Origin of the sequence: Pseudoalteromonas sp. Scap06 (genome assembly GCF_013394165.1) — a bacterium.
Lineage (GTDB): Bacteria > Pseudomonadota > Gammaproteobacteria > Enterobacterales > Alteromonadaceae > Pseudoalteromonas.
Genome location: NZ_CP041331.1, coordinates 346,029 through 403,699, shown reverse-complemented (window position 1 = coordinate 403,699; position 57,671 = coordinate 346,029). Strand labels below are relative to the sequence as shown.

At 38.7% G+C, this 57,671-nt stretch carries 45 protein-coding genes and 1 pseudogene (2 of these 46 cut by a window edge); 30 read left to right on the top strand and 16 right to left on the bottom strand.

The genetic code is table 11. From position 1 onward, the window contains the following. The 4 genes from FLM47_RS17230 to FLM47_RS17215 form a co-directional block, all read left to right on the top strand. Positions 1–119, top strand: partial view of an ornithine cyclodeaminase gene (locus FLM47_RS17230; RefSeq protein WP_178957095.1) — the 3' end only. The gene continues 964 nt to the left of window position 1, outside the view; 119 of the gene's 1,083 nt are visible here — the last part of the coding sequence; its start codon lies off the left edge, out of view; it ends in the stop codon at positions 117–119. Further along, positions 116–1,027 (top strand): citrulline utilization hydrolase CtlX, encoded by a 912-nt coding sequence (gene ctlX / locus FLM47_RS17225; RefSeq protein WP_178957094.1) that lies wholly within the window; start codon positions 116–118, stop codon positions 1,025–1,027. Before FLM47_RS17230 ends, ctlX begins: the two co-directional genes overlap by 4 nt. Positions 1,028–1,153: 126 nt before the next feature. Continuing rightward, on the top strand, positions 1,154–2,560 hold the full coding sequence (locus tag FLM47_RS17220) for a sodium:alanine symporter family protein (RefSeq protein WP_178957093.1): 1,407 nt from the start codon (positions 1,154–1,156) through the stop codon (positions 2,558–2,560). Positions 2,561–2,652: 92 nt separating this feature from the next. Next, complete coding sequence (locus FLM47_RS17215; protein WP_178957092.1) at positions 2,653–3,699, top strand: patatin-like phospholipase family protein; 1,047 nt, start codon at positions 2,653–2,655, stop codon at positions 3,697–3,699. A 460-nt stretch (positions 3,700–4,159) separates the two neighbouring features. Here the strand turns inward: FLM47_RS17215 and FLM47_RS17210 are convergent, their stop codons facing one another. Continuing rightward, the gene (locus FLM47_RS17210) at positions 4,160–4,723 is read right to left on the bottom strand and encodes a YSC84-related protein (RefSeq protein WP_178957091.1); all 564 of its coding nucleotides are present in this window, start codon (positions 4,721–4,723) and stop codon (positions 4,160–4,162) included. A gap of 140 nt (positions 4,724–4,863) precedes the next feature. Here FLM47_RS17210 and FLM47_RS17205 point away from each other — a divergent pair, with 140 nt between their 5' ends. From FLM47_RS17205 to FLM47_RS17190, 4 genes are read left to right on the top strand one after another with little or no spacing between them, the layout of a single operon-like run. Next, positions 4,864–6,075: a tyrosine-type recombinase/integrase gene (locus tag FLM47_RS17205; RefSeq protein ID WP_008108719.1), complete on the top strand. Its 1,212-nt coding sequence runs from the start codon at positions 4,864–4,866 to the stop codon at positions 6,073–6,075. Further along, a complete protein-coding gene (locus tag FLM47_RS17200) occupies positions 6,075–7,274 on the top strand; it encodes a sodium:proton antiporter (RefSeq protein WP_178957090.1) in 1,200 nt (399 codons plus the stop codon). Before FLM47_RS17205 ends, FLM47_RS17200 begins: the two co-directional genes overlap by 1 nt. Before the next feature lie 59 nt (positions 7,275–7,333). After that, a complete protein-coding gene (locus tag FLM47_RS17195; RefSeq protein ID WP_178957089.1) occupies positions 7,334–9,010 on the top strand; it encodes a DUF1566 domain-containing protein in 1,677 nt (558 codons plus the stop codon). A 27-nt stretch (positions 9,011–9,037) separates the two neighbouring features. Continuing rightward, positions 9,038–9,634 carry a DUF1566 domain-containing protein gene (locus tag FLM47_RS17190; protein ID WP_178957088.1) on the top strand — a complete coding sequence of 199 codons (597 nt, stop codon included), beginning with the start codon at positions 9,038–9,040 and terminating at the stop codon, positions 9,632–9,634. Positions 9,635–9,673: 39 nt separating this feature from the next. On the opposite strand, the gene FLM47_RS17185 is transcribed toward FLM47_RS17190, so the two are convergent. Beyond that, positions 9,674–12,718 (bottom strand): FAD-binding and (Fe-S)-binding domain-containing protein, encoded by a 3,045-nt coding sequence (locus FLM47_RS17185; protein WP_178957087.1) that lies wholly within the window; start codon positions 12,716–12,718, stop codon positions 9,674–9,676. 144 nt (positions 12,719–12,862) lie between these two features. Between FLM47_RS17185 and FLM47_RS17180 the strand changes: the two genes are divergently transcribed. Beyond that, positions 12,863–13,075 (top strand): PGPGW domain-containing protein, encoded by a 213-nt coding sequence (locus tag FLM47_RS17180; RefSeq protein WP_178957086.1) that lies wholly within the window; start codon positions 12,863–12,865, stop codon positions 13,073–13,075. A gap of 52 nt (positions 13,076–13,127) precedes the next feature. On the opposite strand, the gene ppsA is transcribed toward FLM47_RS17180, so the two are convergent. After that, positions 13,128–15,503, bottom strand: coding sequence for a phosphoenolpyruvate synthase (ppsA, locus tag FLM47_RS17175; protein ID WP_008108727.1), 2,376 nt, complete (start codon positions 15,501–15,503; stop codon positions 13,128–13,130). A 154-nt stretch (positions 15,504–15,657) separates the two neighbouring features. Between ppsA and FLM47_RS17170 the strand changes: the two genes are divergently transcribed. Further along, complete coding sequence (locus FLM47_RS17170; RefSeq protein ID WP_008108730.1) at positions 15,658–16,467, top strand: pyruvate, water dikinase regulatory protein; 810 nt, start codon at positions 15,658–15,660, stop codon at positions 16,465–16,467. A 91-nt stretch (positions 16,468–16,558) separates the two neighbouring features. On the opposite strand, the gene FLM47_RS17165 is transcribed toward FLM47_RS17170, so the two are convergent. Then, positions 16,559–17,908 carry a class II 3-deoxy-7-phosphoheptulonate synthase gene (locus FLM47_RS17165; protein WP_178957438.1) on the bottom strand — a complete coding sequence of 450 codons (1,350 nt, stop codon included), beginning with the start codon at positions 17,906–17,908 and terminating at the stop codon, positions 16,559–16,561. 602 nt (positions 17,909–18,510) lie between these two features. Here FLM47_RS17165 and FLM47_RS17160 point away from each other — a divergent pair. Further along, on the top strand, positions 18,511–19,386 hold the full coding sequence (locus FLM47_RS17160; protein WP_178957085.1) for a DNA replication terminus site-binding protein: 876 nt from the start codon (positions 18,511–18,513) through the stop codon (positions 19,384–19,386). Between the two features lie 61 nt (positions 19,387–19,447). Here FLM47_RS17160 and FLM47_RS17155 read toward each other — a convergent pair whose 3' ends face one another. Further along, on the bottom strand, positions 19,448–20,662 hold the full coding sequence (locus FLM47_RS17155; protein WP_013463357.1) for a hypothetical protein: 1,215 nt from the start codon (positions 20,660–20,662) through the stop codon (positions 19,448–19,450). A 771-nt stretch (positions 20,663–21,433) separates the two neighbouring features. On the opposite strand from FLM47_RS17155, the gene FLM47_RS17150 reads away from it, so the two are divergent. The 6 genes from FLM47_RS17150 (at position 21,434) to FLM47_RS17125 (ending at position 30,833) form a co-directional block, all read left to right on the top strand. Further along, positions 21,434–22,672: an AAA family ATPase gene (locus FLM47_RS17150; RefSeq protein WP_178957084.1), complete on the top strand. Its 1,239-nt coding sequence runs from the start codon at positions 21,434–21,436 to the stop codon at positions 22,670–22,672. 15 nt (positions 22,673–22,687) lie between these two features. Continuing rightward, the gene (locus tag FLM47_RS17145) at positions 22,688–23,650 is read left to right on the top strand and encodes a transcriptional regulator (RefSeq protein WP_010388796.1); all 963 of its coding nucleotides are present in this window, start codon (positions 22,688–22,690) and stop codon (positions 23,648–23,650) included. Positions 23,651–24,064: 414 nt separating this feature from the next. Continuing rightward, the gene (locus FLM47_RS17140; protein ID WP_178957083.1) at positions 24,065–27,211 is read left to right on the top strand and encodes a DEAD/DEAH box helicase; all 3,147 of its coding nucleotides are present in this window, start codon (positions 24,065–24,067) and stop codon (positions 27,209–27,211) included. Between the two features lie 589 nt (positions 27,212–27,800). Continuing rightward, positions 27,801–29,270, top strand: coding sequence for a DNA recombination protein RmuC (gene rmuC, locus FLM47_RS17135; RefSeq protein ID WP_178957082.1), 1,470 nt, complete (start codon positions 27,801–27,803; stop codon positions 29,268–29,270). A 70-nt stretch (positions 29,271–29,340) separates the two neighbouring features. Further along, positions 29,341–30,258, top strand: coding sequence for a hypothetical protein (locus FLM47_RS18920; RefSeq protein ID WP_256729749.1), 918 nt, complete (start codon positions 29,341–29,343; stop codon positions 30,256–30,258). Further along, positions 30,255–30,833 carry a DJ-1/PfpI family protein gene (locus tag FLM47_RS17125; RefSeq protein ID WP_178957081.1) on the top strand — a complete coding sequence of 193 codons (579 nt, stop codon included), beginning with the start codon at positions 30,255–30,257 and terminating at the stop codon, positions 30,831–30,833. The genes FLM47_RS18920 and FLM47_RS17125 overlap by 4 nt, the downstream gene beginning before the upstream one ends. Here FLM47_RS17125 and FLM47_RS17120 read toward each other — a convergent pair. Beyond that, positions 30,830–31,720, bottom strand: coding sequence for a LysR family transcriptional regulator (locus FLM47_RS17120; protein WP_178957080.1), 891 nt, complete (start codon positions 31,718–31,720; stop codon positions 30,830–30,832). The genes FLM47_RS17125 and FLM47_RS17120 overlap by 4 nt on opposite strands. Before the next feature lie 98 nt (positions 31,721–31,818). Here FLM47_RS17120 and FLM47_RS17115 point away from each other — a divergent pair, with 98 nt between their 5' ends. From FLM47_RS17115 to FLM47_RS17105, 3 genes are all read left to right on the top strand, one after another. Then, complete coding sequence (locus tag FLM47_RS17115) at positions 31,819–32,307, top strand: DUF2938 domain-containing protein (protein WP_138740720.1); 489 nt, start codon at positions 31,819–31,821, stop codon at positions 32,305–32,307. A 9-nt stretch (positions 32,308–32,316) separates the two neighbouring features. Continuing rightward, positions 32,317–32,961 (top strand): thiopurine S-methyltransferase, encoded by a 645-nt coding sequence (gene tmpT / locus FLM47_RS17110; RefSeq protein ID WP_178957079.1) that lies wholly within the window; start codon positions 32,317–32,319, stop codon positions 32,959–32,961. Between the two features lie 91 nt (positions 32,962–33,052). Next, positions 33,053–33,853 (top strand): class III extradiol ring-cleavage dioxygenase, encoded by an 801-nt coding sequence (locus FLM47_RS17105; protein WP_178957078.1) that lies wholly within the window; start codon positions 33,053–33,055, stop codon positions 33,851–33,853. A 75-nt stretch (positions 33,854–33,928) separates the two neighbouring features. Here FLM47_RS17105 and FLM47_RS17100 read toward each other — a convergent pair whose 3' ends face one another. Continuing rightward, positions 33,929–34,792, bottom strand: a complete 864-nt coding sequence (locus tag FLM47_RS17100) for an MBL fold metallo-hydrolase (RefSeq protein ID WP_178957077.1) — start codon at positions 34,790–34,792, stop codon at positions 33,929–33,931. Positions 34,793–34,896: 104 nt separating this feature from the next. Here FLM47_RS17100 and FLM47_RS17095 point away from each other — a divergent pair, with 104 nt between their 5' ends. The 3 genes from FLM47_RS17095 (at position 34,897) to FLM47_RS17085 (ending at position 44,649) form a co-directional block, all read left to right on the top strand. Beyond that, positions 34,897–35,784 (top strand): LysR family transcriptional regulator, encoded by an 888-nt coding sequence (locus FLM47_RS17095; protein ID WP_178957076.1) that lies wholly within the window; start codon positions 34,897–34,899, stop codon positions 35,782–35,784. 134 nt (positions 35,785–35,918) lie between these two features. Further along, positions 35,919–38,264 carry a S9 family peptidase gene (locus tag FLM47_RS17090; RefSeq protein WP_178957075.1) on the top strand — a complete coding sequence of 782 codons (2,346 nt, stop codon included), beginning with the start codon at positions 35,919–35,921 and terminating at the stop codon, positions 38,262–38,264. A gap of 715 nt (positions 38,265–38,979) precedes the next feature. Next, positions 38,980–44,649 (top strand): Ig-like domain-containing protein, encoded by a 5,670-nt coding sequence (locus FLM47_RS17085; protein WP_178957074.1) that lies wholly within the window; start codon positions 38,980–38,982, stop codon positions 44,647–44,649. A gap of 181 nt (positions 44,650–44,830) precedes the next feature. On the opposite strand, the pseudogene FLM47_RS18985 reads toward FLM47_RS17085, so the two are convergent. The 3 genes and pseudogenes from FLM47_RS18985 to FLM47_RS17075 all read right to left on the bottom strand — a co-directional run. Further along, a pseudogene (locus tag FLM47_RS18985) lies at positions 44,831–45,041 on the bottom strand (ISAs1 family transposase); the annotation flags it as partial. 128 nt (positions 45,042–45,169) lie between these two features. Further along, positions 45,170–46,144, bottom strand: coding sequence for an alpha/beta hydrolase (locus FLM47_RS17080; RefSeq protein WP_178957073.1), 975 nt, complete (start codon positions 46,142–46,144; stop codon positions 45,170–45,172). A 535-nt stretch (positions 46,145–46,679) separates the two neighbouring features. Further along, entirely contained in the window at positions 46,680–46,991 is a 312-nt protein-coding gene (locus FLM47_RS17075) for a hypothetical protein (RefSeq protein ID WP_008110823.1), read from the bottom strand. A 109-nt stretch (positions 46,992–47,100) separates the two neighbouring features. On the opposite strand from FLM47_RS17075, the gene nhaR reads away from it, so the two are divergent. Continuing rightward, positions 47,101–47,994: a transcriptional activator NhaR gene (gene nhaR / locus FLM47_RS17070; RefSeq protein WP_178957072.1), complete on the top strand. Its 894-nt coding sequence runs from the start codon at positions 47,101–47,103 to the stop codon at positions 47,992–47,994. Positions 47,995–48,054: 60 nt separating this feature from the next. Here the strand turns inward: nhaR and FLM47_RS17065 are convergent, their stop codons facing one another. Together FLM47_RS17065 and FLM47_RS17060 are read right to left on the bottom strand one after the other, a co-directional pair. Then, positions 48,055–48,429 carry a hypothetical protein gene (locus FLM47_RS17065; RefSeq protein WP_178957071.1) on the bottom strand — a complete coding sequence of 125 codons (375 nt, stop codon included), beginning with the start codon at positions 48,427–48,429 and terminating at the stop codon, positions 48,055–48,057. 65 nt (positions 48,430–48,494) lie between these two features. Continuing rightward, positions 48,495–49,304 (bottom strand): sulfite exporter TauE/SafE family protein, encoded by an 810-nt coding sequence (locus FLM47_RS17060; protein ID WP_178957070.1) that lies wholly within the window; start codon positions 49,302–49,304, stop codon positions 48,495–48,497. Between the two features lie 445 nt (positions 49,305–49,749). Here FLM47_RS17060 and FLM47_RS17055 point away from each other — a divergent pair, with 445 nt between their 5' ends. Together FLM47_RS17055 and FLM47_RS17050 are read left to right on the top strand one after the other, a co-directional pair. Next, positions 49,750–50,724: a DUF1852 domain-containing protein gene (locus FLM47_RS17055; protein WP_008110817.1), complete on the top strand. Its 975-nt coding sequence runs from the start codon at positions 49,750–49,752 to the stop codon at positions 50,722–50,724. A 31-nt stretch (positions 50,725–50,755) separates the two neighbouring features. Beyond that, a complete protein-coding gene (locus tag FLM47_RS17050; protein WP_178957069.1) occupies positions 50,756–51,796 on the top strand; it encodes a methionine synthase in 1,041 nt (346 codons plus the stop codon). A 303-nt stretch (positions 51,797–52,099) separates the two neighbouring features. On the opposite strand, the gene FLM47_RS17045 is transcribed toward FLM47_RS17050, so the two are convergent. The 3 genes from FLM47_RS17045 to FLM47_RS17035 all read right to left on the bottom strand — a co-directional run bounded on the left by FLM47_RS17045 (position 52,100) and on the right by FLM47_RS17035 (position 53,970). Further along, complete coding sequence (locus FLM47_RS17045; RefSeq protein WP_178957068.1) at positions 52,100–52,945, bottom strand: alpha/beta fold hydrolase; 846 nt, start codon at positions 52,943–52,945, stop codon at positions 52,100–52,102. Between the two features lie 353 nt (positions 52,946–53,298). Then, positions 53,299–53,418, bottom strand: coding sequence for a type II toxin-antitoxin system RelE/ParE family toxin (locus FLM47_RS18980; protein WP_178957067.1), 120 nt, complete (start codon positions 53,416–53,418; stop codon positions 53,299–53,301). A gap of 120 nt (positions 53,419–53,538) precedes the next feature. Beyond that, the gene (locus tag FLM47_RS17035) at positions 53,539–53,970 is read right to left on the bottom strand and encodes a hypothetical protein (protein ID WP_178957066.1); all 432 of its coding nucleotides are present in this window, start codon (positions 53,968–53,970) and stop codon (positions 53,539–53,541) included. A gap of 160 nt (positions 53,971–54,130) precedes the next feature. Here FLM47_RS17035 and FLM47_RS17030 point away from each other — a divergent pair, with 160 nt between their 5' ends. The 3 genes from FLM47_RS17030 to FLM47_RS17020 all read left to right on the top strand — a co-directional run bounded on the left by FLM47_RS17030 (position 54,131) and on the right by FLM47_RS17020 (position 56,672). Further along, complete coding sequence (locus FLM47_RS17030) at positions 54,131–54,427, top strand: hypothetical protein (protein WP_178957065.1); 297 nt, start codon at positions 54,131–54,133, stop codon at positions 54,425–54,427. Between the two features lie 336 nt (positions 54,428–54,763). Then, positions 54,764–55,795 carry a substrate-binding domain-containing protein gene (locus FLM47_RS17025; RefSeq protein ID WP_178957064.1) on the top strand — a complete coding sequence of 344 codons (1,032 nt, stop codon included), beginning with the start codon at positions 54,764–54,766 and terminating at the stop codon, positions 55,793–55,795. A gap of 196 nt (positions 55,796–55,991) precedes the next feature. Next, complete coding sequence (locus FLM47_RS17020; protein WP_178957063.1) at positions 55,992–56,672, top strand: haloacid dehalogenase type II; 681 nt, start codon at positions 55,992–55,994, stop codon at positions 56,670–56,672. 66 nt (positions 56,673–56,738) lie between these two features. Here the strand turns inward: FLM47_RS17020 and FLM47_RS17015 are convergent, their stop codons facing one another. Then, the gene (locus FLM47_RS17015; protein ID WP_178957434.1) at positions 56,739–57,188 is read right to left on the bottom strand and encodes a GyrI-like domain-containing protein; all 450 of its coding nucleotides are present in this window, start codon (positions 57,186–57,188) and stop codon (positions 56,739–56,741) included. Between the two features lie 385 nt (positions 57,189–57,573). Here FLM47_RS17015 and FLM47_RS17010 point away from each other — a divergent pair, with 385 nt between their 5' ends. Further along, positions 57,574–57,671, top strand: the start of a protein-coding gene (locus tag FLM47_RS17010; RefSeq protein WP_178957062.1) for an aspartate aminotransferase family protein. The gene runs 1,441 nt beyond the window's last position; only the first 98 of its 1,539 coding nucleotides appear in the window; its start codon is at positions 57,574–57,576; the stop codon falls past the right edge of the window.

Here is a 57,671-nt window from a genome sequence, read left to right as displayed (position 1 = left end):
TTGCGGGTGAGTTTGAACTACTTGATTTAATTACACAACGAGCTGATCCGCGTAATTTATTTTCGGTACTTAATAGTGTACAAACATCAAAAGCAACTAAGCAAGAGCAAGTCGCATGAGCCACATAAAGCAAGCACCGACAGCGGTGGTGATGGTGCGCCCGCATCACTTTACATCTAACCCACAAACTATGTTAGACAATACGTTTCAAAGTACCTGCAACTCACAAAACCAGAGTCAGCTTGCCTTTGACGAAGTAACTAATGCGGTCAAATTATTACAAAACGAGGGCGTAACAGTTCATCTTTTTGAAGACGAACATACGCACACGCCCGATTCTGTGTTTCCAAATAATTGGTTTTCTACCCATCAAAGTGGCGAGCTAGTTATGTACCCAATGTACGCAGAAAACAGAAGGTTAGAATATCGAAAAGATATTATTGATTTTTTGACTAATCACTATAAAGTGTTTTCTGTGACTGATTATTCATTTTTATCGAAAGAAAATGCATTTCTAGAAGGTACAGGTTCGCTTGTTATTGACCACCCCCATAAGCTTGCTTATGCAGTAGAATCGAAGCGCACTAATAAAGCTGTAGTTAATACAGTATGCGAGCAATTAAAGCTAAAACCTGTTGTGTTTAACGCCTACGATGAGCAAGGTACTGCGGTTTATCATACTAATGTATTGATGTGTGTAGCCACACAGTTTGCCATGATCAGCTTAAATATGGTGCCAAATAGTCAGCACAAACAATTAACTAGCCATTTTATACAAAGCCATTTAGAAGTAATAAACTTAACTAATGAGCAAATAAATAGCTTTTGCGGCAATGCAATAGAGCTACAAGGTACAAATGGTCGTATTTTAGCCCTCTCACAAACGGCGTTTAATGCACTTACAACCGAGCAAAAAGCAGCAATACAAAAAACAGCTAAACTTGTTCCGTTACCTATACCAACCATAGAGTCGGCGGGAGGTTCGGTTAGATGCATGATTGCGGGTATACACCTGCAAAGTAAATAACCTACCTCTAAGTCAACATTCTAAGGCAGCTTAGCTCCGCTAAGCTATGGCTAACATGCATTATTAAATGCAAATTACTCAACTACTCGCTGAGTAAAAACATAATAAATACAAAAGGATTAGCCCATGTTCGATATCGTAGTAAAAAGTGTCAATGGCCTTTTATGGGGCGAAGGGCAAGTACTTATTTACATTCTCCTATTTACCGGAATATGGTTTTCAGTACGCTTAAAAGCAATTCAATTAGTTAAATTTAAGCACATGTTTAGCCTGCTAAAAGGCAGTAGTAAGTGTAATAAAAACGATATTTCATCATTTCAAGCGCTCTGTACTGGGCTGTGTGCTCGAGTAGGCACAGGTAATTTAGCCGGTGTGGCTGTGGCTATATCACTCGGTGGTAGCGGTGCCATTTTTTGGATGTGGGTTATTGCTATACTAGGTATGGCAACCGGATTTGCAGAAAGTATTTTAGGCCAGGTATATAAAATTCGCGACAGCAATGGCGAATTCAGAGGTGGCCCTGCGTATTATATTCAACAAGGCTTAGGCAGTCGTGCATTTGCTATTGTGTTTGCCGCCTGTTTGTTTTTAGGTTACGGCTTTACCTTTAGCGCCATGCAAACCAACACCATTACTGATGCACTAAATTACGCATTTGAAATACCCACTTTTTACTCAGGTGTTGTGATCACACTTTTAGCAGGCTCTATTATTTTAGGTGGCTTTAAAGCCATTGCCCGATTCGCCGAGCGAGTAGTGCCTGTTATGGGCATCGTGTTTGTGCTTGTTGCTGTAGTAATTACACTGATTAACTTCACCCAAGTACCTGCCATGCTTAAAGATATATTTTTATCAGCGTTTGGCTTGCAAGAAGCTGGTGCAGGCGCCATGGGTGCAGCCATTAAAAATGGTATACAACGCGGTTTATATTCTAATGAGGCTGGCGCGGGAAGTGTGCCGCATGCATCGGCTAGTGCCAGTCCAATGCCAAACCACCCAGCGACACAAGGCTACATACAAATGTTAGGGGTGTTTTTCGATACCATCGTATTGTGCAGTTGTACCGCGGTTATTATTTTATTGGCCGATATAGATATAAGCGGTGAAATGGAAGGCATACGCTTAACACAAAGCGCTATGACCTCACACTTAGCGCAAGGCGGCGTGTATTTTGTAGCCGCTGCCATTACTTTATTTGCTTTTACCTCGGTAGTTGCTAACTACGCCTACGCCGAAAGTAACCTCCACTTATTTAAGCTCGATAACAAAGTAGGGCGCAGTATTTATACTTTGCTTTATTTATCAATGATGTTGTGGGGCGCATCAGCCACCTTAAAACAAGTATGGGATTTAGCTGATATTGCTCTAGGGTTAATGACAGTAGTAAACGTAATCGCTATTATACTACTCACACCGACTATTTTGTCTGTTACTAACGACTACCACGCACAAAGAGACAAAGGCATAGAGCCTGAGTTTAAGGTAAAAAACGTAAAAGTGCAGGGCAAATGTGAAGACGGAATTTGGGATTAAGATTAAAGTTTAAACTTGTTGTTGCATAAGTATTCATTTTTAAATTTGGCTTTAACAACATTAAACTGCGACTCTACAGGTAGTATTTTTAGATGATCGACATTTATGCGGGTAAAACTGCAGCAAAAATAATAAACGAACAAGGTTTTAAACCCGAGATTTTTACCTCTTTTTTAGGGGCAAGTGGTGGCCCTAAATGGTTTACCTTATTTGGTTTAGACAAATATATATTTGGCGAATTTTTTAAACATCGCACCCAACCGCTTAATTTAATTGGCTCATCTGCTGGGGCTTTTCGTTCAGCCTGTTTTGCACAAAACGATCCAGTTGCAGCCATTAAGCGGTTAGCAAAATCGTATTCACAAACCCGATATTCTAGTAATAAACCAACGCCCGCTGAAATTACACTAAAAGCCCGCGCATTATTAGATGATGTATTTGGTGATGATGGCGTTACTGAAATTATAAATAATCCTGTTTTTAAAGCGCATTTTATTGTCGCAAAATCTAACGGGTTTATTGCCAGCGAACATAAGTTAATACAGCTTTTGGGTTTATCAAAAAGTTATATGCTTAACCGCGTTAATCGTAAATTATTAGGCGCTCAGTACGAGCGTTTTATTTTTGGCGCGCCCAATAGTAATTTAAGTATTACCGACAGTTATAAGTTTAAAACACAAAACATTGAACTTACTCAAACAAATTTGAAAGATGCCTTATTGGCATCGGGCTCTATACCACTAGTAATGCAAGGTATAAAAAATATTGCCGGTTCGCCACCAGGAATTTACCGCGATGGCGGAATAATTGACTACCACTTTGATTTAAAAATTAATAATCCAGGTTTAATTTTGTATCCGCATTTTAATAGCGAGCCAAAAGCAGGGTGGTTTGATAAAAACTTAAAACGTAAAGTAGCACCACAAAATTACGACAACGTTGTGATGATCACCCCATCAAAAGAATTTATAGCCGGCTTACCTTATGGAAAAATTCCAGACAGAAACGACTTTACCGATCTTGATGCAGACACTCGTATTAAATATTGGAACACCGTGTTTAGTGAAACTGAGAAATTAGCTGAAGCGTTTGATAATAAATTAAATGCTGATAACTTTGATTTGAAGTTATATAACTAATTTAACTTTAAAAATTAAAATAACCATCTCAAGTGATATAAATGAAAGAGTGTAAGCCTTTATATTAAAGTGTTTAAGTTTTAATTATATTTAAAAGCTGGTTTTTTAGGTCAGATAAATAAGTGTTCTAAGTTTTATTTTATGCTTTAAATGTTTTATACATGTTTTCTGCTATTCGTTAAAAAATGAAAAGAGAATAATAAACATCGTATATTGGATTCTATAAGCGTAAAATTATTTTAGCTGATAGCTGATAGCTGATAGCTGATAGCTGATAGCTGATAGCTGATAGCTGATAGCTGATAGCTGATAGCTGATAGCTGATAGCTGATAGCTGATAGCTGATAGCTGATAGCTGATAGTTAACTACCCATAAATTACGTTATGTTAAATTGAGTGAATTAAATTAAAGTGGGCGTAATCCATAAAACTAGCCCACTTATGATAGGGTTTTGATAGCTTAGTTTAGCTCAGAATCTACCCAAAATTTAGTGCCTTTTAAAACAGCTTGCAGTGCAAGGCCACTTTCGGTTAAAGAGTAAACAGTAACTTGGTCAGCAAGAGCTTCGGCAACTAAAGCGCCACCTTTATCTTGGTATTTTGCAGCAGCATCGGCATTACCACCGAACGCCCAACCATGTTTAATAAATCTATTTAACGCTGCTTGATCGTGAAAAACCATCACAATATTGAAATCTTTAACACCTAAACCTAAGCCTAAACCAGCTTCGCCCATATTCATATAGGTAGATTTTCCGGTTAGGTTATTTTTTACTACACCGTACCCACCACCAAAACTGGCTAAAATAACGTTTACATTGGCATTATCAAATACAGCATAACCGGCAGAGTTTGCAATTTGAGTTTTAACATCTGGTTTTTTTTCGTATAAAGCAGTTAATGTATTCGATTTCATACTTTGTACTAAAGCACGTTTTTCTCCAGGAGAAGCACTGCCTGTAGTAGCGCAACCTACTAATAAAACGCTAATAACTAACATGCTCAACAGAAGTAATTTTTTCATGATTTTTCCTTTAATAAGGTATATGGTTAATAAATCTGCATTTAGCATAAATATCAAAATTTCGTTATGTCCAATACTAGACAGTATCGGACTTTAAGGTTAATCTATAAGTCTATTATTTTCTTATATATTTTACTATTATGCTTGTTGCTCTGGTCGATACATTAAAACAATTACGTTATCAAATAGCTCATCTTGAAGATAATACACTGCAATCAGAATATCCAGAACTAGCCTCTTTTATACAGCAAGTCAGCTTGACTGTAACTGAATCAAAGGCCGATCTAAATTTTTTATACCAGTTTTTATATGTTTATGGCCGAAAATCAGAAGCAACTTATAGTCGTTTTCGCAATGAATTAGAACGATTTTATTTGTGGTCATGGCTTATAGCTGAAAAATCAGTATTCGATTTAAAGCGTGAAGATATTGAGGCGTATGTTGATTTTATGGTCGAGCCGGATAAAAAGTGGGCATCAACTTCGGTGCAGTGGCGCTATAAAGATGAGCAAGGAGTACGTCGGTTAAACCAAAATTGGCGCCCTTTCATGCAAAAAGAATCTATTGCGAGTCAGCAAACATTATCCGCAATGTTTACTGCACTTAATGTATTTTACAAGTTCGCTATTTTAGAAGAAAAAACCTTCGCTAACTTTGTACCTGTGGTTAAGAAAAATAGCCCCTACTTGGTTGTACAATCACAAATACAAATTCCCGATACATTAAGCGATATTCAATGGGAATACGTATTTGGTGTAACGCGTGATCTGTGCGAACAAAAACCAGAGTATGAAAGAAACCTTTTTACCCTCGCCTGTTTAAAAGGATTATATTTACGTATATCAGAATTATCAGAACGTCCACAATGGTCACCTGTTATGTCTCATTTTTGGCAAGATAACGATGGCTTTTGGTTTTTACGTATAATGGGTAAGGGTAATAAATTACGAGATGTAACTTTAAGTGATGATTTTCTTGAGTATTTAAAACGTTATCGGTTATACCGTGGTTTACCTGCCCTGCCCCGTGTTGACGAATCCGACCCGTTAGTGCATAAAATTCGTGGCCAAGGTGGTATGACAGTAAGACAAATTCGACGTTTAGTACAACAAAGTTTTGATATTGCTCAGCAGTCATTACTTGATGATGGCTTTAAAGATGACGCGGAACAATTAGAAGCGGCCACTGCACATTGGCTTCGACATACCGGTGCAACGCATGACGCACAAACTCGACCTTTAAAACATTTATCTGAAGATTTAGGCCACGCAAAAATAGCCACAACCGATCAAATATATATTCAAACAAATATTAAAGAACGGGCAAAGTCTGGAATAAAAAGGAAGATTTAATGGAATACTTAATTATTGCTCTTATTGGTGCATTATTTTTAATTTATTCTACAACACTACGCCAATTAGAAAAAACAGAAATTACTGGGCCGATGTTTTTTGTTATAGGGGGGATGCTGCTAGCATTGATAGCTCCGAACGAAAGTGAAAATTTTAAAAATGGCTTACGGTTTTTACTGCCCTTTATAGAATTAACGCTCAGTATCTTTTTATTTACCGATGCAGCAAAGTCAAAATTAGGAGTATTAAGGCATAGTTTTCAATACCCAAGTTTACTTTTATTTGTTGCCTTACCATTAACTTTATTACTCGGGATTGTAACCGCGTTATTTTTATTTGCTGAGCTTTCATTAATTCAAGCAGCACTTATCGCAATTATATTAACCCCAACCGATGCGGCGTTAAGTAAGGGATTATTAAGCAATACAAAAGTTCCTGAAAAAATACGCGAAGGTATTAATACAGAAAGCGGTTTAAACGATGGCTTATGTGTGCCTATATTTTTAATATTTATTCTGCTCGCAAAAAATCCTGAATCTGCAATTACTGCAACACAAACGTTAAGTGTATTTGGTAGAGAGTTGGGAGTTGCATTATTAATTGCATTTGCAAGTATTGCTGTTTTTATTCCGTGTTTAAACTTTGCAATGAAGCGACATTACTTTGCCCAAAACACTAGCCCGTTTTTACTATTGGGTTTTGCTATGGCTGTATTTTCACTTACGCAATATTTTCATGGAAGTGGATTTATTGCCGTATTTGTAGCGGGGCTTTTATTTGATAAATACGCGAGCACCAAAATAAACAAAGAGCTGATTGAAGACTCAGAGCATATAGCTGACTTTTCCTCTTTAATGATTTGGTGTTTATTCGGTTTTGTTTGTGCTTATTTAGTGATCCCGAAATTAAATACTGAAATAATAATTTATGCGCTACTTAGTACAACACTGATCAGAATAATTCCTGTTATGTTGTCACTGCAATATACGTCATTAAAAATAAAAGAGCGTTTAACGTTTGCTTGGTTTGGGCCGCGAGGATTGGCTTCGATTGTTTTTACTTTAATGGTTATTGATACACAAATAGAAAATAAATTTCAAATTGCGACCATTGCTATGACCACAATTTTATTTAGTGTATTTATTCATGGTATTAGTACAAAACCGATTGCAGACAGTTTTTCAAATAAAAAAGCGTAAACACTGTTATTTAAAATTGTGGTAATATATTTTCTAATTATTTTTATAAGGATATTTAAGTGAATAAAATTGTTAAGTTTATTTTGAATGTAGCTATTGTTATTTCTGTTGCATCTTGTGGTAGTGGTGGAGGTGATAAAGAACAGCCTAAGAATAGTAATATAATTCCAACTGTTAACGCAGGTCCAGACCAGATTGTAAATAGCAATGAAGTAGTTAATCTAAATGGCGTTGCTTCGGACGAAGACGGTAACATTGTCTCATTTTTATGGGAGCAAATTAAGGGTAAAAAAGTTAATCTTCAAAATTATAATACCTCAAAAACAAGCTTTACTCTGCCGAGCTTTGAAGAAGAAACTGAATTAGAGTTTAAGTTAGTTGTTATAGATAACTCTGATGCACAAACAAGCGATACAGTAAAAATAATTGTAAAAAAAACAGTTATTCCTTTAACCGTAGATGCAGGCTCCAATCAGATAGTCGAGGAAGGTTCAGAAGTGCAATTAATCGGTTCAACTAATATTGATGATAATGCACACACCTACTCGTGGATTCAAATATCAGGCTCCCCCGTTACGCTTAATGATAATGATAAAAAAATAACAGGTTTTGTATCTCCTGCTGTTAGTAATACTGAAGTGCTAGAGTTCAAATTTACAGTGAGTGACAATTTTAATAACTCGATCGAAGATACTGTATTAATTACAATAAACGATATAAATGAACCACCAACAGCAAGTGCAGGTGAATCGTACTTTGCAATTAGTAGTGAAACAGTTGAATTAGATGCTTCACTGAGCAGTGATGATAATGACATTTCTTTGTTAACTTACACTTGGAGTCAAATTGATGATTCAGGGTTGATAATTGAATTAAATAATTCAAATAAACAAAAAGCAAAATTCATAGCACCTTCTGTAATTGTATCAACAGTTCTATCTTTCCAAGTAACAGTTACAGATGCTGAAGGACTAACAGATATATCTACTGTAAATATAGCAATAAAGCCATTGATTAACAGTAAAATAAATGATACTGGTCTATTGCGCTGCGCTAAGGAATTCGATGCTGAGGGGAAGTTACTACCGAATTGTCAATCTAGTGTTGGTGAAGATGCTCAATCTGGACGTGATATTAGTAGTAACTATGATCAAGATGGAAAGGCCGGTTTTAGTTTTACTAAACTTGATAGTAATGGAGACCCAGTCGATAAAAGTTCACAGAGTTGGTCTTGTGTACTTGATAACGTTACTGGATTAGTTTGGGAGGTTAAATCGAGTGAAAAAGCTCTTCATGATCCAAAGCATACATATAGTTGGTACGATCCAGACTCTTCAAAAAATGCGGGTTATCCTGGTTTAAAGAACCAAGGTGTGTGTTCTATTGATAGCTGTGATTCTTATTCATACATTAATATGGTTAATGAACAAAATTTTTGTGGGAAAAATGATTGGCGATTACCAACGCAAACTGAATTATTATCAATTCGAGACTTTGGAATTTCCGCAGCTGATAATACTCCTAATATAGATACCTCATTTTTCCCAAGTACTTCTTTTAATCTTCCTTTTTGGACTGCGACCTCTAAGGTGACTCCCTATCCCGAACAAAACCTTGCTATAGGTATTTTTTTCCTACCACCACCAAATTTTGGTGATGAATATTCTTTAGATAACTTTATAGTAGAAACGTCTAAAACAAAAGCAAGTCATATTCGATTGGTTAAAAATCAATAAGTCAAATTAAAATTAAAGGGATATAACATGAATAAAAAAATAAATTTTTCTACTCTACTAATTGTATTTATAACTCTATTTACGTTTTCTATAGCAAAAGCACAAGAATGTTCAGAAAGCATTATTAAGACAACCCCAAATGAGCGCTTTAGTATCAATGGTGATGGAACAGTTACTGACATAAAAACAAATTTAATGTGGATGAGATGCAGCTTAGGTCAAACTTGGGATAGTAATAATTGTTCAGGTGATACTTCATCAGCCCTACTAACATGGAGGAATGCGTTAAACATAGCTGAAAGTGAAACATTTGCTAGTTACACAGATTGGCGCTTACCAAATGTAAAAGAACTAGAGACAATTATAGAGCATAGTTGTCATAGTCCAGCTATAAATAAATATATTTTCCCTGGTACAATTCAATCTAGAAAAGACTCTATCGATGAAACAAGATTTATAGCTATGTATTGGAGTTCCTCTATAGATTCTAATTATTCATCAATTGCATGGAAAGTTGATTTTCTTACAGGTACATTAGCCACCCAGTATGATGACATCGGCGGCGGTAATACTGCGTATATAGAATATCCACAAGCTGCTAGGCTTGTTAGAACAGTAAATTAAACTCAAATTTTGGCGCATAATAAACTATGCGCCAAGATTTTACTTAATTAACTCTGCCAGTAGCTCTATTGGATGCTTAGGCTTAAATTTTTCATAACGTTTTACTTGGCTACGACATGAGAAGCCAGTTGATAAAAGTTGCTCAGGTTTATTTTTATCAACGATAGGTTTCCAACTCATTTCATAAAGTGCTTTAGAGTTTGCTTGGTTTTGTGCTTCATGACCATAAGTACCGGCCATACCACAACACCCAGTATTTGTGGTGTTTAATGTTAAACCAAGCTGATCAAAAATATTTTTCCACACACTTGCGGCTTTTGGTAGCGCGGTCGTTTCGGTGCAGTGGCTTAACAAGGTAAATTCAGTATCAGTTTGTTTAGCTTCTAAAGTACTGAACGATAGTGTTTCTAACCATTCATGCGCAAGTTGCACATTAAAGTCACCACGGTTATTTTCTAAAATTGTATTATATTCATCGCGATAACACATTACTAACGATGCATCTAAACCAACTAGCGGTGCATTAATATCATTAAGCTGATTTAAAAATTCTGCGGCACTTTTTGCTGTTAGCTTAAATTCATGTAAAAAACCTTTCACGTGCTGAGGTTTACCATTGGGTTTAAAGGGTAACAGCATTGGTTTTTTTCCAAGCTGAGTAATTAGGGTAATAAAACTCTCAACCAACTCTGCTTCGTAAAAGCTGGTGAATGGGTCTTGAACAATTAACACATAATCATTTTGCTCATTGGCACTTAACTTTTTAAGTAATTCTAAATTAAATGTTTGCGCTTTGTTTACACGTTTTTTGAGTGCTGGAATACTTAACTGCGGGGTATCAACATAGCCAACCGTTTTTTTAATGAGGCTACTAACTAATGATGTTTTTACAATTGGATTAATAACTCTGGCAAATTTTGCCATTAATGGTGCGCTGTTTTCTATATTACCCACTAAGTAATCTTTGAGTGGGCGGGCATAATAACTATGATAATAATTTAAAAAACGGGCACGGAAAGTTGGCACATCTACTTTTATTGGGCAAGCCGTGGTACACGCTTTACACGCTAAACATTCATCCATTGAGGCTTTTACCTCATGCGAAAAATCGTAAACGCCTTGTTTTTTCTCTCTGCTATGAACAAAGCGCTCCCACCAAGTAATTACTTCACCTTTGTTTAGCTCTTTTTCAACCTCGAGTAAATTAACATCTTTTGACTCTTGAAGACGTAACCATTCACGCATTAGCCCTGCTCGGCCTTTTGGCGAATTACGGCGATCGCCAGTTACTTTATACGACGGGCACATTGGCGAGTTTTCATCATAATTAAAACACAGGCCGTTACCATTACAGGTCATTGCATTGTTGAAACTGGTCTTAACATCAATAGAAATTTGCTTGTCGAAGTAAGAACGCTTTTGCCCATCAACGCTAACTAGTGAGTCTTCACTTTCAAGCGGGGTACATATTTTACCGGGGTTTATTTTGTTGTTTGGGTCAAACGCCGATTTTATTTTTCGTAGTTGGGTAAATAAATGCTCACCAAAAAATTCAGGACCGTATTCACTTCTGTAACCTTTACCGTGCTCGCCCCACATTAAACCACCGTATTTAGCGGTGAGTTTTACTACTTCATCTGAAATAGTGCGCAGTAATTTTTCTTGTTCCGGGTCGCACATATCCAGTGCTGGCCTAACATGTAAAACGCCCGCATCAACATGCCCAAACATACCGTACTGTAAATTATAGCTATCAAGTAGTGCTCTAAATTCAACAATGTAATCGGCTAAATTTTCTGGTGGAACGGCTGTATCTTCTGCAAATGCGAGAGGTTTTTGGCTGCCTTTTACATTGCCTAGTAAACCCACTGATTTTTTACGCATTGCATAAATTTTTAGTATATCGCTTTTATCGCTGGTTAACTGATAGCCAATAACACCATTAGTTTGATTAGCTACACATTCATCTAATAATTTACATAATGTGTCTACTTTGTCTTTTATATCTTCTGGAGATACGGCATTAAACTCAACCATGTTGAGTCCTTGCATATCTTTATTTGGTACATCAGTTATTAAGTCCGATACTGAGTGCCAAATAATATCTTCACGAGCAAGATTTAATACTTTGCTGTCAACAGTTTCAACTGAAGTTGCGCGGGCATCAACTAAAAATGGTGAATGGCGAAGCGCAGAATCAAAACTGTCGTATTTTATATTTATGAGGGTTTTAAATTCTGCGATAGGTGTTAGGTTTAATTTTGCTTCAGTAACTATGCCTAAAGAGCCTTCTGATCCTGTTATTAAGCGGCTCATATCAAAAGTTTGTAAGTCTTCACTTAGCACATGTTCTAGGTCATAACCGGTTAAAAATCTATTTAACCGTGGAAATTTGGCTAATATAGCGTCGCGTTCATTAAGTGATATGTCTAATACTGTTTTGTAGAGTTTGCCAATTAAGGATTCCTGATCGGCAATTATTTTTGCTTTTTCAATGTCTATCGGACTGGTAGACATTGCAGTGCCATCAACTAAATAGGTGGTTAGCCCTAAAACATGGTCGCTGGTTTTGCCATAAACTAAGGAGCCTTGCCCCGATGCATCAGTACTGATCATGCCGCCAATAGTGGCGCGGTTACTGGTAGATAAATCGGGTGAAAAGAAAAATCCATACGGTTTTAAAAAGTCGTTAAGTTGATCTTTTATCACACCGGTTTGAACTCGTACCCAACCTTCTTCAACGTTTATCTCGAGGATTTCACGCATATAACGTGATAAATCAACCACAATACCAGGCGTTAAAGATTGACCATTTGTTCCTGTGCCGCCACCGCGAGGACCAAAAGTTAACGATAAAAAAGGGTCTTGCGATGCTATTTGCAGAGCAACTTGAATGTCTTTTTCGCTTTTAGGAAAAATAACACCTTGCGGAAGCTGCTGGTAAATACTGTTATCGGTTGACGCTGTGAGTCTGGTTGCATAGCTTGCGTCTGTATCTCCAGTAAACCCTTGATTTTTTATAGTATTTAAATAATTTGCGACAAGCTCGGTCGCGGCATCTTGTTGTGTAATAGTTGCTATCATGGCGGCGCTTATTAATGCATTTGTGTAATTATATCATGGCGATGGCTAATAGAAATTGAAGATTTTACAGTTTGTAACACTCTTTTTATCGATATATGAGCAGCTGCAATTATAATCAAGTTAAACGCCTACTATGAGGTTTATATGAAAAAACTACTAATGCAGATCAGCGGAACAGTGTTTATTTTACTCGGATTATTGTTTGCTGTGGTGCCAGGGCCATCGTTAATATTTTTTATTGCAGGCTTATTCTGCTTTTCTATGTATTACCCTAAAGCTAGAGGGTATTTAACATGGTGCCAAAAAGCACTGACTCGTTCATGTGCCTACTTAGATAAAAAATTAGCAAAAAATTAATTTTTAGCCATAAAAAATGCCAGCAGTTGCTGGCATTTTTTAACGAGGTAACTTACTTAGCAAGTTTGTCTGCTAAGTATAACCATGTTTCTAGTACTGTATCTGGGTTTAGCGAAACAGAGTCAATGCCCTGCTCTACTAACCATGCTGCAAAGTCTTCATGATCTGAAGGACCTTGACCACAAATACCTACATATTTACCTTTTTCTTTGGCTGTTTTAATAGCCATAGAAAGTAGCTTTTTGATTGCAGGGTCACGCTCATCAAATAGGTGAGCAATTAAACCTGAGTCGCGATCAAGACCAAGCGTTAACTGTGTTAAATCGTTAGAACCGATAGAGAAACCATCGAAGTATTCTAAGAATTCTTCAGCCATTAATGCATTTGACGGAAGCTCACACATCATGATTACTTTAAGACCATTTTCGCCACGTTTAAGGCCATGTTCTTCAAGTAATTCAATAACGCGTTTACCTTCTTCAAGGGTACGTACGAATGGGATCATGATTTCGATGTTGGTCATATCCATGCTGTTTCTTACGCGTTTTATAGCTTCACACTCAAGTGCAAAACAATCACGGAAGTCTTCAGAGATATAACGTGCAGCGCCACGGAAACCAATCATTGGGTTTTCTTCTTCTGGCTCGTATTGCTGGCCGCCCACTAAGTTAGCATATTCGTTTGATTTAAAATCAGACATACGAACAATTACACGCTCTGGTGCAAACGCACAACCTAAGGTAGAAATACCTTCTACTAGTTTACCAATATAGAATTCAACAGGTGATTCGTAACCGGCAATCATGTCTGTGATTTCTGCTTTTAATGCATCTGTTTGTGCATCAAAATTTAATAACGCTTTAGGGTGAACGCCAATCATACGGTTGATGATAAACTCAACGCGCGCAAGGCCAACACCTGAATGTGGTAAACGTGCAAAATCGAATGCGCGATCTGGGTTACCTACGTTCATCATCACTTTCATTGGAAGTTCAGGCATTTCATCAACACGTGAAGTAAGTACTTCAAAGTCTAAAATACCTTCGTAGATGAAACCAGTATCGCCTTCGGCGCATGATACAGTAACTTCTTGACCAGCTTTAATTAAGTCTGTTGCATTACCACAACCAACAACGGCTGGAATACCTAACTCACGTGCAATGATTGCAGCATGACATGTCCGACCACCACGATTTGTAACAATCGCAGCCGCGCGTTTCATAATAGGTTCCCAGTCTGGGTCTGTCATGTCGGTAACTAATATGTCACCTACTTGTACTTGGTCCATCTCTTTGATTGAGTCAAGTACACGTACAACACCACTACCAATTTTATGACCAATTGCACGGCCTTCAACAACAACATTGCTGCTGCCATTTAGTTGGAAGCGTTCCATTACGTTTGTGTCTTCGTTTGAGCGAACAGTTTCTGGACGGGCTTGAACTATATATAGTTTGCCATCGTTACCATCTTTTGCCCATTCGATGTCCATTGGACGACCGTAATGTTTTTCAATGATTACAGCTTGTTTGGCAAGATCTTGCACTTCTTCATCTGTAATCGAAAATTTGTTTGAAAGTGCTGAGTCTACGTCAACAATTTCTACTTGTTTGCCATGAGCTTTGTCTTGAGAGTAAATCATTTGAATGGCTTTAGAGCCAATGTTACGACGTACTACAGCTGGCTTGTTTTTAAGTAGCGTTGGTTTATGAACATAAAATTCATCAGGGTTAACCGCACCCTGAACAACCATTTCACCCAAACCATAGCTTGATGTGATAAACACTACATCTTCAAAGCCCGATTCAGTATCAATACTGAACATTACACCTGATGCTGATTTATCAGAGCGTACCATGCGTTGAATACCCGCTGATAACGCTACACCACGGTGATCGTAGCCTTGGTGAACACGATAAGAAATAGCGCGGTCGTTAAATAACGAAGCGAATACGTGTTTAATAGCAGTCATTACAGAATCAATACCAACAACGTTTAAGAACGTTTCTTGTTGGCCTGCAAACGAGGCGTCTGGCATATCTTCAGCAGTAGCTGATGAACGAACAGCGAATGAAACATCTGCAGAAGCGTCACCATGAAGTTGGCTGTATGCATCGCGGATTGCTTTATCTAGACTAGGTTGGAATGGGGTATCGATAATCCACTGACGGATATCGGCGCCGACTTTGGCGAGTGTGTTTACATCATCAACATCAAGAGTATCTAAAATGTCGTGAATTTTTGCGTTGAGTCCTGATTGTTCTAAAAACTCGTTAAAAGCGTCTGAGGTTGTAGCAAAACCACCTGGGACTTGCACACCTGCGTTAGCTAAGTTTGAAATCATTTCACCAAGTGAGGCATTTTTACCACCAACTCGAGGAACATCTTGCATACCAAGCTCTTGATACCAGAGAACGTATTCTTGCACGGATCTTTCTCCAAAAAACAAATTGTAGTACTAACTGTGAGAGTTAAGAAAGAAAACCTTTTATAAAGGTCGCCCCCATTCTACACTGGCAAACGTCCTCACGTAAACCGTGATACACTTATTTTAAAATTAAATGTAATAAAAAAGAGGCTTTATGAGAACTGCGTTTTATATTTCAGATGGTACGGCAATCACATCTGAAGTGTTTGGTCATGCGACCTTGTCTTTATTTCCTGTCGAATTTAATCATAAAACAATTCCTTTTGTAGAAACCGAAGAAAAAGCGCATGAAATCAAAGCGCTTATTAACGCCACATCGTCTAAGCAAGGTGAGAAGCCTCTAGTGTTTTTTACTTTTGTGAACCATAAATTATCGGAAATTATTCGCTCTGCAGATGCTGTCTCGTATGACTTTTTAACAACCTATAGCGAAAAAATTGAAAGCGAATTAAACGTTGCCCCAGTACCTAAAGTACATAGAACCCATTCAATACACGAAAAAAGTTATGACTTTAGAATTGATGCAGTTAACTATGCTTTAATGAATGACGACGGCGGTAATATTAAAAACTTTGCTGAGGCTGATATTATTTTAGTTGGCGTTAGTCGAAGCGGTAAAACGCCAACAAGCCTCTATTTAGCCCTGCAATACGGTATTAAAGCGGCTAACTATCCGATCACAGAAGATGATTTAGAAAGCGAAGGGTTACCCAAGTGCTTAGTGCCTTATAAGCATAAACTGTTTGGTTTAACTATAGACCCTGAGAGACTGGCTGCGATCAGAGATAGACGAATGGCAAATTCAAAATATGCATCAATTAGACAGTGTCGTATTGAAGTGCGCGAAGTAGAAATGCTCTATAAGAAGCATAAAATTGCTCATTTAAATTCTACCCACCATTCTGTTGAAGAGATCTCAGCAAAAATCATTTCTGATACAGGTCTTGAGCGCCGTAAGTACTAACAAACTAACATGTGATTTAAGCATGTAATTGCGCCCAGGACACAAAAAAGCCGCTAAATAATAGCGGCTTTTAACATTTTAAGAAGGTGTATTACTTGCGAGCATCCTTTAAAAGGTCTGCAACTAAAAAGCCAAGCTCTAATACTTGGTCGGCATTTAAGCGAGGGTCACATTGAGTTTTGTAACGCTGCGCTAAGTCATCATCTGATAAACCGTATGCACCACCGGTACATTCAGTAACGTGTTGTCCGGTCATTTCTAAATGAACACCACCTGCGTATGAGCCTTCAGCTTTGTGAACAGCGAAGAACTGACTAATTTCGCGCATAATGTTATCAAAGCTGCGAGTTTTATAACCTGAGCTGGCTTTCTCTGTATTGCCATGCATTGGATCTGAGCTCCAAATTACCTTACGCCCTTCTTGCTGTACTTTGCGAACAAGCGCTGGTAGCTTCTCTGGTAATACATCTGCACCCATTCGTGTAATGAGCGTTAACCTGCCAGGAATGTTATCTGGGTTTAGTGCATCAATTAAACGGATAAGTTCGTCAGGATCCATACCTGGGCCAACTTTAACGCCTATTGGATTTTTAATGCCCTTAAAGAATTCAATATGAGCATGGTCTAACTGACGTGTACGCTCACCAATCCAAACAAAGTGCGCTGAACAATCGTACCAGTCGCCTGATAAATGGTCTCTACGGGTTAATGCCTCTTCATAGCCTAGCAATAACGCTTCGTGTGATGTATATAAATCTGTTTCTTTTAAGCTTGGCGCTATAGTTGAATTAATACCACATACTTCCATGAATTCTAAAGCGTCTTGAATTTTATCTGCCAGCTGTTGGTATTTTGCTTTTTGTGGATTAGCAGCAACAAAGCCCATGTTCCAACGGTTAACCTGATGTAAGTCAGCAAGCCCACCTTGTGCAAAAGCACGTAGTAGGTTGAGTGTTGCCGCACTGTGATGATACGCGGTCATTAAACGCTGGGGGTCTGGAATACGTGCTTCTTCAGTAAACTCAAAGTTATTTACTATATCACCACGGTAAGATGGTAACGAAACACCGTCTATTATTTCTAAGTCGGCTGAGCGTGGCTTAGCGTATTGACCTGCCATACGTGCAATTTTTACAACTGGGCATTTACCGCCATAGGTTAGTACTACAGCCATTTGTAAAATGGTCTTAAATGTATCGCGAATATTTGCAGCGTTAAAGTCACTAAATGATTCTGCGCAGTCACCACCTTGAAGTAAAAATGCGCGGCCTTCACACACATCTTCAAGTTGTTTAAACAAACTTCTAGTCTCTTCTGCAAACACTAAAGGCGGTGCGCTTTTAAGCTGGCCTTCAACCGATTTTAATACGTCTTGATCTGGGTACTGTGGCTGCTGCAGTATTGGCAGTTCTCTCCAACTATTTGGGTTCCACGATTGCATGTTCATTCCTCATTCCTATTACCTGATGTATTGAAATTAACGTATGCAGAGGGCTTTGTTCAAGGACTAAATCGACTATTTACGAATTATTTAGTTATTAGTTAAATTTAAATAGGATTATTATCTATGATTTAACTATTTTATTGATAATAAATATATAAATAAAGAACACTAATACATTATAAAACAGTAGGATAAATAGTAAGAGTGGTATTTATTAAGCTTTGCTTGTAGCCACTTAGCTAAGCTGTATAAGATAATGTTAACACAAGGAACACATCATACTTAAATCAACTATATGTATTCTTAACTTTACAGTTAAAATTAAATATATCAGCCGTCAGTTATGTAGTTTCAAATATATATGCTAGCTGAGTAGTTCTGCTGGTTATACCCACTACTTCATACTGCGTTTATATATAACTATTAGTTAGTTAGAAAATATTATTATTAAAATGATCACACCAACAATAAAGAACACATCATACTTAATCTGATTTGAATTCAATCTTGGCATTAGAATAATATTTAAAAAGTAACTACCAAAAGAAAAGGTTATTTGCGAAAATAACTAAATAGTAAGATGTGTTCTTGTTGGTGTTATGGTTACGAAGGTACAAATTAGAAGTCAGTTTGATTTACTCAATGAGTTAACGCTTAGGCTAATTGAGGAACTTAAAGAGTATGGGTTTGCTAAAGCTGAATACTATCAACTGCCAGAAATAAGCAGTGTGGATGAAAATATAATTCCCGAGTCGATTGCAGTATCTAAAATTACAGGGGAACTGGCACATAAGGCTATTTTAAATTCTTTTTCTGATATGTATAAAAAGCCTGGTCTGAGTAGTCGCGTATTAAAGCGCCACCCTGGTTTATTAATTATACAAGACGCTAATAAACAAGCTATTATTGATCGGATTGCTCAAGTTAATAATGCAAAAGCGGCATTTAAAAATTGTATTTTGGCGATAGACAATAACGATGCTCGATTTGAAGCCGTACATAATGCTATGCCAAATTTAATTACGCTTGCCGCTTATCGTAAAATTCATAGCGAAAGCGAATCCCCTTTTTCAGTTCGTTTTACTTGGATGCATAAACACGCAACTAAAACACTCACAAAAAAGATGGCTCTTGAAATGCTCGAAAAGTCCGCTGGGTATAAAAACCCAAGAATGATTGATCAGCAAAAATGGCAATCATTGGTTGCTCAAGAGCAAGTTCGTGTTGCCAGTCTAGGTGAAAAAGAAAAATTACGAATTAGGCGCCCTACCCGAGTTAGCCCACAAGTTAATGTAAGATACACGGCTCAAAATCGTTATCATGTTAGTGCGGCCTTACCTTTTATTCTTATAAACCCACAACCCGATGTTAAGTATGGCCAACTGCCGAGTTACGAAAAACCGTTATCACATCCACGAAAACGTGAGTATGACTTTCTGGTAGACCGTTTATATTTAGAACAAGTAACAAAGTAATTATGTTAAAAAGGCCACTTAATGTGGCCTTTAATATAACTACTGGTAAAAATTAATATAATTATTTTTCTACAATTTCTTCCAGCTTATCTTCATCAATTAATACTGCATTTTCAACAATGCGTTTACCACCTTGTATCTCTATACGCTTGTTATGTTTATTTAATGCCAGTATCTCATCACAAAACTGATCAGATGGGTGCATTTCATAAGTGTAATCTACAATATTACCTGTTTTATCATCTTTTACATTAGTAATGCTGTACTCAGATATTGCTCCTTTTTCTATTAAATCTTTCATCGTGGTAGTCATATCACGGCGCAGTGCTTTTAATTTATTTTCGGTAATATCATCAGTTGAATAGATAGAGCCATATTTTTCCATAATAGACAGCAGTCTAAAATGGTATGTTTTTCCTGGGGCAGCATAGCGCCATAAATGATATAAACGTAGCATCATCCAACGCGATAATCCGCGCTTTAACTCTTGAGCACTATTAAAATAATAACCTTTATATTCAAGGTTATCTATCATGTTATGAACAAACGCATTTAAACACGCTACACATTTAACATTTCCGCCTTGGCCTTTTTTACCACTAAAGTGTAAAGACGATAAAAAGTTCATATTCGACTCGTAGAACGAATCATCAATATCTGAGTTTTTAGTGTCAGTAGCAGAATATTTAAAAGAAAGTTTTGAACCTTGTAATGCTTCGAGCGATTCTTTAATTTGTGGGTAAGGCATAGATTGACCTACCGCTTTAAGTTCTTGTGCTAATTCGTTCATAGAAAACACAACGGCATATTGAATACCGGACTTAAAATTAATTTTTACTATTTTACCTTTTGAAGCAAGGCGAATAAGTGCACGCTCAACTTTTTCTTCTCTATCTGATGGCCAAACTAAGTATTCTACGTCTTCACCATCTTTACGAGTACTTACCACAGCCGGTGTTATTTTAATTTCACCATCGTATAAAATACCGTCTACTTTTTCAGATATCTTACGTGTAATTATGGTTTTTTTAGGGGCTTCTTCAAGTGGCAGCTTTTTATGTCCTGAGCGAACAAAGCGTCCCCACAGATCATAATGGTTAAATGTGTTAGAGTAAGCGCGTAACCCATGGGCTGCATTTTCTATCGAAATTCGCACATCTTTATTATCTGTAAATAGTGCTAAGCTTTCGTTATCAATTGCACTTTCCACCCCGTGAATTTGGCCCCTAAGTGTATCGGGCAAGTTATCTACCGAGATGTTGACCTTTCGGCTCATGGTTTTTATTTCCGTTTTTATTGTGACAGCTAATAACAACACATAAAGCCACAAAAGTTAAATGTTTAAGTTAGTATAAAAGTGATCTGACTTCAAATAAAATGCACAGATCAATATTTTACTAAGAAAAAGTTAAAACATGAGATTTCAGATCAGGTTTTTACTAACTAGGCTTTAATAAACCGAATTTTTACTAACTGAAGAATAAATTTGTCCATTGCAAAGTGTTTTTTTTTAAATTTAGCACGACAAATGACAGTAAAAATGAGAGGCCTGTGGATAAGTTTAGTTCCAGTTAGCATAGATCTGATCTGTACTTACTACAGATCAGATCTATACTAATTAAACCGCTTATTATTCCTGATGGTGGGTGCATAACTTTATAATTTACTTAGTAAAAACATGATCTACAGCATCTATTTTGTGAGTAACTCAGTGCTTAACCTGTGCGTAACTAAGCTGCTAAATATTTGCTTAGTAAAAAGGTGATCTGCTAGTAGATAAGGATCTGATCTTAACCACGTACAATACTGATCCAGTTTTTTTAACATTGTTTATATAAATCATAATGTTATATGTATATTTTAAGGCCTTAGCCTTTAATACCTTATATATTTAACCATACTTAAACTTCTTTATTTATACTAAGCAATATTAAAGGCGTAAAATTATTTTATATGTCATGTATTTAAAATGCATGTCGCCTTAAATAGTTGTTTACAGCTAATTGAATGGACATTATACTAAACGCCTAACTTTGAGGAATAAAGTATGTCTATCAATAATAATGCGCTAGATACCTACCGACTTTTGAAAGCAACCGCAGAAGTTGCTGAAAAATCACTAGAAGGACGTATTCAACATTACCGCGCCCATCTTAAATCTGAAGAAAAAGAATTAAGAACCTACACCCAAAAAGCCGCTGCTGATTTACTTGGTTGTAATAATCGTACCTTAAAAAGACGCCATGACAATGGTGATTTTGACGATTTAAACATAAAACGCGGTGCAAACGGTCATTACGCTTATACGTTGGTTAATATTTTTGCCATGGCCGATATAATGGATATAAAACCCGATCATCGTGCACCGACAGACAAACTCCAAGTTATTGTTATTAATTCACTAAAAGGTGGTTGTGGTAAAACAACGAGCATGGTTAATATTGCTGCAGCACTTGCAACTACTAACATCAAGCGTTACCGAATTGGCATTGTCGATTTAGATCCACAGGGGTCATCATCTAGCTTTTTCCCATCTTCTGAGCCCGATCCAATTACTGTTGGTGATTTAATGCGTGACTGCATTGATCTTGAAGAAGGAGAAACCTGGTCTGAATTTGTTTCAAACTCTTTTTTACCAACTCATATTCCTAATATTCGTGTTTTACCCTCAGGTATGGATGATTTTTATTTTGAACACGAAACTGCAACGTTGCTTAAAGACACCTCAAACTATGAGCAAACTCGCCATTACCATAAGCTGTTAGAGCGTGTTATCGAGCCAGTAAAAGATGAATTTGATATTTTACTAATTGATACAGCGCCTACTCTTAACTTTATGTTTTATAATGCATTAATGGCTTCTACAGCGATGCTTATACCGGTTCATCCTGAAGCGGTAGACTTTGATGCTAATAATAAATATTTAAAACGTTTAGGTGAGATTTATCATACCGTTGCAGCTCTTGGTCACGATGGTTGGGACTTTATGCAATTTTTGGTTACCAATTATGTAAAAGGTAATCACTCACAACGTGACATAGTTAAAGACGTAAGAAGCGCCTTTGGTCGCCAAGTCATGAGCTACCCTATTAATCACAGCTCAGCAATTACTGCGAGTTCATCCTCGTTTAATACTATTTTTGATCAAAAAGCGTCTGACAGTTTAGCGAGTAGAGAATCGTTAATGCGCGCACAAGAAAATATCAAAGATGTTGTAGACGAACTCGAAATGCTAATTCGTTCAAATTGGCAATCTACACAATCAAAATTAAATACGCCTAAGTAAGGATGTTGACTAAAAATGGCTAAAAAACGTAAAAATGACACCCGCTTAGATCCCTTTGCAACCGCTGTTGGCAGTAGCAGCTTAGACGCTCTTTTAGAGCAAGCTAATGCAGGCGATGTTATTCGTATGCCTGCGCCAAGCGATCCTAATCGCGAAATTACCTTGGTTTGTAAAGTGATTGCTCATAACGAGATTGAAAAATCGACTCAGGTTTATGGTAAAAATCGCCGTGTACAAGCGCTTTTAAACGAAAAGTCGGTATCCGATATACTTCCTGCAATTAAAGAAGATGGACGTAATCAGCACCCCGCCCTGCTTTGGGATCAAGGTGATATGAGTCTTGTTCTTGCAGGCTCAAGACGTCGCAAAGCCTGTATTTTGGCTGGTGCAGATTATCTTGTTTTGAGTTCAAGTGATTTTAATGAGCAAGATGCTAAAGTGTTAGCAGTTTCTTCGGATCAATACATTGCTCCAAGTCTTTGGGAGTTAGGTCAAGCGTATCAGCAAACTCGAAACGAACTCATTCAACAAGGCAAAAAAGGATCGTACCGCGAGATTGCCGTTATTGAAGGGGTATCGCATACCGCCATTGCGGATGCGATTAAAGCGTATGAGCAAATATCTGCCGATGTTATAGCCCTTTACCCAACAGCTAATCATGTTGGTAGAGAAGTCGCTAAAAAGCTGATTAACGCAAAGGAGCGAGACGAGGTTGCATTTAACGAGTTAGTTGTAGCACTTGCAAGCAATGATGAAGTTAACGCCTTAGAAGCCGACGACAAGCGCGCTATGCTGATCACTAAACTATTAACCGCAGAGCCTAAAACAGCATTAAAGCGTGAGGCTGTGCTTGAAAACGACTTTATTAGTGTGCAACGTAACCTTAAAAGTGGTGACGTTTCAATAAAAATTAATAATAAAGTGATGACAGACAAGCGCTTAGAACAACTTACTAAACTATTAAGTGCTTTTAATTAGTTAGTAATATCGTGATCTGTAAAGGGGGGAGGTTAGTTAAATAGTGATCTAGCCTTCTTAATTAGTTAGTAAAAATCTGATCTTCCGTGGTGATAAAAAGCAAATAAAGCCCGATAAACTACTAAGGATCGTATCTTTACTAACTAAACCTACTCTATTTGATTAAATTGCTACCTTGTTAGTAAAAACCTGATCTACTCCTAGCAAAACCTCTCTATTAAGTTAATTTATTGTTTTTATTTTGTAATTTAAACGCCTTTTTTTAGTGAGCAAAATTAAACAATCCTTATAAACCAATTTTTTACTAACCAATCAGATCCAACCAGTTTATTTTAAAAATAATATTGCTTTAGCTCAGCGTTGATAAGGCATATACTGGAAAAATTGTTTTTAAATTTTAATACTTTGAGTGACATGTCTGCTAACTTATCAAAAAATGATTTAATGGCTATTTTTGAAGAAATTAAAAATGAGCAGGCTACCCAGTTTCCTCTTTCTGAGCGATTCATAAAAAAATTGTTTAAACCCGCGGTGTTAGCAAAAGGTAAGTCGTATTATAAAAACGGCCAAATAAGTTGGTTAGAACATAATGCTGATTTTTCTGTTGTTGATTCTACTGTGCAAGGCGATAAGGGCATTGCGTTTAACCAACGAATTGAGATCAGTAAATTACCAACTGGCTATTCAGTCGACACTCACTGTACTTGTAATGTTAAAACTAAATGCCGCCATTTGGCTGCAATTTTGTTAAAACTTAAAATTGAACACTCAGGTGAATACGGCGAAGACTATTTTATTAATGACTGGTTTAGCGAACTCAGCTCGCTTAAAAACACCGATCAAGCTCATCCATCACAAGTGTTACTGTTTGTATTAGATATTGAAAACGATAAAGTATTTTTAACGCCTAAAATTGCCAACTACGATAAAAATAATAATTATGCATTAGGTCGCAATTTAACTGAGCAACAGCTTAATAGTTTTGTAACCCCTAGCGACCTGCTAGAAAGTGATTTTAGATTATACAGCTGGATCCGCTCGCAAAATGCGGTCGGTAATATTGAACTCAAAGGTCAATGGGGCTTTAACGCGCTGCAGCAGTTACTAGCTACAGAACGATTATTTTTACAGCGTTCCCGAGTACCTATAAAAGCGCAACCTGGCTTACCCCTAAATTTTGTTTGGGAAAAACAAAAAGAAGTCACCCAGTTAAAAATTCATCTTGATCAAATTCCTAATTGGGCGTTAATTAAAACTACGCCGCCCATCTACTTAGATTTAGATAAATACAAGCTAGGCCGCATTCGCACGCCGCTCAGTGCTGACGAAATTGCTCATTTACAAACAATACCTGCACTACACGATACAAACTTTGATCGAATTTATAAGCAGCTTGCTGATAATTTTGGTGCCGGTGTTATTCCCCATCCTACTAATGCACTAAGCATGCCTGTTAAGTCGTTGAGTAATGCCGTACTTAAAGTTAGCATGTCGGGCTCAGTAATGGCTATTTCGTTATCGTTTAAGTATAAAAATAAAAACTACTTAGCAGGTACAGCGCCTGAAAAACTAATAAATAGTGCATTTGAAAACACCGTTACCAACGAGCTGGTCAACTTAGGCTTTGATTTTTGTAAAGGGGGTTTACACAGCGAGTTTATTTTTAGTCAGGAATCGGCTATTCACTTACACTGGTTAGCGCATGAGGTGTTACCAAGCTTTAAGCAACGTGGCTGGCAAGTATCAATGAGCAAAATAAATATTGCCGATACTAAAAACCAAATTTCCTTGCATGTAAACAGAGCTGCTGGGCATCAAATGCATTGCAAAGTTGTGCTTAACGATACCAAAGTGGCCACTTTATTTAATGTAAATAATAAACTGTTTGAATCGTTAAATCGTCAAAGCGAATTGTTTTATTACTACCCCGTTGGCCGTCAATTTGGAGTTATAGATAAGGCTGCGTTTAATTTATTAATTGAGTTTAAATTGCGATTTGAGTTTATTAAAACGCGCGACGAATTTAATATTCCACTTTCATACTTACCTGAGTTAGTTAAGCACACAGCCATTAATGTTGAGCTACATGATCCTTCATTAGAGCGCTACCTTGATGAGCTAAGCAATGACGCATTGTTATCGCCCAATATCGCCATTCATGGCTTACACGATTCTGTGGTGCTTAGAGAATACCAGCAAGAAGGCGTAGCTTGGCTTAACTTTTTAAAGCGTAATCAGCTAGGTGGTATTTTAGCCGACGATATGGGCTTGGGTAAAACTTTGCAGGTGATTGCTTATTTAGCCAGTTCTTATAATACTCCGCAGGCTGGCCCTACGCTTATTGTTTGCCCAACAAGCTTAGTGAGTAATTGGCAAAACGAAATTACCAAGTTTGCTAAAAACTTAAAAGTGACCACTATTTTTGGTGCACACCGTAATGATGCGTTGAAACACTTGGCACAAGCACAGTGTATATTAACAACCTATCCGTTATTAAAACGCGACATTGCTTATTATTCGCCACTGTATTTTGAAAACATTATTCTTGATGAAGCGCAGTATATTAAAAATGATACGGCACAGGTATCGCGGTTAGTTAAACGTTTGAATGCCGATTTTAAGCTTTGCTTAAGCGGTACCCCAATTGAGAACAATTTATTTGAATTAAAGTCGTTACTCGATTTTGCTATGCCTTCGCTACTAGGTTCCCAGGCACACTTTAAACAGCACTTTCAAGGTCCTATTGAGCGCGAAAGTAACATTGAGCGTGCAGAGCAGTTAAAAGCGCTAATTATGCCGTTTATTTTGCGCCGGACTAAAGCCCAAGTGGCTCAAGAACTGCCGCAAAAAACGGAGCTTGTTAAAGAGTTTGAGTTTGAGCCTAAACAAAAAGACATGTACCAAGGCATAACACATGCGCTTGAAGAAAAACTCATTGATTTATTTGCCGAGCAAGGCGTGCAAAAAAGTAAACTCGCCTTTCTAGAGGCACTATTAAAACTTCGCCAAATATGTTGTCATCCTAAACTTATTGAGCCAGAAACCGACGCTGCTAGTGCTAAGTTAGAATGGTTATCAAGCCATTTACCTTTAATGCTCAGCCTTGGCCGTAAGGTGATTATATTCAGCCAGTTTACCTCTGCTCTTGATTTAATTGCCGAGCGTTTGAATACACTTAACATTAAATTTAGCATGTTAACTGGGCAAACGCGCCATCGCGATAAAGTGATAGACGAATTCACCAGTGGCACTACTTCGGTATTTTTAATTAGCTTAAAAGCAGGTGGCACAGGGCTTAATTTAACCCAAGCCGATACCGTTATTCATTTTGATCCTTGGTGGAATCCAGCTGTTGAAAAGCAAGCGACCGATCGTGCTTATCGTATTGGTCAAACTAATCCGGTATTTGTGTATAAATTGATTATGGCTAACTCTATTGAACAAAAGGTGTTTCAAATGCAGCAAGATAAACAAGCGCTTGTAGATGCATTATTTACCGAAAAATCAATGAGTTTTACCCAGTTTGATGAACAACAAATGTTGTCTTTAATTAAAAGTTAAAAATTAACAATAATTTTTTGAACTTATTTGAATGGTGGGCGTCTATTAATACAGCTTGGTTAAATTGCAGTTTCTCCAAGTTTTCATGTTGATATCCCATATAGTAGTTACTAGACATAGTAATGATTAAGCCAGCCAGTTCAGCGCTGGCTTTTTTTTTGCCTGAATATTTTAAACAATTTTATTTAAAATATTTTTGAACTAATCAATAATAGCTGGGTCTATTAATATGCTTGTAGTTGATATGTTGTTATACAAGTTTCATGTTGATTTCCCTGTTTGATTACTAATTTACTAATTTAGTAATATTGAGCCAGCTTTATTAGCTGGCTTTTTTTATGCTCTAAATTCAACTTTTTTAAAAATTATTTTGAACTAATTTAATCAGGACGCGTCTACTATTATGCTTGTAGTGATGTGTTGTTATACAAGTTTCATGTTGATTTCCCTGTTTGATTACTGATTAAGTAATATTGAGCCAGCTTTAATAGCTGGCTTTTTTTATGCGCTTAATTTAGTGCGTTACCCCTACTGCTAAAGAGCGTTATTCGTTATGATGGCATGTCACTAAATTTTAAAAGTTTATTTTATGTTTACTTCGTTTTTATCCCATTTAGATTGGTTAAGTGTAAGTGCTGGCGCTATAACAGGCATGGCTATTTGTGGTGTTGTATCAATGCAATTAAGCAAAAAAATAAAGCGCCAAGTAAATGAGCAACAACAACAGTTAATGTTATTACAAAGCCAGCATGAGCAAACACAAAGCCAATATGCCGCGTTGGTTGAAGAGCACGATTTATTAGGACTTACACATCAAGAGCAGCGGGATCAGTCTCAGCATTTTAAAACCCGTTTAACTGAGCAAGAAAAGCAAAGCCAACTTTATAATCAATATTGGCGTAAAGCCGAAGCTGAGCTAACCGTTCTGCGAGAGCAATACAACCTGCGCGATGTAGAGCTTAATAATATACGCACTACCCTTGAGCAAAAGCAGCAGCATTTTAGTGAACAACTCGCCCATATAGAGCAAAGTAAAGAAACGCTTAAAAAAGAATTTGAAAATTTAGCTAACCAAATATTAGAAGAAAAGTCGCAAAAATTTAAAACCCTCAATCAAGAAAGCATAGAGCAGTTACTTAAGCCGGTTCAAGGTGAGCTAAAAGGCTTTAGAGATAAAATGGAGTCTATTCACGTTGAAGACTTACAGCAACGTGCAGCACTTAAAACCGAGCTATTACATTTACAAGCCAAAAGCCAAGCAATTACCGATCAGGCCGATAAGCTAAGCAATGCCTTACAAGGGCAAAAGAAAACCCAAGGTAATTGGGGCGAACTCATGCTCGAAAATGTGCTTGACAGCGCAGGCCTACGCGCTGGTACCGATTACAAGCGAGAAGTGTCGTTTAATACCGAAGACGGCCGTTTGCGCCCTGATGTAGTGGTGTATTTACCTCAAGGCCGCCACTTAGTGATTGATGCTAAAACATCGCTAAACGCATACACACGCTACGTTAATGCCGATAATGAACTAGAAGCTCAACAAGCAATTAAAGAGCATGTTGAGGCCGTAAAAGCGCGTATTAATGAGCTTGCTAGTAAATCATATGACCGCTTACCAGGGCTTAACTCCCCTGAGGTAGTGATCATGTTTGTACCGATAGAATCCGCGTTTGTAGAAGCCCTTAAATACCAAAGCGACATTTACCAACAAGCCATTGAAAAAAACATTCTGGTTGCTACCCCCACTACCCTGCTAACCAGTTTAAATATTGTTAAACAGTTATGGCGCTTTGAAGAGCAAACTAAATATTCAAAAGAGCTGGCTAATCGTGCTGAGCGTTTTTATAGCAAGCTCAATGGGTTTTTAACCAGTATGGAAGGCGTGGGTAAACAGCTCGATAAAGCCAAAGAAAGCTACGATAAAGCGTTTTCACAGTTATATCGCGGTAAAGGTAACTTAATTAAACAAGCTTCTGAGTTTAAAGAATTAGGGGTGTCGGTACAAAAAGAATTGCCTAAAGAAAGCGTTGAACGAGCGCAATTAGAGTTAGATGAATAATTTTGCTAAACGTTATTGTGTCATCATATAGACGTGCAGTTTAAAGTAACAAGAAGGATAATTTATAGCGATGAAAGGTTTTATAAATAAAGGAGTCGCTAAGCTAAAATCAACATCAGATCAACTGTTTGATGAATTTAATAAAGGGTATGTCTTAGCAAGAGAAAAAATCGATGGCTTGCCGATCTTTACGTCGTTTGAGCGCTTTGGTACGCAAACCCCTACGTCATTCGATGAAAAGCATTACTTTGTTATTCCTTTTGCACTATCTGAACATCAATTCGCTTTACATACCATGCGCTATTTACCAAAAGGTGTACCAGAGATTAATAACTTGCCCAAGCGGCGTATTTTTCATTTTCCTAATGAGCACGCTGAAGCAGGTCTTCGCCACTATATGCTAAACAGTGCCGATGAAATTATGCGTGAGCAAGCTGTTGGTCAAACTAACTCATTACAGTCGCTTGCCAACGATATTGATGCTTTAGATCAAAAACTCACCTACGGAATGCTTTTAGTTGGCGGCTTAGCAGCTATTGCAAACCCATTGTTAGGAGCTGGCATTGCAGCTAAAGCTATGTTGCCAAGCATCACCGGCCTACTGAATAAGTATGATGTTCGTGCTTCTGCCGATAAACTGTCTCAGTATCAACTTGAAAAAGAAATAAAAGCAGCTCAAAACAATATAATTACAGAGTTTGAGGCCGCAAACACGCTGCAGTTGATCAACCCTATTCTACAAGAATTAGAGTTAACTCTTAGAACGACTGAAGCTGAGCATGATCCTTTAAGCTGTTTTAATTTAGCTGATGGATCATTATCAGAACTTAACGATGACAAATGGCGTGAGTTAACAGAAGTTGCTGTCTGTCATGTTTATAAAGATGTTTACGATGAACCCTCATTACATAAACAAGCAAATTTGGATGCAAAAGACTTAAGATGGTTAAAGTTAATGTTCGATGCAGTCAAGGAAAACACGTTATGAACATTGGGATTTATATTTACGATGATGCCGAAGTACTGGATTTTTCAGGCCCATTTGAAGTGTTTAGCACGGCAAAGCGCTTAGCAGATAATAACTGGCAGGTATTTTTTGTAGCAGAACATGCAGCGCCAGTAATTGCCCGCGCAGGGTTTAGTGTAAACCCCCATTACAGTTTTGCCGATCATCCGGTTATTGATTTGCTTATTGTGGTTGGTGGTGTTCATACTGGTGAGCTAAGTAAGTCGCAAGTAATTAGCTGGGTAAAAAAAGCGGCTGATTCTGCAAATCACGTTGCTTCGGTGTGTACAGGGGCTTTTTTATTAGCCAAAGCGGGTTTGCTCGATGGCTTAACGGTGACTACGCATCGGGAAGATCAAGCCGATCTTGCTGCTATGTTCCCAAGCCTAAACGTAGTTGCAAATAAGCGTTGGGTGTCACAAGGTAAATTTACTACCTCTGGTGGTATTTCTGCGGGAGTTGATATGAGTTTGGCATTAGTTGCGCAGTTAATAAGCCCATCACACGCTGAGCATACAGCAAAGCAAATGGAATACCGATGGCATAAAAATGGTTAACTCCCTGGTAACTGTTGCTGAATAAAATTATGTATGTAATCACGTAAACAAACCGCTTTTTTACTAAGTAAACGACCGCTTGGCCAAATAGCAAAGATTTCGCGATTATGGCTTTGCCAGTTTGGTAATGCCCTTACAAACTCTCCTGTTGCCAACTCGTTTATAATTTCAAATCTAGGTAATAAGCCTACTCCTTGATGATCAGCCACTTGGTATTTAACAAAGCCAGTATCGTTATAAATACTGCTAAATCGACACATGTGTGTATAGCTTGCGCGTGAAGTAATGTGAGTGAGTGGCCATTTATTTCTTAGTGTCGTGCCAATTAAGCGGTGTTGTTTAAGGTCGCTTGGTTCTGTGAGCACTGGTGCATTGGTTAAATAAATTGGGGTAGCCACCAAAATCGAATCTGCTTGTCCGAGTTTTTTTTGTTGCAAAAGTGAATCCGCTTGTGGGCCGATTCTTAATGCTAAGTCGGCTTGGCTTTTAATTATGTCTTCAAGTTGATTGCTTAAAACAAGTTCCAATTGGATATCAGGATACTCTTTAGTAAACGACAACCACATTGACTTTAAAAAGCCATGGCAAATATTAAGCGGCGCAAGCACTTTAAGTTTGCCGCTTAATTGCTCTTTTTGTTGATTGAGGTGATGACTGGTTTGTTCAAACTGCTCAACTAAACTTGCGTAGCTTTGGTAATAAACCTCTCCCTGTTGGGTTAGTGTAAATTGGCGCGCAGAGCGGTGCAGCAGCTTTTGGCCCAGTCGAGACTCTAGGCGTTGTAATCGCCTTGTAACGGTTGCCGCAGGGAGCGATAAATACTCGCCTGCTTGAGACAGGCCCCCTTGTTGAACTATGTGCACAAACAACACTATATCGTCTAACATGATTCCACTTTTGCAATTTAAGTTTGATTAAATCTTTGTATTTAACGTTTTTGCAAGTATATATCATAGTGCTTAAGTTTTCAGCAAAGGGTGACATTATGTTTTCAACAATTGATTGGTTGGCGGTCATAATTATTGGTATAGGTGCTACGGCATTACTTGATGTATGGGCGCTACTACTTAGTAAGTTTGGTATTAACTCTTTAAACTTTTGTATAGTGGGTCGCTGGCTATGTTTAATGCGCTACGGCAAGTGGAAACACCTTGCTATTAGTAAAACCGCTGCACAACCTAATGAATGCGCAATTGGTTGGTTTAGTCATTACTTCATAGGGGTTATTTTTGCATTGGTATTTATACTATTGTTGCCAAATCATTGGTTAACAGCGCCAAGCTTAATGCCTGCTCTATTTTTTGGCGTGCTAACGGTTGTTATACCTTTTTTTTTGATGCAACCAGCTCTCGGGCTAGGTATTGCTGCGGCTAAAACATCAAAGCCAATCACAGCTAGAATTAAAAGCATTTTATCGCACGCAGTGTTTGGTGTGGGTTTATACCTAAGCGCATTAGCGCTGTCACTCTTTTGAGAGGTTATTATGCAAGCAGAATATTGGTTAAAGCGCTGGCAAAATAATGATGTTGGCTTTCATGGCGATAATGTAAACCCGAGTTTAGATCGTTATTTTACTAACTTAAATTTACCGCTAGATAGTCGTGTGTTTGTACCTTTGTGTGGCAAAACAGTTGATATACACTACTTGCTCAATAAGGGCATGCAAGTTGTGGGTGTAGAACTTAGTGAGCTTGCTGTTCAACAACTGTTTGATGAATTAGCACTTACGCCAAAAATAACGACACATGGTCTACTTACTGCGTATCAGGCTCTGGGGATCTGTATTTGGGCCGGTGATGTGTTTGCTTTAACGGTTGAGCATTTAGGTCATGTTGATGCAATATATGATCGCGGTGCCTTAGTCGCGCTACCCTACACTATTCGCAGTCAATATGCCCAACACTTGATTAGCCTAAGTGATGCTGCACCGCAATTATTGATCACCTGTATTTACGACCAATCTCAACGTAGTGGCACGCCATACAGTGTGCCTGCGGCAGAGGTACAGAGTATTTATGCAAAGCAGTACAGCTTAAAAATGCTCAGCTGCGAAAAATTAAACCAAGGTATTAAAGGTGTTACCCCTGCCAGTATTGTGGTTTGGTTGATGACTGCTAGAGCTTCTTAGAATTTGCACTTTAGCTGTGCATTTTTGTGGCTAGTTAATTGTGATTTGAGCATGCATTATAATAACCACATCGAACAATTAAGGGTTAAGTATGCCGCAACCAGCAAATGTTTTCTTTTTATCTCATGGCGGCGGTCCATTACCGCTGCTAGGAGAGCCAAGCCATAAAGATATGGTGGAATGTTTACAAACCGTTGCTGCTAAAATCAAAAAGCCTAGCGCTATTTTAATGATCAGCGCACATTGGGAATCAACCCCTATTGCAATCACAGCCTCAGCAACACCTAAATTAATTTACGATTACTACGGTTTTCCTAAGCAGGCGTATCAATTAACTTACCCTTGTGCTGGCCAGCCGCAACTTGCTAATTTAGTACAACAAGCGCTCACAACACACAATATTGACTCAAAACTCGATCTACAGCGTGGCTACGATCACGGTATGTTTGTACCGTTAAAAATTATGTATCCAGAGGCCGATATTCCCTGTGTGCAAATATCCTTGCACCCAAGCCTTGATCCGCTGTTGCATGTTGAAATTGGTAAAGCGTTGCAAAGTATTGATTACGATAACTTATTAATTATAGGCTCAGGCTTTACCTTCCATAATATGCGCGCTTTTGGTGTTACTCAATCAAACGATGTTAACCAGCAAAATCAGGCATTTGAAAATTGGTTGGTAAGCACAATCGCAGATCAAACATTAACCGAGCAACAGCGTGAACATCAATTATTAGCATGGCAGCAAGCTCCAGCTGCACGCTTTAATCACCCTAGAGAAGAGCACTTGTTACCGCTACATGTATGCTATGGCGCTGCTATGTGTGCAAGCACTGAGGTATTTGAATTAAATATTGCCAATAAACGAGCCAGTATGTATTTGTGGCAATAATAAAAAACACGCCAGACTTTGCTAGGCGTGTTTTTTGGTTCTACTGTATTTATTACAGTGGTTAAGCGTAAGTAATTACCATTTCATTTCGCCTTTATGAACTTTAGCGCCAATGCTAAGAGCCATAGGTAATACAGCCTCTGGGTATGAGTTGGTCATTTTATCTATCAGCAGCTTACTGCTATCACTACTTTGCTTAGCGTGTGCAAAATCCTTTAAATACTGGATTGAAAAATCAATATTTGCAGCATCTAATTGGGTGCCTGCTTTCATATGCCCAGGGATCACCACGTCAGGGTTGAGTGCTTTCATTTCATTAAGTTGCTTTGCCCATGCATTTTGCTCTGCCTGAGTTTGTGCATCGGCCATCCATAAATGAACATTAGCGTATACAGCCACATTTCCTAAAATAGCTTTATTATCAGGGATCCATAAATATGGGCGATGATTATGCTCACCCTCTGTACCACGAATTTCAATGGTATGGCCTTCTATTTTTAAGCTATTACCATTAAATATCTTAGGTACGACGGGGTTTTTAGGGGCGTTTTCCCCCATTTTTGGCGTCCAGAAAGCAAGTTTACCTTTAAGCTTTGCTGCTATTTTTTGGTGCACTGCCGGTGTGGTTATAATCTTTGCGTCAGGAAAAAACTGCTGTAACACTTCAGCGCCAAAGTAGTAATCAGGATCGGCTTGGCTAATAAAAATAGTTTTTAGTTGTTTACCAGAGTCAATTACTTTGGCGGCAATGCGCAGTGCATCTGCTTTGGTAAATCCGGTATCAATTAAAATTGCATCGGTACGGCCATACACCAGCGTGGCATTAACATGAAAGCTATTGCTGTCAGCGTTATACACATCAAGGGTTAGTGGGGTTTCGTCTGCAATAGCGATATTGCTGGCTAATAGTGTGCTTAGTAAAAGAGTGCGTAGGTTCATAGTATTCTCATCATTGGTTGCTAATGCGAGCATAATAAAGGTTTGATATGTTCAGAAAAACAACCAATAATTAGCATCATTGTTTCATAAATCGTGCAAATACTATGGATAAACTCACCGCAGCGCAGGTTTTTGTGGATGTTGCCTACTCAGGCAGTTTTACTGCTACTGCCGATCGGCTTGAAATGTCACGCCCTATGGTTACTCGTCATATTGAGTCGGCAGAGGCCTGGTTAAATACGCGCTTATTGCATCGCACTACCCGTAAAGTAACGCTTACCACCGCCGGCGAGGCCTGTTTACCCGAAATAGAGCAATGGTTAGCACAGGCTAACCGTTTAGTTGAACAAACTAAAAGCCAGCAACAGTTGTCAGGTAAAATACGAGTAGCGACCAGTATGTCGTTAGGTTTTGCACAATTAGCCCCTATATTTACACGTTTTATGAAACGTCACCCTAACGTGCAAATAGACATAGATCTTGAAGACTCAACCACAGATCTAATAGAGCAACGTGTTGATTTGGCAATACGTATTGCAGCCAATCCTGATCCTTCGTTAATAGGTAAACCTATTGCCGAGTGTGAATCTATATTAGTGGCCTCAGCCGACTACCTTGCTGATTATCCGCCAATAACGACACCACAACAGTTAAGCGCTCATCAGTGTTTAGGCTATAAAAACTTCGACCGATATATTTGGCATTTACACAACGGGGATGAGTTTCAATCTGTTGATGTTAAATGCAATTTAAGTGCAAACGAGGCCACCACATTACTTCATGCAGCCATAGCCGGTGGTGGTATTTCAGTACAGCCTACGTATTTGGCAAATCAATATATACTTGATGGTCGCTTGCAGCGTGTATTAGCGCCATGGACATTAAACCAAATGAAAATATATGTGCTTTACCCTTCTCGTCAGCATTTATCGGCAACAGTAAGAGCACTAATCGACACGCTCAGTGATGAATTTAAAAATCCAGCATGGTAATTAATTATAAAAGTTTGGGTTTAAACCATAGCTTTGTGCGTTAAGCATGCTGATATTGTGTAGGTTATTTTGTTACAGTAAATGTAATAAGCGCCTTAATCTATAAAGGTCAGCAGACCCAAGGAACAATAACAATGAATCTGATCAAAATATCGGGCTTGGCACTGGCCATTGTTGCGGGCTTAGGCTTGCAAGCATGTTCAAGTACCAGCATAACAACCAACAATAATGCAGCGATGAGCACCGTGAATAATCCATTAAGCCTAGCGCAAATTTATAAAGATAAAGAATTTAAAACCCAGCGAAGCACTTACTTTAAATGGCTAGACGATGGTACCGGCTACACCGTACTTGAAGAGCGCGAAAGCGAAAAAGAAAAAGCAGACGATAGCAACGCCGATGACGACAAAGAGCACGGCGTAAAAGGCAACGACATTGTATTTTACAATGCTGACGGCACGGGCCGTAAAGTATTGGTTGAGTTTGAAAAGCTGTTGCCAGAGGGCGCAGACGAGTCATTTGCAATCGAAAGCTATCAGTGGTCAAAAGACGGTAAATGGCTGATGGTATTTACCAACAGCGAGCAAGTTTGGCGTTCGCGCAGCAGAGGCGATTTTTGGTTACTTAACCTTGAGACTAACCAATTACAGCAACTTGGTGGTAAAGACGTTGAGCCAACTAAATTAATGTTTGCTAAGTTCTCGCCAGATAGCTCAAAAGTGGCTTACGTACGCGACAACAATATTTATATGCAAGCGGTTGGTAGTAACGATGTAACTGCGCTCACAACCGATGGCAGTGCCACCATTGTTAACGGTAATTTTGATTGGGTATACGAAGAAGAGTTTACTATTGCCGATGGTTTTCGTTGGAGCCCCGACAACAAATCAATCGCCTATTGGCAGCTTGATACCAGTGACGTTAAATTTTTCACTATGATCAACAACACTGACGAACTGTACCCTACCCTTAAAGAATTCCCTTATCCTAAAGCGGGTGAAACCAACTCTGCCGTGCGTGTTGGTGTGGTAAGCCTTGCTGATAAACAAACCCGTTGGGCTGAGCTTGAAGGCGATAACCGCGACCGTTATATTCCGCGTATTAGCTGGGCAGGCACCGGTAATGAATTAATGATTCAAGACTTAAACCGCCCACAAAGCCATAACAAAGTGTGGTTGTTTGATTGGCAAAAGCAGCAACTGACTAAAATTTTAGAAGACAAAGACGATGCGTTTATAGAATGGTTTTATAAAGCCAACTGGTCAAAAGACGGTGAGTTTTTTATTTGGCATAGCGAACGCGACGGCTGGCGTCATCTTTATCGTGTATCGCGCGATGGCAAAACTATTATCGACCTAACCCCAGGCGATTACGACATTATTGATATGCTGAGCATCAATGAAGACAAAAACGTAATGTATTTTATTGCCTCGCCAAACGATCCTGGTCAGCGTTATTTATACAGCACACCGCTTGATGGCAGCAGCAAACCGGTACGGGTAACGCCTGCTGAGTTTGAAGGTTCAAACAGCTACTACATGTCAAAAGATGCCTCATGGGCTATGCACACTTACTCAAAATTTGGTACGCCACCGACTAAAGAGATCATTAAAGTGGCAGATCATAGTAATGTAAAAACCTTAGTTGAAAATACAAAGCTTAAACAAAAACTGGCTGAGCAAAGCTTACCAAAGCATGAGTTTTTTAAAGTAAATGCGCAAGATGGCACCGAGCTTGACGGCTACATTATGTTCCCAGAAAACATGGATAAAAGTAAAAAATACCCAATTGTGTTTTACGTATACGGCGAACCATGGGGCTCTACCGTGCAAGACCGATGGGAAGGCAACAGTTACCTGTATAAATCACTGCTAACGCAAAAAGGTTTTATTGTGGCATCGGTTGATAATCGTGGTACACGTGCACCAAAAGGCCGAGATTGGCGCAAATCGATTTATAAAAAAATTGGCTCAATTACCGTGCAAGACCAAGTAGACGCGCTTGATGCTATGGCTAAACGTTGGGATGTAATAGACACTGACCGCGTTGGCGTGTGGGGACACTCAGGGGGCGGTAGTTCAACCCTTAACTTACTGTTCCGCCACGGTGATAAATTTAAAGTAGGCATTGCCTCAGCACCGGTGCCAGATATACGTTTATACGACACCATTTACCAAGAGCGTTATGCAGGCAACCCAAACACCGATCCTGCGAGTTACGATAACACCTCGCCGATTACCTTTGCTAAAAACCTAACCGGTAAGCTGTTGCTTATTCACGGCACAGGCGATGATAACGTGCATTATCAAGGCTCAGAGCGTTTAATTGACGAGCTTGTAAAGCATAACAAGCAGTTTGAGTTTTTCTCATACCCTAACCGCTCACATAGCCTACGTGAAGGCAAAGGCACCACTTTGCATTACCATACTATGATGGCTGGCTTTTTTGAAAAGCACTTACTAACCAAGCAATCGCTTTAAAAAGTAAAATACTAAAGCCGCACACTAATTATTAGTGTGCGGCTTTTTTGAACAAAATGTAATGGGGGTTTACAGCTTCTTATACTTCTTTTTTCGGTTATATAAGTACACTTTTTCCATATATCCAGCACCAAGAACTATCGATGTAAATGTGCCTGTCTTTCTTAGATTGATGATCAACGCCTCCAACTCAGTGGATCTTCAGGCTGTTTGATAATAAAAGTTTGGATACGAATATTACTCTTTTTTAAAGTAATATATTAATAACTTTCAAATGTTTGCTTGACTATTGAAGTTTGAACAATATTAAGCATTTGGCCTACAACTCTAATCACGCAATGCTTTTGATTAATGTCATATCGATTTATAAATGTTCAATTATGCTCAGAATGGCGCTGTAGCCAAGGGTTTGGAGCTATTAGATCATATCAGTTAACAAAGTGCGATCCCGCCCTGGGACTATAGAAGTGTGGTTTAATTTAGTTTTGATTTAACTAAATAAGTAAAAAAAAGATATTATATCTCTCATTTTATTTTATATTTAATTATAATAATCAAATATTTATGTAATTTGTTAATTGTTTGTTTCTTTTGTGGGTGAGTGGTTAACGGTGAATGTTCCTCTTGTGGGCAATGATTGGCAATATCTCGCGTATCGCGACTTATTAACGGATTACATATACCACTTCTTCGTATTGATAGGTAATAATTTTTTATGAGAACCACCGCTCAAACCATTGCTAATATTAAACCTTCGGTTTGTATTAAGCATATTTCAGCAATCAGCTCTTTATTTAATCTGGGAAAATTCAGGTTGAAATCCGGTATTAAATTACTTGCATATAATGCCTTTGCTTTACTTTTATTTGCTTTTACCAGTATGGCATACGCCAATAACAACCCAGTGTGGCAGCATTGGAGTAAAGATAAAATTGCTTCATTTACAAACGGTTATCGAAGTGATGTGGCAGACTTTAATCAAGATAATCTACCTGATTTTATTGTTACGTCATTGTATGGCAATGCTGTTAATGTATATCTAAATGATGGCAATGGTAAATTTGCAACAGTCGTGTCTCCATTAGGCGCAGATGGTGCAGATTTACGGGAAGTCGCCGCTGGTGAATTAGACGGTAAACCAGGTCTCGACTTTGTTGTAGCAGATTTTAAGAACGACGCTGTGTATTTATACACCAATAATGGCGCGACGCCGACCCCTGCTTTTACTCGTACGACACTACCAACAGATATCGCATCACCAAATGGTGCTCAGTCTATCAGTCTCAGTGATCTAGATGGTATCAATGGTTTGGATATTGTTTTAGCGTCTCAAAATTATCGCGATCGTATATATGTTTATCTAAATGATGGTGCTGGTAATTTCACCCAAAGTCGGATATACGATGGCGATAATTATTCGTTATTTGAGATAACAGTTGCTGATGTTTCTGGCGATGATATACCTGATATTATTGCTGGTGACTTAGGTAGTACAGCTGGACGTAACTTCTGGTTAAAGGGTAATGGTGATGGCACGTTTCAAGCGGGGTTAAATTCATATGCCACAGAAGCAACTGATTTACCCTCACTTCAAACTGCTGACTTTAATGGTGATAGTACCAACGATATATTTGCTATTTCTAAAACTGAATTATATTGGTTTGAAAATAATGGTACGGGTTCGTTCACCGAGCATTTGATCAACCCAGGTGAGCCTATTATCGATAATGGCTCGCAGGGAAATGTGGCTGATATCGATGGAGACGGCGATATCGATATTTTAATGGGTTCAGAGAGCGATGTCATTTGGTATGAAAATAATGGTTTAGGGAGTTTTACAAAACAGCAGATAAGCTCAGGTTTTGAGCTAATAAATGCTGTCAATGCTGTTGACTTTGATGGTGATAATAGCCCAGATATTGCGGTAGTCGACAGAGTTGGCGGGGGAGTTTTTTGGTTAAAGAGTCAAGCTGATTTTAGTGTCGAAGAAAAGAACGTTGTAGTAGGCAGTGTTAATGCCGAAGATATGGATAGCGACACTTTAACCTATAGCATTTCTGGCGGGGTAGATTCTGCGAAGTTTAATATAAACTCAAGTAATGGTGCTCTTACTTTTCAAAATGCACCTGATTATGATATCCCAGACGACGATGGTAAGGATCGTATCTATAACTTTAATGTAAGTGTTAGTGACGCAAAGGCAAATGTGATTATGCCTGTTGAAGTCACTATCACCGAAGCTCCTAAATTTGCACCCGTTATTACCGAAGGAACCTCAGTGTCGGTAACTATGAGTGAAAACGCAAATCCAACAGCCTTTGTATTAACGCTAAACGCTACCGATCAAAACAACGATACATTGACTTGGTCAATTAGCTCAAATGCTACCAATGGTATCGCGAGCGTTTCTGGCACAGGTACTTCAAAAGCGATTGGCTATACCCCAAATATCAATCACGATGGTACTGACCGCTTTAACGTGAGAGTCAGTGATGGTGAAGGCGGTATGGATACAATTACTGTCAATGTCATCATACAAAACGTTAATGTGCTGCCAATGGCGACATCTCAGACTGTTTCTTTAGCTGAAGATACGGCGAAAGCGATGACCTTGAAGGGGACCGATAGCGATGGCACCATTGCCCGATATCTTATCGGTACACCTTCTCACGGTAGCCTATCGGGTACTGCACCTAACTTAACCTATATCCCCACTGCTGACTTTAATGGTAAAGATAGCTTTTCCTTTACAGTGACAGATAATGATGGCGGCGTCTCTTCTGCTGCAACGGTATCGATTTTGGTATCATCGGTAAATGACCTACCGACAGCGAGCGCACAATCTGTATCGGTTGAAGAAGATGGTAGTGTGGGTATGACATTGTCAGGATCTGACCGTGACGGCACCATTGCCCGTTATCTTGTCGGTACACCTTCTCATGGAAGCCTATCGGGTACTGCACCTAACTTAACCTATATCCCCACTGCTGACTTTAATGGTAAAGATAGCTTTGCCTTTACAGTGACAGATAATGATGGCGGCGTCTCTTCTGCTGTAACAGTATCGATTACTGTATCGTCGATAAATGACTTACCTATGGCGAACGCACAATCTGTATCGGTTGAAGAAGATGGTAGTGTAGGTATGACATTGTTAGGCTCTGATCTTGACGGCACCATTGCCCGTTATCTTGTCGGTACACCTTCACATGGCAGTCTATCGGGTGCTGCACCTAACTTAACCTATACACCCACTGCTGACTTTAATGGTAGCGATAGCTTTACTTTTTCTGTAATTGATAATGAAGGCGGCGAGTCAGAGCCTGTAAAAGTCGATATCACCATTGATGCAGTAAATGATGCGCCATTGGCTGAAGATGACACCATGGAGTTTGATAAAAATGGTCAGAATAGGTATGTCCTAGATGTTTTAATCAATGACAATGATATTGATGGTGATACGTTAAGTGTTGTATCGGGCAATGCTGATATTGGTAGCGTGGTTGTTGAAAATGGCCAGCTTGTCTTTAATGCCCCTCCTGGTTTTATAGGGTCACTCACATTAACTTACCTCATATCTGATGGTAATGATGGGACTACTACCGCAACAGTCACGCTTACCATTAACGGCTTGTTTGATGACATCGCGCCAACGCTTACCCTACCGGAAGATCGAGTCGTTAATGCCACAGCGTTATATACTAAAGTTGATTTAGGCGTAGCAACCGCACTCGATGCGAACGGTAACCCATTACCAGTATCGCTGGTCGATAATCGTGCAATGTTTTCTCCTGGTATAAGTAAAGCTTACTGGCAGGCTACCGATGCTGACGGTAATCAGTCAATTTCAGCACAAGGTGTTCAGATCCATCCGCTGATTTCTATTGGTAAAGACCAAACCGTTGTGGAAGGGAGTACGGTAACGGTGAAATTTTACTTGAACGGCACGTCACCGACTTATCCAGTGGTGGTACCGTTTACTGTGTCAGGTGATGCGCTTGAAGGGGCTGATCATAGCTTAATATCTGGTGAAGTCGAAATTAGCGAAACCAACACAGCGAGTATTACTTTCGAGACCTATGACGATAGCGTCGCTGATAGCGGTGAAACCATAGTAATTAGCCTGTCTGATACCGTGAACATTTCTCCAGATTCTGTACAAAATATCACATTATCTGAAGGCAATATTGCACCAGAGGTGATGCTTACGGCTAAACAGCAAAACGAAAACCGTACGTTATTGTCGCGATCTGATGGCGAGGTAACCGTTAGTGCAGCCATTAGCGATAACAACAGTGCAGATAGCCATACACTCCTATGGTCAAGTACGTCAGATGAGTTAAGTGTGCTAATTAATAGGACAGTATCTGAAGCCATATCGTTTGATGCGGCAGACTTATCGGTTGGTATTCATAAGTTAACAGCACAGGTTAAAGACTCGGGTGAGCCAGGATTAACGACACAGGCCGACATCTACCTAAACGTGGTGAGCGCGCTACCTGTATTAACTGAAACTGATACAGATGGCGACTTAATTCCTGATTCACAAGAAGGTTTTGCTGATAGTGACGGTGACGGAATTGCTGATTACTTAGATGCTATCAGTGTGTGTAATGTGGTCCCTGAAATGATCAGCACGCAAGCCACCTTCTTAGTAGAAGGTGAATCGGGTGTATGTTTGCGTAGAGGCTCGGCCGCACCTGCAACGCAAAGCGGTAGCTTATTGTTAACCCATGAAGAAACCGTTCAAGCTGTCGGTGAAGATGGGGAAGCTAAAATAGTTGGTGGTATCTTTGATTACATTGTTGTTGGTTTAGAAAAGCCAGGACAAGAATACAAATTAGTATTACCACAGCGCCAGCCTATTCCACTTAATGCCATCTACCGTAAGTACACTGATGCAGCTGGTTGGGGAAATTTTGTTGAAGATGCTGACAACATACTGTTTTCAACCCTTGGTGAGCCTGGATTTTGCCCTCCTCCTGGTAGTGAGCAGTGGCAAGAAGGTTTAACGGAAGGTCACTGGTGTGTGCAGTTACAAATTGTTGATGGTGGCCCGAATGATAACGACGGTGTTGCCAACAGTAGCATTGCTGACCCTGGTGGTGTAGCTATTTACTTAAGCACGAATACCACACCCGTTGCTGAAAACGATGCAATTACGATACAGTGGAATGAAGCGGCTAATATTGATGTATTGGCCAATGACAGCGACATTGATGGTGATGAACTGCTCGTGCTAAGTGCAAGTGCAAATTTTGGTGCGGCAGAGGTGTTAGCGAATTCATCACTTAGCTACATGCCAAAACCAGACTATGCGGGTATAGATATCATTACCTATGTAATTTCAGACGGTAATGGTGGCACAACAAGTGCGCAGGTGAGTGTTAACGTTATTGCGAATCGTAGCCCAGTTGCTAATGATGACGTTGCCTCGACGGATGATAGAACAGTTATAACGATTGATATATTGAAAAATGATACCGATGAAGACGGCGACACGTTAATGATTATCTCTGCGTCAGCGATACACGGCAGTACTGCGATTGTGAATAACTCTATTCAATATACGCCGGCAATAGGGTTTGATGGCACAGATACTGTCACTTATATTATTTCTGATAATAAAGAAGGTGAAGCTAGTGCCAAGGTTAGTGTGAGTGTTGATGCCTTTGAAAGCGCTACAGTCGTTAATGAATCAAAATCAAGTGGTAGTATGTCGTTATTCACCTTATTGCTATTGCCTTTAGCATTTGTGAGACGGGTGAAATCTATCAAGTTATTAGCTGCAACTATATTAATGTCTAGCCTTATGGTTTTGCCTGCTAAGGCTGAGTGGGGGCTTACGGCGAGTGTTGGCCAAGCAACTGCGCATGTATCTAAAGGTGAGCTGAATAGAGCCTTGGGCTCGTTAGATGCACAAATAACAGCTTTAGATGACTCTGATACTAGCTGGAAACTGGGCGTTGTTTATCAGGTTAATACGAATTGGTTTGTGGATGTTAGTTATCAAAGCTTAGGTGATTTCTCTGCTAGTATCGATGGTATGACATTAGATGGGAATGCATTTAAGCACGCTGTTTCAAAAGTCCAACCTATAACAGCAGGTGGTATCTCTGCGGCTGTTGGGTATCAGTACTTTATTAACGACCAGTGGTATTTAGGTGCTAGCTCAGGCGTATTGGTGTGGAAAAGTGACAACAAGACTTATAGCCAGGGTTTGGCAACGATTAACCGTGAAGAGAATGGTACTGATCTCTACTTCGGTATTGAGCTAGGTTATCAGCTCTCTGATAATATGAGTGCTGGACTGGGTTACACATACTATGGTCTAAAACAGCATGATATTAGCTCTGTTGGGTTAACGGTTAAATACTTTTTATAATTAATTGTTAGCATTCATATTTTTAAAAAAACCTATAATGGCGTATAGCTGTTATAGGTTTTTTAACGTTATAACGATGTGATGTTGAGTGCTTACTAATCTCACTGATGAGATCAGGGAGCGAGTATACTTTGATGAATTTATAATCCAAAAAAAATACTCGGACTCGATAATCATCGCTTCATCCAGCTTTTTTCAATTTAACCTTCTGGCTTGCTACTCCACAATCGCATTGCTTCAACATGTTGATCACGAATAGTCTAAACAACGCTATGTTTTTTACCGCACCATCTAACGTAATGCGAGAGTTCTCCTCTTTAAAAAGAATATCTAAATGTAATACGGGTTGTTTTCAATTCGCAATGCTGTCGAACATAATGCCCTAAAAACAAATAGCGTGTGGCTTTTTTAATCAAAATGTAATGGGGGTTTACAAAGCGTAAGTTGGATAGAGTGCAACGAAACCCGACAATAATAAAAAATGACTTATAAACTCAATGTCATCTAAAATAGCGAAGGCTCACCATGTTATTAGCCAGTTTTCAATTTCGATAACATCATCACGATCAAACACCATTAAACTTGAATGAGAGCGAGCATTAAAAGTTATTTTTTTTACTAACTCATTTTGTATAGATGAAAAGTAAGCCGAGGGGGATAGAGAGTCAATATCTGAGTTAATTAACAATACAGGTTTTTTAGTCTCAGTTAATTTAGGCAATAAATTTGTTTCTTGAATGGTTACTCCTGCCTCAAACATTGCTTGGTTAACAATATTATCAATCTCGCTATGAAAAAAATGACTAAGCAAAGGCGATTTATAAGGTAAGTACTCCTTAGCTGCAACATCAAAACTCATCATTGGGGCAAGTAAAATAGCAGCGTCAACATATTCTGATGATAATAAGTTACTTGCAGTAAGTGCTCCCATAGAATGGCCGACTACAACAGTCTGGTTATTTGGTTGATTTAAAAGTGATTCAGCAAGCAGTTCATTTAAAATGCCGTGCTCTTTTGCTGCAAATACAAATGCTTCAGTTGATTCACCATGGCCAAAAAGATCTGGAATAATAACGTTCATACCAAGCGCTCTAAAATAGATAGCTGAGGCCATCATTGCTTCTTTACTGCCCCCATAGCCATGAAGCAATAAAGCAGTGCCTTTAAAACGATTAAATGTATCTGGTGTCATTCTGTGTGAAATTGTATTTTCTACATTATTACCAGTTGCATGAAGGTTGTAATAAACAGAACTCTCTTGCGAAAATTCGGCTGCTTGATAAGGTTCAGCAGTCAGATATGTAATGCATTGAGTGGTACTAAAAGAGCAAAAATTTTGTTTTTCAAAGCCAATGTCGCTAGGTTTTGCTTTTATAAACTGTGCTTCAGAAAGATAGATACCGGGGTTTGACATGACGTAACTGCCAATAGAAGTACAGCCAGACAAAGAAAATATATAAAGTGTAACTGCTAATAGTTTGGTGAAATTTTCCATTTTCGCTTCATTAGTTAAACTTGAACATCAACACTTTAATTAAGCAGATAACGTCCTATGAGGTGGAAGAGGTTTTAGCCGTTAGTTAGGCATTTTTTTATTATTTCAAAGTACCTTAACAGTATCTTCTATCCACCTCAATTTTCTCGAGTAAATAAATCTGTTTGGTATTAGGTAGACACTTGCTTATTAATCAAAACCCAAATTTAGTGCTTAGTTACGACTTTGAGTTACTTTTTTATCTAAGTTTTATGGATTTAGGTAATTGAAAATTTCACTCTCTTTTTAATCAAAATGGTGTGAGGGGTTTACAGCTGAGGTCAAAGGTTAAAGGAACAAGGTCAAAGATTTTTAGTTACGGTAAGTTGGGTAGAGTGTAACGAAACCCAACAAAGAAAGGCGGCTTTGCTCAATAGCAATGCGCTAAAGGCTCAACAGGTAATAAGTGAATCGTTTAATACTAAACATGGCTTGGAATTAGAGTCGTATTAAAAGAGTAGCATCCATGCCACTGCAAGTGCGATATTAATAAAAATTAAGAGCTTGGTTGCGAAGGTTGATACTTATTAACGAGAATGTGCTGCAAACTTTTAAGTGCCCGCTTTATCGCTTGCAGCATACTTCTTCCTTTTGTATTTACATTAATACTGGGTAGCCCCGGCAAAAGAATATTAATTTTGCATTGCTGCAAAGTGCCGTGGCGCTCACTCGAAAGATCATTTATTTGAATCTCTACTTTACGAATATTTAAAGCATGTTTTGCCAATTGGCTTTTTATCAACTTCAAAAGCGACATCTTTTCACTTGCGTTAATTATCTTATTTTTAACTGTAAGTTTTAGCTTCATGCAATTACACCTTTTAATAGTAACTATGTTGCAGGCATGACTGTAATCTACTAACTTAGTGGCAAAGGAAAAAGCTGATTATTTCTTACTTTAAAACAGGTATTTTCGAATGATTACCAACATCAACTACAATCACTTATATTATTTTTGGCAGGTAAGTAAGCACGGCAGTATTGCTGCGGCGAGTAAAATACTTAATTTAACGCCGCAAACGGTCAGCTCACAAATTACTAACTTAGAGCAACGATTAGGAAAACCACTGTTTGTTCGCCAAGGCCGAGGCCTACAGTTAACGGAGTTTGGCCATGTAACTCAGCAATACACCAATGATATGTTTGCTATTGCTCACGAATGGCTAGAAACCACGCAAGGTGATACCACGCAATACTCACGAACGTTAAAGGTCGGTATTTCAGACGTGTTGCCTAAATCACTGGTGTCGAAGTGGCTAGCGCCTTTAATTAATAACGACTGTATTACCAACTTGCACTGTATTGATGGCCAACAAGATGAGCTGCTGGCACAAATGGCGATTCATAAGATCGATTTAGTGTTAGCTGATAAACCACTCGATACTACCTTGTCATTTAAGGCGTTTTGTCATGAAATAGGCAAAAGCCAAATCGCTCTTTTTGGTAACGAAACATGGCATTCGCAATTACATAAGCAGTTTCCGCAGTCTTTAAACAACAAGCCTTTAGTGCTCCCCGCAAAAGAAAGCCCCGTCGCGCGTGCTATTTATTATTGGCTGCAAGAGCAAGAGATTGAAATGACAATAGCAGGCCATGTTGACGACAGCGCATTAATGAAATCACTCGGTGAGCAAGGGTTCGGGATATTCCCTGCGCCTATTTTGGTAAAAGCCGAAGTGGAGCGCCATTACGGCGTAAATTACATTGGTACAATTGATAATGTTTATCAGCATTATTATGCCTTTACGCCCGACAGGCTCATTAAAGACAGTATTTATGATGAATTTATAAAGCACGCGCAAATGACGTAGATTTTAGTTAATCGCCTTAAGATTGACGGGCGTCGGGGTGCGGGTTACGGATCTAAAACCTTACAGTTCAAATAAATATATTAAAAATATCAACAAAGCGATAAAGAATACCGGAGTGAGCAAATAAAATATGATATTGGCTAAAATTTTATTATTATCTCTAAACTTTAATACTTTTTGGCGTGCGGCAATTAAGGCTGGGAATGTAATAAACCCTTGGATACCGATAGCTAAAGTAATAGTAAGTTGCATGATAATAATTTGCCAGTATTGCTCTGGGTCATCAATTAACGATGCTTGTTGATAGTCGCTGCCTGTCGTTCCAAGCTGATGAGCAGTTCCTGTAATTAACCCTATGATAGGTGATATCAAAAAGAACAAAGCAACACTTAAGATTGTTTTATCAACTTTATGCCTTAATTTAACTATTTTCATAGCATCCTTGCCTTAAAATTTTTTATTTCAAAATATATTCGCAAGCAAGCCTGCGAACTTTAACCTTATCGAGTAAACATATTTATTGCCATTATTATTAATAAGCCGGCAAATATTTTCTTTATGGTTGAAACTGGCAAATAATGGGTGGCTTTAGCGCCGAGTGGTGCGGTAAACCATGAGGTGCATACAATACCCAATAAAGCGGGCAAATATACAAAGCCTGCAAATCCTTCTTTTAGGCTAAATAACTGGCTGCCTGAACTGATATAACCCATTGAACCAAACAGGGCTATCACAATGCCTGAGGCCGAGGCGCAGCCAATGGCTTTTTTCATATCGACAGAAAAAAACGTCAGTAACGGCACTAATACTGCCCCGCCGCCAATACCTATCATGGCAGACAAGCCACCGGTTATGGTCGTATAAACACTCAGTAGTCCTTTATTTGGTAACGGGCGCTCTAATGATGAATCATTCTTACCTGAAAAAATCATTTTTAATGCAATTAACACCACACTTACAGCAAATACCAAACGTACCACATGCTCAGGTAACAGCGCGGCCATAAAGCCACTAATGAGCGCGCCAAAGGCAACGCCCGCCATCACCCAAGGTGCAATATCCCACGGTACATTGCCATTTTTATGATGCGCAATAGCCGACGAGGTCGAGGTAAATAAAATAGAGGCCAGTGAGGTCGCAATGGCAACCACCACTACTTGTTCAGGTGGCAAAGCATTAAAGTGCAGTAATATCATGCTGAGTATGGGCACAATCACCAGCCCGCCCCCTATTCCTAATAAGCCCGCTAAAAAACCAACACCGCTACCTAATATGGCGCAGTATATAATTAACACTATTAAATCACTCATTCCTTTTGTCTCTTCTTATGTTGTGGAAAGTTCTGCGACGGCGAACTGCTTAATAAAGTGCTTAAGCTCACCAAGGTTTATCCGAGTATATCAACAACCGTTTATGCAAATGGCACTTTAAGTGCCTATAAGCATTGAATAATACTCACGTTTTGTATGAGTAAATCACAACACACGTAAAAACATCTAGAAATCTAGACTTCTAAAGTGGGTTTTATCGCATAGGGAGCGTCTACTAGCCTAATTTATTCATTCAACTTAGTAAGAGAGTGAATCTGGCTCATGTTTTACCTGAAATAATACCGTTTTTCTTCATGCTACATAGCGCGTATAAATTTATTAACTCTGCAAAGCACCATTACAGTTATCCCGTTAGTTTGGTTTTAACAGCGAGTAATGTGTCATTGATAAAAGCAGTAACAACTCAAATTGAAAGGATACGGCTATGAGCACTGATCTTACATTTACTATTAAAAGCACTAACTTGGATGAAAACTACCATCCATCAAATAACACACGTATTACGACTAATTTCGCTAATTTAGCAAGGGGTGAAAGCCGCCAACAAAACCTGCGTAATACCCTAAAAATGATCAACAACCGCTTTAATGCACTGGCCAGTTGGGATAACCCACAAGGGGATCGTTACGAGATTGAGCTCGAGATCATTTCGGTTGATTTAGATATTACTAGCAGTGGCCAGGCATTTCCGTCAATTGAGGTATTAAAAACCAATATTATTGACCGTCAAACCAACGAGCGAATTGAGGGCATGGTGGGTAATAACTTTTCATCGTATGTGCGCGACTACGACTTTAGCGTGTTACTACTTGAGCATAACAAAAGCAAACCGCAATTTAGCATTCCCGATAACTTTGGTGACTTACACGGCAAGTTGTTTAAATGCTTTGTAAACTCAAATACCTATAAACAGCACTTTAAAAAGCCACCGGTTATTTGTTTAAGCGTGTCTGATAACAAAACCTATCAGCAAACCGAAAACTTACACCCTATTTTAGGCGTAGAGTATCAGCCTAATGAGTCGTCGTTAACAGAGCAATACTTTAAAAAAATGGGCTTACAAGTGCGCTACTTTATGCCACCAAACAGCGTTGCGCCGTTAGCGTTTTACTTTTTTGGTGACCTACTTAACGACTACAGCAACCTTGAACTAATTAGCACCATTAGCACCATGGAAACGTTTCAAAAAATTTATCGTCCAGAAATTTATAACGCCAACGCCGCCGCTGGTAGCCGTTATAAACCTAATTTAAAAAATGACGACCATTCGTTAACGCAAATTGTGTATGACCGCGCAGAGCGAGGTCAATTAGCGGTAGAGCAAGGTAAATTTACTGAGCAGCATTTTATTAAGCCTTATCAGTCAGTGCTGCAGCAGTTCTCGGCAAGTATCGCTTAATCACACAACAAAATTAAAGGCAGCATTTATTATGAAAAAACTATTACCTACATCATCAGCAGGCAGCTTGCCAAAACCGTCATGGCTTGCTGAGCCCGAAACCTTATGGTCACCATGGAAATTACAAGGCAGTGAGCTGGTAGATGGCAAACACGACGCCCTACGTATTTCCCTGCACGAGCAACAAACTGCAGGCGTAGATATAGTCAGCGATGGCGAACAAACTCGCCAGCACTTTGTAACCACCTTTATTGAACACTTAAATGGCGTTGATTTTGAAAACCGTAAAACAGTTAAAATTCGCGACCGTTACGACGCCAGCGTACCCACAGTGGTTGGCCCTGTGTCTCGTACTAAATCGGTATTTGTTGAAGACGCCAAGTTTTTACGCCAGCAAACCAGCCAACCAATTAAATGGGCACTGCCCGGGCCAATGACCATGATCGACACCCTGTATGACGATCACTATAAAAGCCGTGAAAAACTAGCGTGGGAATTTGCTAAAATACTCAACCAAGAAGCCAAAGAGCTAGAAGCCGCAGGGGTTGATATAATCCAATTTGATGAACCCGCTTTTAACGTGTTTTTTGACGAGGTAAACGACTGGGGCATAGCCTGCCTTGAGCGAGCCATAGAAGGGTTAAAATGTGAAACTGCCGTGCATATTTGCTACGGCTACGGCATTAAAGCCAACACCGATTGGAAGAAAACCCTCGGCACCGAGTGGCGACAATACGAAGAAGTATTCCCAAAGCTGCAAAAATCGAATATTGATATTATTTCGCTCGAATGCCAAAACTCACATGTACCCATAGAGCTACTAGAACTGGTACGCGGTAAAAAAATAATGGTGGGCGCAATCGATGTAGCCACCAATACCATAGAAACTCCCGAAGAGGTGGCCAAAACCCTACGCGAAGCACTTAAATATGTAGATGCCGACAAACTCTACCCATGCACCAACTGCGGCATGGCCCCCCTGCCCCGCGACATCGCAAACGGCAAACTTAAGGCCCTAAGCAAAGGCGCAGAGCTAGTACGTAACGAGTTATTAGCAGCGAATGTCGCTTAATTTTAATTACAGCTGCTGCAAAAAAGCCACACCTTAACACATGTTGAGGTGTGGCTTTTTTAATCAAAATGTAAGGGGGGTTTACAGTTGAAATGCAAGGTTAAAGGCAAAAGGTGAAAGGTTTTAAGTTAGTTGAATCTTGGTTGGGTTGAGTGCAACAAACCTAGTGTAATTAAATAAATTTAACCGAGTCGCTTGGTATTAATGACTGAGTGAAAATTGCCATAGTCAGACAATGGCAACGCCGCCTTAAGCGGCGAGTAAAAGTTGGCTAAAATGTGAAGCGAAAAGAGCCAACTGCTACTAATTCGTCTTTAAGGCTTTGTAATTAGCTTCTACTATCATAATCAATTGATTTATTGATGAAATAACCAAATCAGGTTTCTCCAATGGTATATTGTGCCCTACAACATTTGAAGTAATATGAATAGAGTTTGGGTTATTCTTGACTAACGAGGAATGTAGGTTTCTCCAAACCTTTTTGCCTTCGGAACTATGGCCAATCCACCAATCACTTTCAGCGTTCTTAGTAGATGTGACAACAATCGTGGGTATCGTCATTATTGTTCCGCCATCTGATAACATACCTTTTTTATATTCACTTTGTAATACAGCCCATTCTCGACTGCCAGCCATAATAGTATTTAATTTTTTCTCATCATTTTCGGCCCATTCATTATTTAATTTTTTAAGTTTATTTGAAAAAAGTTCGTGGCTTGGGTCAAGTAAAACCATTCCACTGATGTGGTCAGAAAAAGAAGCCGCATATTCTCGAGCATGTAAGCCTCCATAAGAATGGCCAACTAAGATAATGTCTTTTTTCACTTTTAGCGTTGCCAACAAGTCATTTAAACGTTTATTCGAGCTCTTTAACGAAACGTCAGGTAAATCAGTGGATTTACCAATTCCAGCACGTGAATAAATAATTATTCGCTGCTGTAATTCCTGTAAATCTCGAAGTAAAGGCTTCCAGTAATTTACGCCCATACCAACACCTGATTCGATAACGATATTGAACTCACCTTCTCCAATATCGATGTATTCAAGATTTGCACCATTGATTTCAGCGACACTAACATGTGACTGACTAAAAGAGCTAAAGCTCATAATTAGTATGTAACACAAGCTGAGTAATACGAGTATTTTCAACTAACTCTCCTTGGCTTAGAATGGCTAAATCAGGACACCGTAGGCGTCACCTGGATTTACTTGTTATGTTTTCGGGCATGTAAACAACCAAAGGGGGTCAACAACCAAAGGGGGTCAACAACCAAAGGGGGTCAACAACCAAAGGGGGTCAACAACCAAAGGGGGTCCAACAACCAAAGGGGGTCAAATCTTGACTTCAGACATCAACAACCAAAGGGGGTCAAATCTTGACTTCAGACATCAAATTCATTGACCGACCCGTTATCCTTATTTTGCCTATTAGATAAAGTCTAAAGCAATAAGATAAATCAGTAACCCCCTACTTCTAGCTATTACTTAATTAGATCTATTATTTATATAGCCTTTCTGTGACCAACTTTTACCACTAATATGATCATTTCAGAGTCGTGTATCTCATAAATTATACGGTAATCAGCTACCCTTACCCTATACTCATTGAGTCTGCCTTTCATAAGTAAATTTCACCTAGAATTCATAGAGAAATATAATGCCCCAATAATGGGCTAAAAGCAGCTGGCTGATATAAGCAACGCGAGGGCAATAATCTAGTGTTTTTACCCTCATTATATGCATTAAAGCTGATCAAAATAGTCGCCAGCTTTTTGTCTGAAAAATACATTGCAATACTTTAATTCAACTTGTAATGGATCTTTTTTTAAGACCTTAACATATGGATTCAGCTCCAATGTAACTGTAATAGTTTTGGACAGCAATAGCTCATTGTATAGGGCTCGTTTACGTTTTTCGGAGCCCGAGTGCGGCATACGAATTATGATATCCTTTTTGCAACTTGGAGCGGCGATTGGAAAGCGTTCCTTAGGAACAAATACTTCAAATTGACCACCTTTAGAAAATCCATATTCAGTGTTTACAGAATAATTGCCTGAAGTAAGTTCGTATTTCATGTGATAATAATCGGAATACTTTCCGGTATTAACTTTGATCTCTTGAGCATTAAGTTGAAATGAGATTAATAACACCAAGATATTCAATAGGTACTTCATACTATCCTTATACACGTGACAGTTTACAAAACATCATTTTGGTGGTTTATAACGCAGCAAAATGGCGGTTAATATTGCCACTGGTTAAATTAGAAGCCAACTCATCACAACATAACTAAAAAGAGTTAGCCAAGCCATTATACGATTTAGGGTTACGATAATGAACAGACATTTTATGGGTAGTTTCTTATTTTTAGTTGCTGTTTTATTGGCCGTGGTGACGGAAGTTTACTTAACCCTCACATTTAGTGAGTTTATTTTAGCCGGTAAAGGTATTGGCGTTTATGGAGTATTATTATATTTTGTTGTGATGATAGTTAGTTCCCTTTTATGGCTACTGTCTTACCGTATTAGTAAAAGCCGAGCTCAAGCTGCTATATTTTGGCTTTTAGCATTAGCCCTCACTCCTGTCGTTATATTTCAGCCTACATGGTGGTCTGCTCCACTTCTCAATTAATTTAAAGCTTAACTTTAATACTTAGATTAATGTGAAATTGCAGAATTGATTTCCACAGCATTTTGTAAACTCTCCTTCAAAAGAAACGAAAAAACCCCACCTTACCATACGGTATTTTTAACCAAACCGTAACGGAGGTTTACAGTATTCAACTGAATGCAAAGCTGTTCGTTAGCAAAAGGTTACTATTGCCATTGCTTTGTGTAAAAGCATTGCGGTTAAGGATTATTTTTTGGTTTTTTAATTTATATTCAATGTGGTCGCTATATTGTTTTGAAGTGCTATTCTGATATATCAATTTGTAATTAATGCCGTTTTAATTAAGGATACTAGTCGTTGTTTTTTATTAAACCTAAGTTTATTTACAGCTCTTGTTCTATTTACAAACCTAAAATATCGTTTTCATTATTTTTTGTGCTGCTGTGTTTGCCATTTTTTGCAAATGCTCAATTTGTCATTGGCATAGTAGGAAAAACTAAAAACGATAGCTTTTATATTCAGGCGTACAAAGGGTGTACCGAGTTTGCAAAGTCAAAGCCTGACGTTACCTGTAAATATGATGGGCCTGATGATTATCAAGATATTCGAACCCAAGCTTTAATTATTAATGACATGATGAAAAGTGGGATTGATGGTTTATTAGTTTCAATATCAGATTCTGATTATTTGGTAGAGAGAGCCCTTAAAGATTTATTTGAAAAAAACATTCCTGTTATTACTTTTGACTCAGATTTATTAGCAAAAGATCACCAGTACAGGCTCGCTTACGTTGGTACTGATAATTTTGACTTTGGTGTTGCGTTAGGCAATCAATTAAAGAATTTAGTAAGTGAAGAAAATAAGCGTATTTGTATTCAATCTGGTCATCCTACTGCACCAAACTTAAATAAAAGAATCGCAGGTGTTAGGTTTGCGCTTTCTGGGCAAAGTAGTCAGCGCTTATCGGGAGAAAATGGCTGGAGCGAGTATAACCGCTGCCCTCTTTATAGTTTAGGAAAAAGGGGCGCCTCCTTAGAGCAAGTAAAAAGCCTTACAAAGATGGACAAGCCTCCTGCGTTTGTTGCTGTTGCCGGTTTTGCGCAATTTAATACTGAGTACATAGACTTGATGACACCCTACAAACATAAACTTGATTCAAAAGAACTTATTATTGTTTCAGCAGATACCGAAAAAATACAATTAGACGCGCTTAGCAAAGGTTTATCTTCATCAAATGTTGGTCAAAATCCATATGAAATGGGGCGACTCAGTGCGCAGTTAATGTATAACGTAATTAAGCATAATATAAAGCCTGCTGAAGCGTTTTATTTTTTAGACTTTCATTACTGCCAACAAAGCAACGCCCAAACATGTACTGTAAATTATTAATATTTAACCACAATGTGTTGAAAGATTCACTTTGGACACCCAATTTACCATGCGCTATTTTTAACCAAACCGTAACGGGGGTTTACAGTAACGACTTAAAACGCGGGTGTTGTTACTGTACTTTATTAACTGATAAGGTGAATAATATTGAGTAGTAAAACCGCGTTTTAGTAACGATTTAAACAGGAGTCCATTAATGGCAACTACACTGGCGTTTGATGTATACGGTACGCTTATAAATACCCATGGCGTGGTGTCGTTACTTGAAAATATGGTTGGCGACAACGCGCACGCATTTTCAACTACTTGGCGTGAAAAACAACTCGAATATTCGTTTAGACGCGGATTAATGCAAAACTACGTGCCGTTTTCGGTGTGTACTGAGCAGGCACTTAATTATGCGTGTTTACTGCACAAGGTAACTTTAAGCGATGAGCAAAAAGCACAGTTATTAGCACGCTATAAAACCTTACCGGCATTTGATGATGTTAAAGCAGGGCTTGAGAGCTTAAAAGCACAAAACTATCGGTTATTTGCGTTTTCTAATGGTGCGGCCAGTGCGGTAAATACTTTGCTCGAAACGGCAGGCATAAGTGAGCTTTTTGAAGGTGTAGTGAGCGCCGATGATATTAAAACTTTTAAACCCAACCCCGGTGTTTATAGTCATTTTTTACGTCAGGCAAATTCAACCGGTGCTAATACCTGGCTTATATCGAGTAATCCGTTTGATGTTATTGGGGCGTTATCGCACGGTATGCGTGCTGCGTGGATACAGCGCTCAAGTGAGGCTATTTTTGATCCCTGGGAACTAACGCCTACAATAACGGCGTGCGATTTACATGATTTAAAAACCAAGCTGGCCAGTAATAACCAATGATTTAGTGGGCAGGGGTTAAATAACACCAATGAAAGGCTAGGTTTGCGCTTACAAACCTAGCCTTTTTTAGTCTTTAATTGCAATGGCAATTTCTATTTCGTTACTGTTTTTATAATACTCAAAATCACTGGTGTAAGTACGTTCATAGCGGCAATCGTCTGAGCTGAAGTATTGCCAAATTTCGCCCCATAAATCGATCACCGCATCGGGCATTTCACCCTCACCTTTAAATACCAAATAACGCCCCGCTTGGATGGTTACTTTTTTAGCTTCAGGGAGTTTAATTGATAAATTATCGCAGCAGGCAATTACGTCAAAATCGCCTGTGAGATCGCTTTCGTAATTAGTATACACACCATACACTTTGGTGTTTTCTGTAAGGCTGTTGGCAAACTTTTCACCAAATTTTTGCCAAAGTTCAGCTATATTTGCAGTGCCAGCGTTCATTTCATTGGCGTTGCAGGTTCTTACTTTTAAGCCGATTAAGGTCTGACTTGCTAGTTGCTTTACTTCCATCATGACGTCCTTTAGCGTTAATACAAACACCAACGTAACAGAAAAACCGCCAATACTTTAAATATTGTATTAAATATTTCATAAATAATGATTATTAACCTCAATTGCGTATTTATTGCTCATATTTAAATAGGTGGTAATGGCTAAACATAGCTTTGCTACCGCTAAAATAATTTACTTAACTTTCTGTTTTTTAAGTTTGTTTTTTTGCATGTAATGCTTGTCGTTTAATAATGTGGCTTATCGATTTTTGTTAAAAATATACGACAAGCTTATTAGCTCTAATTTAAAAAAAGTTGTTATCTAATCTTTTTTCATTATTGTAAATCTAAATCATTATCATTAAGATCCTTGCACCTAAAAAGTGTACTCAAGGAACGTTGGTGTGTCTCAATCTCAAGTGTTAAATATTAATACCATTGAAAAACAGGCTGTATTTGAACAAAGCGGCCTGCCCCCACAATTCAATTTAGAGCAGTTCAT

What these genes read in the sequence shown, in the direction of transcription:
- ctlX (WP_178957094.1), top strand. Translation starts at nt 116, where the DNA reads ATGAGCCACATAAAGCAAGCACCGACAGCGGTGGTGATGGTGCGCCCG.
- FLM47_RS17220 (WP_178957093.1), top strand. Translation starts at nt 1,154, where the DNA reads ATGTTCGATATCGTAGTAAAAAGTGTCAATGGCCTTTTATGGGGCGAA.
- FLM47_RS17215 (WP_178957092.1), top strand. Translation starts at nt 2,653, where the DNA reads ATGATCGACATTTATGCGGGTAAAACTGCAGCAAAAATAATAAACGAA.
- FLM47_RS17210 (WP_178957091.1), bottom strand. Translation starts at nt 4,723, where the DNA reads ATGAAAAAATTACTTCTGTTGAGCATGTTAGTTATTAGCGTTTTATTA.
- FLM47_RS17205 (WP_008108719.1), top strand. Translation starts at nt 4,864, where the DNA reads ATGCTTGTTGCTCTGGTCGATACATTAAAACAATTACGTTATCAAATA.
- FLM47_RS17200 (WP_178957090.1), top strand. Translation starts at nt 6,075, where the DNA reads ATGGAATACTTAATTATTGCTCTTATTGGTGCATTATTTTTAATTTAT.
- FLM47_RS17190 (WP_178957088.1), top strand. Translation starts at nt 9,038, where the DNA reads ATGAATAAAAAAATAAATTTTTCTACTCTACTAATTGTATTTATAACT.
- FLM47_RS17185 (WP_178957087.1), bottom strand. Translation starts at nt 12,718, where the DNA reads ATGATAGCAACTATTACACAACAAGATGCCGCGACCGAGCTTGTCGCA.
- FLM47_RS17180 (WP_178957086.1), top strand. Translation starts at nt 12,863, where the DNA reads ATGAAAAAACTACTAATGCAGATCAGCGGAACAGTGTTTATTTTACTC.
- FLM47_RS17170 (WP_008108730.1), top strand. Translation starts at nt 15,658, where the DNA reads ATGAGAACTGCGTTTTATATTTCAGATGGTACGGCAATCACATCTGAA.
- FLM47_RS17165 (WP_178957438.1), bottom strand. Translation starts at nt 17,908, where the DNA reads ATGCAATCGTGGAACCCAAATAGTTGGAGAGAACTGCCAATACTGCAG.
- FLM47_RS17160 (WP_178957085.1), top strand. Translation starts at nt 18,511, where the DNA reads ATGGTTACGAAGGTACAAATTAGAAGTCAGTTTGATTTACTCAATGAG.
- FLM47_RS17155 (WP_013463357.1), bottom strand. Translation starts at nt 20,662, where the DNA reads ATGAGCCGAAAGGTCAACATCTCGGTAGATAACTTGCCCGATACACTT.
- FLM47_RS17150 (WP_178957084.1), top strand. Translation starts at nt 21,434, where the DNA reads ATGTCTATCAATAATAATGCGCTAGATACCTACCGACTTTTGAAAGCA.
- FLM47_RS17145 (WP_010388796.1), top strand. Translation starts at nt 22,688, where the DNA reads ATGGCTAAAAAACGTAAAAATGACACCCGCTTAGATCCCTTTGCAACC.
- FLM47_RS17140 (WP_178957083.1), top strand. Translation starts at nt 24,065, where the DNA reads ATGTCTGCTAACTTATCAAAAAATGATTTAATGGCTATTTTTGAAGAA.
- rmuC (WP_178957082.1), top strand. Translation starts at nt 27,801, where the DNA reads ATGTTTACTTCGTTTTTATCCCATTTAGATTGGTTAAGTGTAAGTGCT.
- FLM47_RS18920 (WP_256729749.1), top strand. Translation starts at nt 29,341, where the DNA reads ATGAAAGGTTTTATAAATAAAGGAGTCGCTAAGCTAAAATCAACATCA.
- FLM47_RS17125 (WP_178957081.1), top strand. Translation starts at nt 30,255, where the DNA reads ATGAACATTGGGATTTATATTTACGATGATGCCGAAGTACTGGATTTT.
- FLM47_RS17120 (WP_178957080.1), bottom strand. Translation starts at nt 31,720, where the DNA reads ATGTTAGACGATATAGTGTTGTTTGTGCACATAGTTCAACAAGGGGGC.
- FLM47_RS17115 (WP_138740720.1), top strand. Translation starts at nt 31,819, where the DNA reads ATGTTTTCAACAATTGATTGGTTGGCGGTCATAATTATTGGTATAGGT.
- tmpT (WP_178957079.1), top strand. Translation starts at nt 32,317, where the DNA reads ATGCAAGCAGAATATTGGTTAAAGCGCTGGCAAAATAATGATGTTGGC.
- FLM47_RS17105 (WP_178957078.1), top strand. Translation starts at nt 33,053, where the DNA reads ATGCCGCAACCAGCAAATGTTTTCTTTTTATCTCATGGCGGCGGTCCA.
- FLM47_RS17100 (WP_178957077.1), bottom strand. Translation starts at nt 34,792, where the DNA reads ATGAACCTACGCACTCTTTTACTAAGCACACTATTAGCCAGCAATATC.
- FLM47_RS17095 (WP_178957076.1), top strand. Translation starts at nt 34,897, where the DNA reads ATGGATAAACTCACCGCAGCGCAGGTTTTTGTGGATGTTGCCTACTCA.
- FLM47_RS17090 (WP_178957075.1), top strand. Translation starts at nt 35,919, where the DNA reads ATGAATCTGATCAAAATATCGGGCTTGGCACTGGCCATTGTTGCGGGC.
- FLM47_RS17085 (WP_178957074.1), top strand. Translation starts at nt 38,980, where the DNA reads ATGAGAACCACCGCTCAAACCATTGCTAATATTAAACCTTCGGTTTGT.
- FLM47_RS17080 (WP_178957073.1), bottom strand. Translation starts at nt 46,144, where the DNA reads ATGGAAAATTTCACCAAACTATTAGCAGTTACACTTTATATATTTTCT.
- FLM47_RS17075 (WP_008110823.1), bottom strand. Translation starts at nt 46,991, where the DNA reads ATGAAGCTAAAACTTACAGTTAAAAATAAGATAATTAACGCAAGTGAA.
- nhaR (WP_178957072.1), top strand. Translation starts at nt 47,101, where the DNA reads ATGATTACCAACATCAACTACAATCACTTATATTATTTTTGGCAGGTA.
- FLM47_RS17065 (WP_178957071.1), bottom strand. Translation starts at nt 48,429, where the DNA reads ATGAAAATAGTTAAATTAAGGCATAAAGTTGATAAAACAATCTTAAGT.
- FLM47_RS17060 (WP_178957070.1), bottom strand. Translation starts at nt 49,304, where the DNA reads ATGAGTGATTTAATAGTGTTAATTATATACTGCGCCATATTAGGTAGC.
- FLM47_RS17055 (WP_008110817.1), top strand. Translation starts at nt 49,750, where the DNA reads ATGAGCACTGATCTTACATTTACTATTAAAAGCACTAACTTGGATGAA.
- FLM47_RS17050 (WP_178957069.1), top strand. Translation starts at nt 50,756, where the DNA reads ATGAAAAAACTATTACCTACATCATCAGCAGGCAGCTTGCCAAAACCG.
- FLM47_RS18980 (WP_178957067.1), bottom strand. Translation starts at nt 53,418, where the DNA reads ATGAAAGGCAGACTCAATGAGTATAGGGTAAGGGTAGCTGATTACCGT.
- FLM47_RS17035 (WP_178957066.1), bottom strand. Translation starts at nt 53,970, where the DNA reads ATGAAGTACCTATTGAATATCTTGGTGTTATTAATCTCATTTCAACTT.
- FLM47_RS17030 (WP_178957065.1), top strand. Translation starts at nt 54,131, where the DNA reads ATGAACAGACATTTTATGGGTAGTTTCTTATTTTTAGTTGCTGTTTTA.
- FLM47_RS17020 (WP_178957063.1), top strand. Translation starts at nt 55,992, where the DNA reads ATGGCAACTACACTGGCGTTTGATGTATACGGTACGCTTATAAATACC.
- FLM47_RS17015 (WP_178957434.1), bottom strand. Translation starts at nt 57,188, where the DNA reads ATGGAAGTAAAGCAACTAGCAAGTCAGACCTTAATCGGCTTAAAAGTA.